Origin of the sequence: Amycolatopsis sp. NPDC052450, assembly GCF_044547565.1 — a bacterium.
Lineage (GTDB): Bacteria > Actinomycetota > Actinomycetes > Mycobacteriales > Pseudonocardiaceae > Amycolatopsis.
Genome location: NZ_JBIUAQ010000033.1, coordinates 1 through 57,671, shown reverse-complemented (window position 1 = coordinate 57,671; position 57,671 = coordinate 1). Strand labels below are relative to the sequence as shown.

General features: G+C 69.6%; 33 protein-coding genes (1 of these 33 running past the window's edge). 20 read left to right on the top strand and 13 right to left on the bottom strand.

Features of this window, described 5'->3' with window-relative positions; all coding sequences use genetic code 11:
- On the bottom strand, positions 1-1,509 hold the 5' portion of the coding sequence (locus ACIHAO_RS35840; RefSeq protein ID WP_396565520.1) for an ATP-binding protein. The gene continues 894 nt to the left of window position 1, outside the view; the window shows 1,509 of its 2,403 coding nt (coding positions 1-1,509); its start codon is at positions 1,507-1,509; its stop codon lies beyond the left edge, outside the window.
- A 72-nt stretch (positions 1,510-1,581) separates the two neighbouring features.
- Entirely contained in the window at positions 1,582-4,878 is a 3,297-nt protein-coding gene (locus ACIHAO_RS35835) for a right-handed parallel beta-helix repeat-containing protein (protein ID WP_396565518.1), read from the bottom strand.
- A gap of 130 nt (positions 4,879-5,008) precedes the next feature.
- Here ACIHAO_RS35835 and ACIHAO_RS35830 point away from each other — a divergent pair, with 130 nt between their 5' ends.
- Positions 5,009-6,133 (top strand): S8 family serine peptidase, encoded by a 1,125-nt coding sequence (locus ACIHAO_RS35830; protein WP_396565516.1) that lies wholly within the window; start codon positions 5,009-5,011, stop codon positions 6,131-6,133.
- Positions 6,134-6,257: 124 nt separating this feature from the next.
- On the opposite strand, the gene eccCa is transcribed toward ACIHAO_RS35830, so the two are convergent.
- Positions 6,258-10,229 carry a type VII secretion protein EccCa gene (eccCa, locus tag ACIHAO_RS35825; RefSeq protein WP_396565514.1) on the bottom strand — a complete coding sequence of 1,324 codons (3,972 nt, stop codon included), beginning with the start codon at positions 10,227-10,229 and terminating at the stop codon, positions 6,258-6,260.
- A 122-nt stretch (positions 10,230-10,351) separates the two neighbouring features.
- On the opposite strand from eccCa, the gene eccD reads away from it, so the two are divergent.
- The 13 genes from eccD (at position 10,352) to ACIHAO_RS35760 (ending at position 39,823) form a co-directional block, all read left to right on the top strand.
- Positions 10,352-11,725, top strand: coding sequence for a type VII secretion integral membrane protein EccD (gene eccD / locus ACIHAO_RS35820; protein ID WP_396565512.1), 1,374 nt, complete (start codon positions 10,352-10,354; stop codon positions 11,723-11,725).
- Positions 11,726-11,727: 2 nt separating this feature from the next.
- Positions 11,728-13,122 (top strand): type VII secretion protein EccB, encoded by a 1,395-nt coding sequence (eccB, locus tag ACIHAO_RS35815; protein ID WP_396565510.1) that lies wholly within the window; start codon positions 11,728-11,730, stop codon positions 13,120-13,122.
- 113 nt (positions 13,123-13,235) lie between these two features.
- The gene (locus ACIHAO_RS35810; RefSeq protein ID WP_396565508.1) at positions 13,236-13,574 is read left to right on the top strand and encodes a WXG100 family type VII secretion target; all 339 of its coding nucleotides are present in this window, start codon (positions 13,236-13,238) and stop codon (positions 13,572-13,574) included.
- 33 nt (positions 13,575-13,607) lie between these two features.
- Complete coding sequence (locus ACIHAO_RS35805) at positions 13,608-13,910, top strand: WXG100 family type VII secretion target (protein ID WP_396565506.1); 303 nt, start codon at positions 13,608-13,610, stop codon at positions 13,908-13,910.
- A 33-nt stretch (positions 13,911-13,943) separates the two neighbouring features.
- Complete coding sequence (locus tag ACIHAO_RS35800; RefSeq protein ID WP_396565504.1) at positions 13,944-14,378, top strand: hypothetical protein; 435 nt, start codon at positions 13,944-13,946, stop codon at positions 14,376-14,378.
- A gap of 3 nt (positions 14,379-14,381) precedes the next feature.
- A complete protein-coding gene (locus ACIHAO_RS35795; protein WP_396565502.1) occupies positions 14,382-16,511 on the top strand; it encodes a hypothetical protein in 2,130 nt (709 codons plus the stop codon).
- Entirely contained in the window at positions 16,450-16,860 is a 411-nt protein-coding gene (locus ACIHAO_RS35790) for a YbaB/EbfC family nucleoid-associated protein (protein WP_396565500.1), read from the top strand. The genes ACIHAO_RS35795 and ACIHAO_RS35790 overlap by 62 nt, the downstream gene beginning before the upstream one ends.
- Before the next feature lie 4 nt (positions 16,861-16,864).
- Positions 16,865-18,817, top strand: coding sequence for a hypothetical protein (locus ACIHAO_RS35785; protein ID WP_396565498.1), 1,953 nt, complete (start codon positions 16,865-16,867; stop codon positions 18,815-18,817).
- A gap of 12 nt (positions 18,818-18,829) precedes the next feature.
- Positions 18,830-19,147 carry a hypothetical protein gene (locus tag ACIHAO_RS35780; RefSeq protein WP_396565496.1) on the top strand — a complete coding sequence of 106 codons (318 nt, stop codon included), beginning with the start codon at positions 18,830-18,832 and terminating at the stop codon, positions 19,145-19,147.
- A gap of 26 nt (positions 19,148-19,173) precedes the next feature.
- The gene (locus tag ACIHAO_RS35775; protein WP_396565494.1) at positions 19,174-20,268 is read left to right on the top strand and encodes a hypothetical protein; all 1,095 of its coding nucleotides are present in this window, start codon (positions 19,174-19,176) and stop codon (positions 20,266-20,268) included.
- A 221-nt stretch (positions 20,269-20,489) separates the two neighbouring features.
- Positions 20,490-38,900, top strand: coding sequence for a hypothetical protein (locus tag ACIHAO_RS35770; RefSeq protein WP_396565492.1), 18,411 nt, complete (start codon positions 20,490-20,492; stop codon positions 38,898-38,900).
- A 137-nt stretch (positions 38,901-39,037) separates the two neighbouring features.
- The gene (locus ACIHAO_RS35765) at positions 39,038-39,463 is read left to right on the top strand and encodes a hypothetical protein (RefSeq protein ID WP_396565490.1); all 426 of its coding nucleotides are present in this window, start codon (positions 39,038-39,040) and stop codon (positions 39,461-39,463) included.
- A 111-nt stretch (positions 39,464-39,574) separates the two neighbouring features.
- A complete protein-coding gene (locus tag ACIHAO_RS35760; RefSeq protein ID WP_396565488.1) occupies positions 39,575-39,823 on the top strand; it encodes a hypothetical protein in 249 nt (82 codons plus the stop codon).
- 4 nt (positions 39,824-39,827) lie between these two features.
- Here ACIHAO_RS35760 and ACIHAO_RS35755 read toward each other — a convergent pair whose 3' ends face one another.
- Together ACIHAO_RS35755 and ACIHAO_RS35750 are read right to left on the bottom strand one after the other, a co-directional pair.
- On the bottom strand, positions 39,828-42,269 hold the full coding sequence (locus ACIHAO_RS35755; RefSeq protein ID WP_396565486.1) for an ATP-binding protein: 2,442 nt from the start codon (positions 42,267-42,269) through the stop codon (positions 39,828-39,830).
- Between the two features lie 227 nt (positions 42,270-42,496).
- Entirely contained in the window at positions 42,497-43,624 is a 1,128-nt protein-coding gene (locus ACIHAO_RS35750; protein ID WP_396565484.1) for a BTAD domain-containing putative transcriptional regulator, read from the bottom strand.
- 59 nt (positions 43,625-43,683) lie between these two features.
- On the opposite strand from ACIHAO_RS35750, the gene ACIHAO_RS35745 reads away from it, so the two are divergent.
- Together ACIHAO_RS35745 and ACIHAO_RS35740 are read left to right on the top strand one after the other, a co-directional pair.
- Positions 43,684-44,706, top strand: coding sequence for a hypothetical protein (locus ACIHAO_RS35745; protein ID WP_396565482.1), 1,023 nt, complete (start codon positions 43,684-43,686; stop codon positions 44,704-44,706).
- Positions 44,706-45,932 carry a hypothetical protein gene (locus ACIHAO_RS35740; protein ID WP_396565480.1) on the top strand — a complete coding sequence of 409 codons (1,227 nt, stop codon included), beginning with the start codon at positions 44,706-44,708 and terminating at the stop codon, positions 45,930-45,932. The genes ACIHAO_RS35745 and ACIHAO_RS35740 overlap by 1 nt, the downstream gene beginning before the upstream one ends.
- A gap of 1 nt (position 45,933) precedes the next feature.
- Here ACIHAO_RS35740 and ACIHAO_RS35735 read toward each other — a convergent pair whose 3' ends face one another.
- From ACIHAO_RS35735 to ACIHAO_RS35720, 4 genes are all read right to left on the bottom strand, one after another.
- Entirely contained in the window at positions 45,934-47,316 is a 1,383-nt protein-coding gene (locus tag ACIHAO_RS35735) for a serine/threonine-protein kinase (RefSeq protein WP_396565478.1), read from the bottom strand.
- Positions 47,317-47,344: 28 nt separating this feature from the next.
- Entirely contained in the window at positions 47,345-47,968 is a 624-nt protein-coding gene (locus ACIHAO_RS35730; protein WP_396565476.1) for a DUF2238 domain-containing protein, read from the bottom strand.
- Between the two features lie 107 nt (positions 47,969-48,075).
- Positions 48,076-48,855 carry an isocitrate lyase/phosphoenolpyruvate mutase family protein gene (locus ACIHAO_RS35725; RefSeq protein WP_396565474.1) on the bottom strand — a complete coding sequence of 260 codons (780 nt, stop codon included), beginning with the start codon at positions 48,853-48,855 and terminating at the stop codon, positions 48,076-48,078.
- A gap of 37 nt (positions 48,856-48,892) precedes the next feature.
- Positions 48,893-49,042: a hypothetical protein gene (locus ACIHAO_RS35720; RefSeq protein ID WP_396565472.1), complete on the bottom strand. Its 150-nt coding sequence runs from the start codon at positions 49,040-49,042 to the stop codon at positions 48,893-48,895.
- 391 nt (positions 49,043-49,433) lie between these two features.
- Here ACIHAO_RS35720 and ACIHAO_RS35715 point away from each other — a divergent pair, with 391 nt between their 5' ends.
- Complete coding sequence (locus ACIHAO_RS35715) at positions 49,434-49,751, top strand: hypothetical protein (RefSeq protein WP_396565470.1); 318 nt, start codon at positions 49,434-49,436, stop codon at positions 49,749-49,751.
- A 542-nt stretch (positions 49,752-50,293) separates the two neighbouring features.
- Here ACIHAO_RS35715 and ACIHAO_RS35710 read toward each other — a convergent pair.
- Both ACIHAO_RS35710 and ACIHAO_RS35705 read right to left on the bottom strand, forming a co-directional pair.
- Positions 50,294-51,226: a hypothetical protein gene (locus ACIHAO_RS35710; protein ID WP_396565468.1), complete on the bottom strand. Its 933-nt coding sequence runs from the start codon at positions 51,224-51,226 to the stop codon at positions 50,294-50,296.
- 477 nt (positions 51,227-51,703) lie between these two features.
- The gene (locus ACIHAO_RS35705) at positions 51,704-52,948 is read right to left on the bottom strand and encodes a PucR family transcriptional regulator (protein WP_396565466.1); all 1,245 of its coding nucleotides are present in this window, start codon (positions 52,946-52,948) and stop codon (positions 51,704-51,706) included.
- 89 nt (positions 52,949-53,037) lie between these two features.
- On the opposite strand from ACIHAO_RS35705, the gene ACIHAO_RS35700 reads away from it, so the two are divergent.
- Genes ACIHAO_RS35700 through ACIHAO_RS35690 form a run of 3 tightly spaced genes read left to right on the top strand, consistent with a single transcriptional unit; the run spans position 53,038 to position 56,272 of the window.
- Positions 53,038-54,531 (top strand): flavin-containing monooxygenase, encoded by a 1,494-nt coding sequence (locus ACIHAO_RS35700; RefSeq protein WP_396565585.1) that lies wholly within the window; start codon positions 53,038-53,040, stop codon positions 54,529-54,531.
- Complete coding sequence (locus ACIHAO_RS35695; protein ID WP_396565464.1) at positions 54,528-55,427, top strand: alpha/beta fold hydrolase; 900 nt, start codon at positions 54,528-54,530, stop codon at positions 55,425-55,427. The genes ACIHAO_RS35700 and ACIHAO_RS35695 overlap by 4 nt, the downstream gene beginning before the upstream one ends.
- Positions 55,424-56,272: an SDR family NAD(P)-dependent oxidoreductase gene (locus ACIHAO_RS35690; RefSeq protein ID WP_396565462.1), complete on the top strand. Its 849-nt coding sequence runs from the start codon at positions 55,424-55,426 to the stop codon at positions 56,270-56,272. The genes ACIHAO_RS35695 and ACIHAO_RS35690 overlap by 4 nt, the downstream gene beginning before the upstream one ends.
- A 44-nt stretch (positions 56,273-56,316) precedes the next feature.
- Here ACIHAO_RS35690 and ACIHAO_RS35685 read toward each other — a convergent pair whose 3' ends face one another.
- Positions 56,317-56,760, bottom strand: coding sequence for a hypothetical protein (locus tag ACIHAO_RS35685; RefSeq protein ID WP_396565460.1), 444 nt, complete (start codon positions 56,758-56,760; stop codon positions 56,317-56,319).
- Between the two features lie 125 nt (positions 56,761-56,885).
- Entirely contained in the window at positions 56,886-57,530 is a 645-nt protein-coding gene (locus tag ACIHAO_RS35680; protein WP_396565458.1) for a TetR/AcrR family transcriptional regulator, read from the bottom strand.
- Positions 57,531-57,671: the final 141 nt, after the last annotated feature.

The following is a 57,671-nucleotide window of genomic DNA, read 5'->3' as shown; positions in this document are numbered from 1 at the left end:
CCGGCGGTGTTCGCCCCGCGCCACGGCCGCGCGCAGCGCGCCGCGCCAGTGGGTCTGCTCCCGCGCCAGCCACCTGGCCGCGGAATCCCGGTCGTGCACGGGATCGGGCCCGTCGACGGCGACCGTCACCTCCGGTCGGTCGTGGTCGAAGAACTGCGCGGCCTTTGTCGCCACCGTCAGCAGCCACTTCCGGACTCGCTCACCGGCGGCGTGCACGTCCTCGGCGCGCTCGGCGGTTTCGAGCCGCTCCATGGCGTAGACGCGCAGCAGGTCATGGCTGGTGTACCGGCCGGATGTGCCGCTGAAGCCCAGAAGGCTGGCGTCGGCCAGCTTCTCCAGCGCTGCTTCGACCTCGTCCGACGGTTGCCCGCAGGCCACCGCGGCGAGTTCGACGGAGGTGTCCGAACCGGGCACCAGCGCCAGCAGCCGGAACACCTTCGCGACGTCGGGAGTCAAGTGGCGGTAGGAAAGTCCGAAGGCGGCACGGACCTGGAGGTCGCCGGCGGTGAGCACGGACAGCCGCCGCCGTTCGTCCTCCAGCTGGTCGGCGAGGTGCGCGATCGTCCATTGAGGACGGCTGGCCAGCCGGTTTCCCGCGATGAGCAACGCGAGTGGCACACCGCCGCAGAGCTTCGCCACCCGCCGCGCCGCCTCCGGTTCGCCGCTCAGCCGTCGCTTCCCGGCGATCACGCCGAGCAGTTCCACCGACTCGTCCCCGGACAGCGAACCGAGGGCGATCCGGTGCCGCGCGTCCAGTCCGGCGAGGGTGTTCCGGCTCGTCACCAGCACCATGGACCCGGGACTGGTGGTCAGCAGCGGCCGTACCTGGGCCTCGTCGGCGGCGTTGTCGAGGATGAGCAGCACTTCGCGGTCGTGCACCAGGGAGCGATAGAGGGCCAGCCGGTCTTCGGGATCGTTGGGGAGCCGGCGTTCGTCCACGCCGAATCCGCGCAGGAGCCGGTGCACGGCGCGCTCCGGGCTGAGCGGCTGGAGGTCCATGCCGCGCAGGTCGAGGAACAGGCAGCCGTCGCCGAAGTGCCGGGAGAGCCGGTGCCCGGCGTCCACGGCGAGCGCGGTCTTGCCCGCGCCCGGCAGACCGTGGATCACCGCGACCTGCAGGCGCGCCGAGGATTCGGCGTCCCGCGCGACGTCGTCGAGGAGCCGCTGTTCGGCTTCCCGTCCGGTCAGTTCGGTGAGGTCGGGCGGGAGGGCGGCGACGAAGGACCTCGGCGTTTCGGGTTCGCTCTCCGGTGCCGGGGTCTCCGACGGCGCGGGCGACCGGCGCCCGGAGCGGGCCAGCTCGCCGAAGTCAGCGGCTTCCTTGCCTGCCAGGCCGAGTCCCGCGACCAGTAGTTCCGCGGTACGCCGCTGGGGGGTGCGGACGCGTCCGCGTTCCATGTCGCTGATGCTGCGCACGCTGATCCCGGTCCGCTCCGCGAACTCTTCCTGGGTCATGGGGATGCGCAGCCGGTAGAAGCGCAGGAAGTCACCGAACGCGGTCGTACCCACGCAGTAGAGCCCCTTTCAGCGACGCCGTGCCGATGGCGGCCATCCTGCCACCGGCACCGCGCCGCTGAAAGGTCAGGGGAGATCGGCGGGGGACAACAGCCGCAGGTCGGCGACGGTGGGGGCGCCCGTGGTGCTGAGCCGCCCGGCCTGCCGGGTCATCATGATCTCCATCACTTGACGGGCGTAGCGCGCGTTGCCGAACGCCGCGCCGCGGTCCACGTCCGCGAAATGCCGCCGCAGCGCGATGACCGTCTCCGGGGCGCACTCGTAGCCGTTCGTCGTCGCCATCCGGTGCACGATGGTCACCAGGTCGTCGGTGCTGTAGTTCTCGAACTCGATGTGCCGCGAGAACCGGGAGGCGAGACCGGTGTTGGAGGCGAGGAACGTCCGCATCTCCGCCGAATAACCGGCGACGATCACCACCGTGTCGTCCCGGTGGTCTTCCATCAGTTTGACCAGGGTGTCCACGGCTTCCTGCCCGAAGTCGCCACCCGTGGCGCCCGCCGGTGTGAGGGCGTACGCCTCGTCGATGAACAGCACGCCACCACGCGCGCTTTCGAACGCCTCCCTGGTCAGGTGCGCGGTGTGCCCGACGTAGCGACCGACGAGGTCGGCACGGGCGACCTCGACCAGATGGCCCTTGCGCAGCACGCCCAGCGCGGCGAGCAGTTCGCCGTAGAGCCTCGCCACGGTGGTCTTGCCGGTACCGGGCGCGCCGGCGAACACCAGGTGATTGCTGATCGCGGGGACCGGCAGACCGGCCTGGCGCCGCTGCCGGGCGGTGGCGATCAGGTTCACCAGGTCGTTGATCGCGTCCTTCACCCCGGTCAGGCCGATCATCGAGTCGAGCCGTGTCCGCAACGCCGTCAGCGCGCCGTCGTCACCGGCCTCCGCGCCGGCCGCCGCGCCACCGGGCACGTCGGCGGGGAGCAGGAGCGAAAGGCTCTGGTCGTCCGCGTCCTCTTCGCTCGCGAGACGGAACGCCTGCCGGTCCACCATCTCCTCGAACACCTTGCGCGCGGCCCGCCCGTTACCGAAGTCCTCACCGCGTTCCAACCGTCCGAAGTAGACGGACAGGGCGTTCCTGGTGTCCTCGGGCACCTGGTACTGGTGAGCGGTGCACATTCGCTCGACGATCGTCACCAGTTCGTCGGTGGCGTAGTTCTCGAACTCGATGGTCCGGGTGAACCGGGACGCGAGCCCGGGGTTGGACTGCAGGAACGCGGTCATCTCCGGCGAGTAGCCCGCGGCGACCACCACGAGGTCGTCGCGGTGGTCCTCCATCAGCTTGACCAGGGTGTCGACGGCTTCCTTGCCGAAGTCCGGCCCGCTGCCCTTGCCCTGCGCCGTCAGGGTGTACGCCTCGTCGATGAACAGCACACCGCCCAGCGCCTTGGTGAAGGTCTCGGTGGTCTTGATCGCCGTCCCGCCGACGATCTGGGCGACCAGATCGGCCCTGGCGACCTCGACCAGGTGGCCTTCGCGCAGCACGCCGAGTTCGGCGAGGATGCTGCCGTAGAGCCGGGCGACGGTCGTCTTTCCGGTACCGGGCGGTCCGGCGAAGATGAGATGCCTGCTGGTCGGCGGCGCGACGAGGCCGGCCTGCTCACGTCGGCGGGCCATCTTGTTGAGGTTCACCAGCGTCTTCACCTGATGTTTGACGCCGGTGAGGCCGACCAGCGCGTCCAGTTTCGCGAGCGGCGCGTCCTCGTCTTCCGCTTGCCGCGGTGCCGCGCCCGTCGCGCCGGTTTCCGCGACCTCAACCGTGCTCGCCGTGCTGCCGTCGGTGTCCGGGCCGCCGTTGCCGTTGCTGGTCAGGTTTTCCACCGACAGCCGGGCGCTGGGCAAGGTGACCCGCAGGCCGCCCCCGGTGTTGTCGGAGGCGGTGCAGTCCACCACGCTCACCGCGTCGGATGACTCGATTCGCACGCCGTCGCGGCGGTTGCCGCTGACGTCGTCGGCCGTCAGCTTCGCCCGCGCGCCTGCCTCCACCCGCACGCCGTGGCCCCGGGAGCGCCGGACCGTGGACCGGGACAGCGTGAGTTCGCCGCCGTCGCTCACCACCACTCCGTCTTCGCCCGCTTCGACGATCTCGCAGTCACGGAGCGAGCCGACGCCGCCCGGTCCGATCAGGACACCGGACTGTCCCGGCTGGAACACCCGGAGCGTGCTGACGTAAGGACTTCCGCCCTCGGAGACACTCAGACCGGCCTTCTTGGCGTCGCGGACCTCGCAGTCCTCCAGTCTGCCGCGGCCGTTCCCGGTGACCTCGATGCCGTTGCCGCGGCAGCCGTTCAGCGTCGCGCGGCGAAGCAGCGGGTTGGCCGCCGCCTCCACCAGCACGCCGTCGCCCGCGACGTCATGGACCTCCACCCGTTCGAACTCGGCCGTCGCGCCGTCGGTGAGCAGCAGGCCCGCCGACGAGCCGCCGCGGACGGCCGTGCGATGGAACGAGGGGCCACTCGCTTCGTCGACGTGGATGCCCGCGCCGGTCGCGTCGGCGACCTCGCAGTCCTCGAAGGTGCCGCGGGACCGGCCGGTGACCCGCACCCCGACACCGCCGGTCTTGGCCGTGCGGCAGCGGCGCAGCAGGGGATCCGCGCCGTCGGCGACGGTGATCCCGTCGCCGGTGGTGTTGGTGACACGGCATTCTTCGAGCACCGGTGAGGAATGGGTGCTGACGAAGACACCGCTCGTGCTGTCCCGGATGGTGGTGTCGAGCACCTTCGTCGCACTGTCCTCTTCGAGGGCGATCCCCGGCCGCTCGGTGGCGGAGATGTCACAGTGCTGGATGGTGCCCTGTGCCTGTCCGTTCGCGCAGACGCCGTTGCCCTTGGCGTGCCTCAGGGTGCAGTCGCGGACCGTCGGGTTGCCGCGTTCGGCGATCACCACGGCGGACGTCTGGACGTGTTCGACGACGCAGTCCTCGATCGTGCTGGGAGCGGGCGAGGTGACGACGATCCCCGCGCCGCCGGGATTGGTCACCCGGCAGCCGCGCATCGCCAGCGAGCCCGAATTGCGGGCCAGCACGGCGGTCCAGGCGGCGCCGATGATCTCGCAGTCCTCTACCGCGGCCTGGCCGCGCGCCACGTCGACCGCGGGCAGTTCCTCGTGCTGACCGCGCAGCACCAGACCGGTGAGCTTCACCGCTTCGGCGGCGAGCTGCAGCACGCTGCCGTTGCGCGCCACGATCTCCACACTGCCGCGCACGTCACTGGCCGCGATGGTGACCACCTTCGTCACCACCAGCGATTCGTCGTAGCGGCCGGGAAGCACGGAGATCACCGTGCCGTTGCGCGCGTCCTGCAGCGCGGCCGAAATGGTGCGATACCCCTGATCGCGGTCCACTGTGAGCACGTGCCGTGACACGAGCGCTCCCCTCGTCGTTCTGCGGGCTCCACCGTGGACAACGCGCTGGAGGTCCGGCACGGTTCACCCGGCGGGAAACTGCCGGTCCTTCTTCGTGTTCGGCCGAGGCCGCGCGTGCTGGACTGGGACGATGAGGCGACAGCTGACCGTGGCGTGCGCGACGCTCGCCCTTCTGGCGAACGGCGGCCCCGCGGCCGCGCAGGACAGGGAACTCCCGCAGATCCCGCAGACGCTGCGGGCCGGGCAGCCGTGCACCGCTTCGTCGGGCAAGAAGATCCCTTCGGCGCCGTGGCAGCTTCCGTACCTCGGCGCCGAACGGCTGTGGTCCCTCTCGACCGGCACGGGTGTGACCGTGGCGGTGGTGGACACCGGTGTCGACACGTCGATACTGCCCGCGGACGCCATCGGTGAGGCCGGTACGGACTGTGTCGGGCACGGCACCGTCGTCGCGAGCCTGATCGCCGCGCCCCCGTCGTCCGGCGCCGGGTTCTCCGGGCTCGCACCCGGCGCGCGGGTGCTCGCGGTGCGGGGTACCGACAAGTTCGGGGCCGCGACCGCGTCGGACATCGCCGGCGCGCTCGACACGGCTGTCGGCGCGGGGGTGCGGATCATCTGCGTCGCGGCGGCCGTCACGGAGGCGGATCCGGTGTTGCGGCAGGCCGTCGACCGGGCGATCGCCGCGGGCGCGCTGATCGTGGCCGCGGCGGGACGGGATCTCACCACGGCACGCGACGTCCCACCCGGCCCGTACTACCCGGCGGCGTTCCCCGGGGTGCTCGCGGTGACCGCCATCGGCCCGGACGGAAAACCGGGCGGGAACACCGCGCCGCCGGAAGGAGCCCTCGCCGCACCGGGAAACCTGGTGGTGGGCAAGGGACCCGGCGGTGGCCAGGTCGTCGGCGCCGGTCCCGCGTTCGCCGCCGCGCACGTGGCCGCCGCCGCGGCGCTGATCCGGTCGTACCGGGGCGAGGTGACGGGTGCCGACCTCGCCCGGCGGCTGCGGGACACCGCCTCGCCGCAGGCCGGTGTCACCGTGCTCGACCCGCTCGCGGCCCTGACCTCGATCGCGACGGCCGACGGCGGCGGGGCGGTGCGCCGGGAGCCGGTGACGCTGGTGCCGCCGCCCGACGTCGCGCCGGTCCGGCAGTCGGCTTTCGCCGTGGTGGCCGGGGTTCTGGTGGCGGTGTGCCTGCTGGGGGCGGCGGCCGTGGTGGTGCCGCGGGGGCGGCGGCGAGGGTGGCGTGCCGGCCGTTAGCGGCGGGCTTTAGTGGCGATTTCGGCTCGCGCCGCGGTCTGATGCCCCCAATGTGGCATTGGGGACGGTCAGCGTCCCCAATGCCACATTGGGGGCATACCCGGGGCTCCGCACCGGCGGCCGGTCATTTCGTGACGAGCTCCGCTTCGTGGGCCGAGAGCGCTGTCTGCACCACGGTCGTCCCGCGCCGCGTGACGTACTGCGCCCGGCCCGGGGTCAGTACGCGCGGCCGGACCTCGCCGAACACCATGCCTTCCGACAGGGGGCAGGACAGCAGCAGCACCGGGGTGTTGACCTCGGTGAGACGCCGCAGCAAGGGATCGTTCGCGCCGCGGCCGATACCGTTGGCGCCACGGGCCACGATCAGGTGCAGACCGAGCGCGTTCCCTTGCGCCAACGGGTCGAACAGTTGCTGGAACAGTGCGTTCGACGACGACGCGACCATGTCGTAGTCGTCGATCACCACGAACACCTGCGGCCCGGTCCACCAGTCACGCAACCGCAGGCGTGCCGGGGTGATGTCCGGCCCGGGGATCCGGGTCCGCACCGCGCGGGCGACACCGTCGATCATGTCCCGCACCGAGTCGCCGGACACCGCGTAGCCCAGCCGGTATTCCTGCGGTACGGCGTCGTACAGGCCGCGGCGGTAGTCCACCGTGATGATCCGGGCCTCCTGCGGGTCGTACCGCCGGGTGATCCCGTCGATCACCAGCCGCAGCAGGTTCGTCTTCCCGGACTCCACGTCCCCGACCACCATCAGGTGCGGGTTGTCCTCGAAGTCGTGCCACAGCGGTTCGAGCCGCTGGTCGTCCAGGCCGAGGGCGAGCCGCACGTCCGCGTCCGGCGCGGGCAGCTCGGCCCGGTCCAGCACCACGGGCAGCATCCGGACCGGGGGAGCGGACGGGCCGGGCCAGGCCGCGGCGATCCGGCTCACCAGGGTCTCGACGTGCTCGGCGACGTCGCCCTCCGCGCCGTCGATCGACGGCAGGGAGGTGAGGAAGTGCAGTTCCTTGTCGGTGAGGCCGCGGCCGGGGATCTTCGGGACGGTCGCCGCGGCTCGCATGTTGATCACCGAGTCGACCGGGTCGCCGAGCCGCAGTTCGAGCTGCGTGCCGACCAGGTCGCGTACGGCGCTGATGATCTCGCTCCACCGGCTCGACGCCAGCATCAGGTGGATGCCGTAGTTGAGACCGCGTGAGGCGAGTTCGACGAACGTCGGGAGCAGGTCCATGAAGTCCTGCCGGATGGTGGACCAGCCGTCCACCACGAGGAACACGTCGCCGTGCCGCTGATCGGCGAACTCGCCGGCCGCCCGTTTGCGCCGGTAGGTGGTCATCGAGTCGATGTCGTGGTCGGTGAAGAACCGTTCCCGGCGCGTCAGCAGCGCGGTGACCTCGCCGATGGTGCGGTGGATGCGCTCGACGTCCAGCCGTCCGGTCACGCCGCCGACATGCGGCAGTTTCCGCAGGCTCGACAGCGTTCCGCCGCCGAAGTCGAGGCAATAGAACTGGACCTCCGCCGGTGTGTGCGTCAGCGCCAGCGAGGTGATCAGGGTCCGCAGGGCCGTGCTCTTGCCGCTCTGCGGCCCGCCGACGATGGCGACGTGCCCGTCGCTGCCCGCCAGATCGACCAGCAGCGGATCCCTTGTCTGCTCGAACGGCCGGTCGACCAGGCCGATCGGCACGGTCAACGCGCCGGCGTCCGGCCAGTCCCGCGCGCTGAGGCCGCGGTCGGCGGTCTCCACGAGCGGCGGCAGCAGTTCGTCCAGTGAGCCGGGCGCGTCCAGCGGCGGCAGCCACACCTGGTGCGCCGGGGGACCGCTGTCCCGGAGCCGGTCGACGGCCAGCTCCAGCAGGCTCGGCACCGCACCCTCCGGCTCGGCTTCGGGCACCGGAACCGGTTCGGGTCCGGGATCGCGGCGGGCGGTGAACTTCGAGGTGAACGGCACGATCTGTTGTGCCACCACGGCTTGTTCGACGTTCCGCCGCACCACCCGGTGCGGCCCGGAGACGTAGGCGGCCTTGAACCGGTCGAGCGCCGCGGTGCCACTCTTGAGGAAGCCGTTGCCCGGATCGGACGGCAGCTGGTACGCGTCCGGCACGCCGAGCACCCCGCGGCTTTCCATCGCGGAGAAGGTGCGCAGGCCGATCCGGTAGGACAGATGCGATTCCAGCTGGTGGATCCGGCTTTCGTCCAGCCGCTGGGAAGCGAGCAGCAGGTGTACCCCGAGCGACCGGCCGAGCCTGCCGATCATGATGAACAGGTCCATGAAGTCCCGGTGCGCCGAGAGCAGCTCGCTGAATTCGTCCACCACCAGGAAAAGCGTGGGCAGGGGAGCCAGCGGTGTCCCGTTCGCCCGCGCCCGTTCGTAGTCCAGCGCGGAGCTGTAGTTGCCCGCCTTGCGCAGAAGTTCCTGGCGGCGCACCAGTTCGCCGTTGAGCGCCTCGCGCATCCTGCCGACCAGCGCGGCCTCGTCGGCGAGGTTGGTGATCACCGCGGAGGTGTGCGGCAGCCCGTCCAGGCCGAGGAAGGTCGCGCCACCCTTGAAGTCCACGAGGACGAAGTTCAGGATCTCCGAGGAATGCGTGAGGGCGAGCGCCAGCACCAGGGTGCGCAGCAGCTCGGACTTCCCGGAGCCGGTCGCGCCGATCAGCATGCCGTGCGGGCCCATGCCCGACTGCGCGGATTCCTTGATGTCGAGGTCGACCGGCGCTCCGGTCGGGCCGACGCCCAGCGGTACCCGGAGCCTGCCGCCCGGCCGTTTCGCCGCCCAGCCCGCCGCGACGTCGTAGGTCTGGATGTCGGTGATGCCCAGCATGGCGGTCAGGTCGAAGTCGGCGTTCATCGGTTCGGCCGACCGCTGCCGCGCGCCGACCCGGTACGGCGCCAGCCGGGTCGCCAGCGCGGTCGCGGTGTGGAGACCGATCCCGTCCGGCCGCCCGAGGTCGCCGGCGACCTCCTTGTTGTGCTGGTCCACCGTGATCAGCTTCAGCATCCCGCCGTCGAGCCGGAGCCGCAGCGTCTGCTGATCGTCCTTTTCGGACAGTGCGGAGGAGAGGTCGACGACCGTCGTGTTGCGGTAGCCGTCGCCTGCCAGCCGGGAGGTGGGCGGCACGGTGGCGCCGTCGACGAACAGCATCACGCACGGTTCGTGGCTGTCCGGCAGCGCGTCGGGGTCGAACCCCGGCCTGATCGCGAACTCGTCACTGAGCGCGTTTTCCAGCTCCGCGGTCGACTCCACCACGAGCCGGGCCTCACCCGCGCCGTCGGTCTCGCTGGGATGCAGGTTGTGCGGCAGCCATTTCACCCATTCCCACGCCGCCCGTCGTTCCGGCGAGGTGAGTACGACGATCCGCAGTTCCGCGGGGGAGTGGAAGACGGCGAGGTGGGCGATCATCGCCCGCGCCAGCGCCCGGACCGGTTCGGTGTCCTCGCCATCGGCGCGGAGGAGGATCCGGGCGAACGACGGCAGGAACACCGCGACCGGCTGGCCGTCCACGGTGCCGTAGGCGTGGATGAACCGGCGCAGCGCGTGCGCGGACAGCGGCTCCAGATCGTCGACGGGTTTGGTGGACAACGGGTTCAGCCGCCAGGCGAGGCGCTGCGGGCCCCTGGCGATCCGGATCTCCCCGAAATCCTCGTCCTGTGCGTCGCGTTCCCACATCCGCGACGTGCCGGGCAGCGACCACAGCGACGTCGGATCGGGGTGCCGCCAGGCGAGGGCCTTCCGCTGACCGGCGACCACTTCGCGGACCTTGCGCCGGGACTGGGCCAGGTAGCGGAGGTAGTCGCGCCGGGCGTCGTTGAGTTTCTGTTTGCGCTCACCCGCGCTGCGGCCGAGTTGCCCGACCAGCATGGCCATCGACGACACCGTCATCAGCCCGGCGGCCAGATAGCTGAACGCGCCGTTCTCGCCCGGCCGGACGAACAGCAGCACGGTCGCCGTCGACGACAGCGCCATCGGCAGGTACATCATGACCGCGCCGGCACTGCGCTGGACTTCGGGCAGCGTCGGCGGTTCCTGGATGCTCAGCTCGCCCTCGGGCATTTCCGGTCCTGGCCGTCGCGGCCCCTTGCGGAATGTGATTACACTCAAGCCCGGATTCCTTCCCTCTAGGACGCGCTGTGGTGGCGGCTCCACAAGAGGTGACGAAATCCGACCACGCGACGGTTCACTCGTGTTGCCGCGCGTCGGTCGCCGAAACGAAGGCGTGTGCCATGGCGACCACTTCAGGACTGTGCAAACTCCGGGTCCGTGCCCCTTCCGCCTGCTTCGAGCTGGCGGTGCCGGTGGACATCCCCCTGATCGACCTGATGCCGACGATCCTCGGTCACGCGGGCCGTGAGCTGGCCGAGGAGGGCGTGGACCACGACGGCTGGACCCTCCAGCGGCTCGGGGATCCACCGCTGGACCAGGAAGCCACCGTCGATTCGCTGAACCTGCGCGACGGCGAGACCGTGCATCTGCGGCCTCGCCGCGAACAGCTCCCGACCGTCCACTTCGACGACATCATCGACGGGCTGTCCACCGAAGCCCGCGACCGTCCGGACTCGTGGAGCCCGCGGGCGACGCGATGGACGATGCTCGGCTGCGTCCTGGCGTTCGTCGCCTTCGCGTTCGGGCTTCTGGTGTCCGCCCCGGCGGCCTGGCCGGCACTGGTCGCGGCCGGTGCCGCAGCGGTCTTCCTGCTGGTCTGCTCGGCCACCGCGGCCCGCGCGCTCGGCGACGCCACCGCGGCACTCGCGCTGGCGCTGGCCGCGGTCCCATTCGTCGGCCTGGCGGTTTCGATCGTCCCCAGTGGACCGGAAGGCCCGGTGCTCACCGGCGCGCGGCTGCTGGCGGCCTGCGTGGGGGGAGCGGGAGCGGCCGCGCTCGGGCTCGCCGCGGTGGCGGGTGCCGCGCCGGTGTTCGTCTCCGTCGCCACCCTCGGCTTGTTGTGCGCCTCCGGTGGCCTGGTGCTGATGCTCGGCGGCGTGAGTGCCGCCGCGTCGGCGACGATCATCGCGGTGCTCGCCGTGCTGCTCGGCGCGTTCGTGCCGCGGATCGCCTTCCGGCTCGCCGGACTACGGCTGCCAGGACTGCCCACCAGCGCCCGTGAACTGCAGGAGGAACTCGAACCGCACGCCGGTGACGAGGTCGTCGGCAAGGGCCGCGTCGCGGACGGCTTCGTGACCGCGCTGTTCACCGCGATCGGTGCCTCCTGCGTCGTCTCGATCGAATTCGTGGTCCGGGACACTTCCTGGCAGGCCACCACGTTCGCCGCCGTGCTCAGCACCTTGCTGCTGGTGCACGGTCGTGCGCTCGGCAGTGTGTGGCAGCGGCTCTCGGTGATCGTGCCGGGGGTCTACGGCGTGCTGCGGCTGCTGCTCGCCACCCAGCAGGGCCCGGCGAGCCCGCTGCCGATGGTGGCGGGTGTGTTCCTGCTCGCCGCCGTGCTGATCGTGGCCAGGTGGACGCTGCCCGGGCGCAGGCTGCTGCCGCAGTGGGGCAGGCTCGCGGATCTCGCGGAAACCCTGACGGCGGTGTCGCTGCTGCCGCTGGCCCTGTGGCTGCTCGGCGTCTTCGCGTTCATGCGCGGTCTCGGGGGCTGATCGTGAACTCGAAGACCGATCAGGTCCAGGCGCACAAGTTCATGCTGGGCAGGCTGTCGTCGGCTTTGCTGCGGGTCGATCCGGACGCGCCGGAAAGCCCGCTCCAGCGGACCTACCGGGGCAGTGTCATCGGTGTGCTGATCGCCGTCCTCGCCTGTCTCGGCATGCTGGTGTTCGGCCTCATCTCACCGGGCGGGAACAAGTCCTGGCGGGTGGAGGGCGCACTCGTCATCGCGGATTCCTCCGGGGCGCGCTTCCTCTACGCGGGCGGCAAGCTGCTGCCGATCCTCAACTACGCCTCGGCCAAACTGGTCGCGGGCAACCAGCTGGTCGTGAAGCACGTCGCCGAGGCGTCGCTGAAGGACGTGCCCCGCGGCGACCCGCTGGGCATCATCGGCGCGCCCGACTCGCTGCCGTCGCTCGCGGCCGACCCGTGGGAGGTGTGCGCGGCGACCGGCCGTGACCGGTCCGGGCCGACCTCCTTGCGGGTGGGCGGGGCCACCGCGAACCCCCTCGGCGACGACGCCGCGGTCGTGGTCGTCGCCCCGGACGAGGCGAACTTCTTGCTGTGGCGAGGCAAACGTCATCGTGTGGCGACCGAGCGGGGCGCACTCGACGCGCTCGACGGCGTTCTGCAGCGGGTGAAGGCGCCGGCCGCGCTGCTCGACGCACTTCCCGCCGGACCGGACTTCGGGCCGCCCGCGATCGACGGGCTCGGTACCGCGGTGCCGGGCCTCGGCGCGGTCGGCAGGCTGTACACGGTGGCGGGCGAGCCGGCACGGCCCTACGTGCTCACGCGGTCGGGGCTCCGGCCGGTCTCGGAGCTCGACGCGCGGCTGCTGACGGTCGATCCGGAGGTCCGCCGCCTCGCCTACGACGGCGGGGAAGTCGCGGTGGCGGCGCTCCCCGGCCGGGTGGTCAGCGAAAACCTGTCCCCGGTCGAGCCGCCGCCGCCCCTGAAACCGCCGAAGGCGACCACCCTCCACAGTGGAGAAGCGCTGTGCGCCCTCGTCACCCCGGACGGCGACACGCCGCGCACGCAGGTCGCGGTCGCCGACCGGCTTTCCGGTGCCGGGCAGCCGCCGTTCGACCAGCCCGGTGTCGCGGCGCCCTGCGCGCGGGTCGACCGGATCGCGGTGCGGCCCGGCTCCGGTGCGCTCGTCAGGGCGACGGCGGCGTCGGGAAGGCCCGGCGACGCGCTCTTCCTCGTGACCGACACCGGCGTGAAGTATCCAGTGCCGCCTGAGGGTGCCAAGGCGCTCTCGCTCGACCCTGCCGGGTCCCGCGGTTTGCCGACGACCTTGCTGAACCTGCTTCCGACCGGGGCCGCGCTGGACCCGTCGGTGCTGCGTGACGGGGGTGCGGTCCTGCCACCGGCCACCGCTTGCGGTTCCTGACCAGAGGAACCGTCGACGGCGACTTCTGCCGGTGGTTCCGCATGGTCTCCCGCGCCCGGGATTGGTGAGCTTGGCACGGAGCGTCAGCGACACCACGGGAAGGACGACGACCGATGAGCATGCCGCAATTCCAAAAGACCGACTCGGGCATGAAGGGTGGCCTCACGGCCATCGAGGAATGCGAAAGCGAGTGCAAGAGGATCCACGGAGGCGTGACGGGTGTCCGGGCCGACTTGAAGAACGACTGGCAGGGCGCGGCTTCCCAGACCTTCCTCACCCAGCTCGAGGCCTGGGAAACGGATTACGTCCAGGTGCTCGCGCTGCTCACGGAGATCAAGGAAATGGTCAACGCGAGCGACCAGCAGATGAACACCGCCGAGGACGAAATCAACATGTACGCGATGGGGTCGTTCGGCGGCGAGAGCGACCGCGTCCTCAAAGAACTGTCCTGACCGGCGTAATCCCCGTACCGAGAGGAAACGATCATGACCACCCCTTACGACGGTTTCGCGGTCAGCGGCAACCTTCCGCACCTTGCCGAGCGGATGGTCGGGCTGAGCAAGGCGATCGACAACGCGCTGCTCGATCTGGAGAAGTCCATCAAGCCGATGACCGACACCTGGCTCGGTCAGGGTGCGACGTCCTACACGGAGCTGCAGCGCAAGTGGCACGCCACGACCAGCGCCATGGAAGGCCGCTTCAAGAAGGGTCACCAGACGTTGTCCCTGTCCTTCGAGAACTACACGCGCACCGACAAGAACATCGGGGCGAAGTTCCAGGGAATCTAGGTCCGGGCCGGTCGAGGGGAGAGGAGAAGCAGCATGGCCGACAGCGGCGACATCAAGATCACCATCACTTTTCTGAAAGATTTCCGGGACCAGGTCCTGGACACGATGGTCAAGGATCTGGTGAACGATCCGAATGTCGCGGAGCTGGCGCAGACCGTGGGCAGTGCCGCCGGGAAACGGCGGCTGCTGGCGGGTTCCGAGTCGTGGGAGCCCGCCAGGCTGCTGATCGAGAAGTACGAAGGCCCCACCGGGACGGCGCCGACGTTGTACAAACAGGTCGACGCGATCCGGCAACAGCTGATCACGTTGCACGAGAACATCTCGTACGTGGTCGACATCGCGGAGAACGGCGAGGACGAGAACCTCAAGCTGTCCACCGAGCTGAACATGAGCCAGCTCGGCGAGATCTTCACGACCACTCCCGCTCCCCCGCCCCCCGGCGGTAACAACGGTGGCACGGGGAGCTGACCCGTGCCGACTTCCGAACTCCCAGGAGGATCGAAGACGCCGTGGGAGGACGTCCTCAACCACTTCACCGGCGCCGGCCCGACGGGTGAGCTCGCGAAGATGCCCCTTCGCGAGACCATCCTGAACGTCCAGTGGCTCAAGTGGGACGTCTGGTCCTCCACCCGGCACTATCACGGCTATGCCCCCAAAGGCTGGGACTTCTACGTCAACGGCTACTCGGCCACGAGAGAGTTCTGGGCGGCGGCCAGCGCGAACTACGAGGCCTTCGGGCCGGTGATGACCGCGTACTACGGCGGACTGAACGACATCCTCGACTCCATGAACGGCTATCACAACACCAACCCGGTGGCGCAGCCGTCGACGTTCACCAAGGCGTTCGACGCGCTGAACGCCACGAAGTCCCTTCTCGGCAAGATGTCCACCGGTCTGGATGGCGAGCGGGACAAGGTCGGGAAGAAGGGCGACGACTTCCAGGGCACCGGCGCCGGAGCGTTCCGGGACGTCCTGGACGGGTTGATCTTCCGGTGCGACAACCTCGTGGATCAGTTGGGAACGCGGCCTGACCAGCTGAAGACGAAAACTCCCGAGGACAAGGTCGATACAAAAGACAAGAACGAAGCCGACGTCGGTCTTCGATGGGCTTTCGACCGGCTCCACCAGGGCTATTCCGAGTGGATGTCGTCGAAGCCTGCCGAATGCAAGACCGCGAAGTTCGGGACCTTCACCGTGCCGGGCAACCAGCTGGCCTGGCCGGGTGGCTGCCTGACCGCGATTTGGAACTGCGCGGAATTCACGGCGGATCTGAAGAGCAACAGGAGCACCGACACCTACTGGGGTTTCGAAGAACGATACCCGAAGAGCACCAAGCTCGGCGCGGACGCCAGGAGCCCCGCTTTCTGGGACGGGATCATGGAGGCGGCGAAAGCTCTCTGGACGGACCACATCGCGCGCACGTTGGACGTCGCCGCCAACGCCGTGCTCAAAGACCTTCCCCCGAACTACGGCGAGTTGGGGCTTCTCCTGCCCCAGATCCGGGAGCCGAGGCGGCTCAACCTCCACAAGCCGCCACCGACCGGGCCGCCGCCTCCGCCTCCTCCGCCGGGGTCGCAGACCCCGCCTCCGCCGCCCGGGTCCAAAGAAGGACCGCCGAAGCCGCCGCCCGGCTCCAAGGAAGGGCCGCCGAAGGTCCCGGATCCCACCAAGGACACCAAGGGCCCCAACGGGCCCAATGGACCGAAGGTGCCGGTTCCGCCGCCGGTCGACAAGAACAACCCCTTGTTCCCGAATCCGAACAACCCGAACAACCCGGACCGGCCGCCGCCCGTCGGCCCGAAGCCGGACGACCGGCTGAAGGCGCCGACGGGCTCGACGATCGGGCCGGGTGGTGTCCTGCTCGGCCCGGACAAGAAGCCGTTGCTCGATCCGTTCGGCAGGCAGATCATCGTGCCGCCGGGTTCCCGGATCGGCCCGGACGGCGACATCCTCGGCCCGAAGGGCGACAAGCTCACCGAGAAGGACCGGCTGGCCCGGCCGGATCCGGTCAAGAAGGACGGCACCGAACAGAACGACCTCGATCGGTACCTGAAGTCCTTGCGCGGCGACAACGCCCCGTCGATGCCGACGTTGCTGGCCGGGACACACTCGCCGGTCTCGCTGTCGTCCGGCGGACCGCTGGGCGTCCACAGTGGATCTTCCGGCTCGGCGCCGCACCTGGGCCCGATCGGCTCGAACGGCGACGGCAAGTCCGCGCCCACCGTGTCGTCGCCCGGGAAACCGGTGACGACCGAGGGCGGTCCGCCGCTGGTCAAGAACCAGCAAGGCGGCGGCGTGCCACAGACCGGGATGGGCGGCGTGCCGTTCTACCCGCCCACCGCGGGCGGGGCGGGAGCAGGAGGGGGCGCGGACCAGAACAAGGGCGAACGCGACCGGACGACGTGGCTCGCCGAAGACGAGGAGACCTGGGGTACCGACCCCAAGCTCCCGCCGTCGGTGCTGGGTGCCCGCAAACGCGGCAGGCGGCTCGCTGGACGGGGTGCCGGTGGCCCGAACAACTACGGACAGGGAGGAAACGATGGCCGACTGGCTGGAGGAGCAACTTCACCAGGCTATGGCCACGCTGAAGGATCAGCGTGACCGGATCGAGTCGGCGAAGGCCGAACTCGCGTCGCGGACGACTTCCGCGACCTCCGCGGATCATCTGGTCACGGTGACCGTGGACGCGCAGAACACCGTGGTGGGCGTGAAGTTCCACACGACGAAGTACCGTTCCATGCCGCCGGAGCAACTGGCGAGGACGCTGCTCGACGTGCTCGGCCGCGCCCGGCGGGAGATGACGGACACGGTGGTCGAGGTCTTCGGCCCGCTCATGGATCAGCGTGACGACCTCCGCGCGGCCATGACCGGCACCACCGAGGTCGACAAGGCGTTCTCGGCGCTGTGGAACCAGGCGCCTTCGGACGTCTTCGGCAGGCGAGGGGATTGATCCGGTGATCCTGGGCGGGCCGGACACGAGAACGTGGGTGTGGGAGCAGGCGCTCAACATCTTCACCGTGGAACCCCACTTCCCCGTGGTTCCTTCGCGCGAAGACATCATCAAGAAGACCTGGCTGAAGTGGGGTACCCACACGCATATCCGCGGACCGAGCAACAAGGTGCCGACGAACCTGATCCACGCCGAAATCATGACGCTGTACACGTCGTACTACGCCACCGCGGACGCGACCCCGGAGCTGACCGGGCTGGTGACGACCTTTTCGGCCAACAGCGACAAGATCGTGGACTCCCTGCGAGACGACTCCAACGACATCGCCAAACGGCTCACGTTCGCGAAGGCGGCGAACACGCTCGGCGGGACGGCGAATCTGTTGTTCGCGCAACTGTCCCCGCTGGAGACCTGGCGGGACAAGACCGGTCGCCGCGGCGACGACTTCCAAGGCGCCGGAGCCGCGGCGTTCCGGACGGTGCTGGACGGTCTCGCCTGCAAATGCCGCGACCTGATCGAACAGATGAGCCGGGAACGCAAGTCGTGGGACGCGCTCCACGAGGCGAAGGATCTGCTGGAGCACGCCGCCAAGCTCCTCTACGACGGGCGTGCGAGGTGGCAGGGAAGTGAGAGCTTCACCTACGACACCGGACTGGGTTTCCCCGTCACCGGGCCGGGAACGGAGCTGTCCACCCCCGCCGGGGTGATACGCGCGATCTGGCAGGCACCCGCGCTGGTCAAGGACATCGGCAGCCACCAGGCCCACAGCTACTTCGCGGACGCGGTGGGGGACAACACCCCGGCGAGCAAGCTCCTCGGCGGCAAGCTGAGTGAGACCGGACCGCGGGAAAAGCTGGAACAGGCGGCGAAGAAGGTCTGGCGAGACCACCTCGTCATGGTGGACAGCCCGGGTGCCAGCGCGGTGGGCTTGCTGTTCGTGACCTTCTCGGTGGCCATGCGGTACCTGCCGGAGATCCGGACACCGGTCCACCTCGACCTCTCCGGCGGTTCCGGTGACGGTGGCACCGGCGACGGCGGCCCGGGGGACGGCGGACCCGGACCCGGCCCCGGTGGAGACGGCCCGGCCAAGGACGACGGGCCGATGATCACCACCAAATCTTCGGCGCCACCGCCACCGCCGCCGTTCATCAGCAAGGGACCCCCGGTTCCCGGCGGGCCGGACCTCCGGATCGGCGGGCCGGGCACGGGTCTGAAGGTGCCCAGCGGTTCGTACGTCGGCAGAGACGGCATCGTCATCGGTCCTGACGGCAAACCCGTGCTGGGACCCGACGGCAGGCCGATCATCGTCCCGCCCGGCTCCCGGGTGAACGGGAACGGCGAGATCATCGGCCCGAGAGGCACCGGGAACCTCGACCAGAAAGACCGGCTGCGCAAGCCTTATCCGGCGCCGGAGGGCGTCCGGATCGGGAGCAACGGGGAGTCGGCGCTGGAGCGGCACCTCAAGTCGCTGCGGCGCACGCCTCCTCCGCAGTCGCCGCCGCCGCGCGCACCGGACTCGCTGCCGATCACGATGTCGAGGTACGACCCGCAGGCGAACTTCCACAGTGGACCGGGCTCGCTCGGCGGTGGCAGGGTCGGTGTGGCGCCGGAAGCGTCTTCGCCGGGCGGGAAGACGGTGACTCCGCCCACCACGGGGCAGGGGCCGCTCGGCGGCCCCAAGGGCACCTCGGGCAACGGCGTGCCGTTCTACCCGCCGACGGCCGGCGGCCCCGGCGGTGCGGGGCAAGGGAAGAGCGAACGCGACCGGACGACGTGGCTTGCCGAGGACGAGGAGACCTGGGGCACCGATCCGACGGTCGCGCCCGCCGTGCTGGGCAGACGCGGTCGCCGGTCGCGCGCGGCCGTCCAGCAGAGCACGAACCCGGAACACGACTACACGTTCGGGTTCGGCCAGAAACCCGCTGCCGGCCACGGTACGGGCACCACCACCGGATGAGGACGGGAGACCATGGCGAACTTCAGCGCGGACCCGAGGGCCATGGAGGTCATTTCCGAGGGATACCGGTCGATCGCGGCGAAGATGTACCGGATCTGCGAACTCGGCCAGGATCGCGTCGATCTGCTGCTCGAAGCCTGCGGCGACGACGAGATGGGTGCGGAGATCAAAGAGAATCTCCATGCCCCGGCGGCGAAGATCGAGGGTGCCTTCACTTCGATCAGCACGGTCGTCGAGAACCAGACCAACGTGACGAAGGGCATGGCGGCGCAACTCGCCGCGGCGGAGAGCGCGAACATCGCGAACGTCCACAAAGGTCTCAAGCGCTAGTCAACGACCAAGGAAGCGGGAACACCATGCCCACGGAGGCAGAGCAGTCCACGGGTGTCGCGGTCGCCGCGGCGGAAGCGGCACCCGCCGTCACGGAAGCGAAGGCGGACACCGGAACCACGTCGTCCGCCACCGGGACCGTCGCCGCGGGCGCGGTTCCCCCGGTCGTGGACGCGAACACCGCGACCGAAGGGTCGGCGCCGGGCCGGATGCCCAAACCGGTGATCGTCGCGGCGGCGGTCGCCGGTGTCGTGCTGGTCGCCCTGCCGATGGCCTTCGGCGGGTTGCTGGGCGACGACAATCCCGGCGACCGAACGAAAGACGCCGGATACGCGCAGGATCTCCCGCCGGGCGGTGGCTTCGTGCCAGGCCTGGCGGCTCCGCCGACGGGTGACTCCGGTGGCCTGCCGGGAAACCAGCCCGGTGCCCAGCCCGGTCAGGCACTCCCGGGTCAGCCGGTCGGCGGTGTCCAGCCCGGACAGGCGGGTGCACCCGCCGAAGCGGGAACACCGGCCGTCCCTGGTGTCCCGGCGGGCGGTGGCGGACCGGGACCGGTGCGACAGCCGCAGAACCAGCCGCAGGGCCCGCCCGCTCCGCCCGCCGCGGCCAAGACGGTGTCCTACGAGGGCACGGCGGGCAGGGGATGCGGTGGTGGCACCGGATTCACCGGCGTCGGTGCCTACAGCGACGGCAAGGCCGGCTGGGTCAACCACGGAAACGGCGGCTGCGGCACGTCGTTCGCGTCCATTCCCATGTCCGGCGACGCGAACAAGGACGACCCGAGCGCGTACGGGCTGTGGACGTTCAACACCGGCCCGGTGACCACCGGAACGTGCGCTGTCACGGTGTTCATCCCGAACGGCGACCTCACCGCCGTCGGCGGCAGCCCGTCGGTCTACCGCGTCTACGACCGGTTCGCGGTGGAGAAGGGCACCCCGGTCGGAACCTTCCAGGTCGACCAGATCGCGAACCGCGGCCGGTGGGTGAGCGTCGGCACGTTCCGGATCAACGGCGCCAAGCTGGCCGTCCAGCTGCTCAACCGGGGCCGGGACTGGTCGGGTTCGAACAAGACCTACGCGCACCACGCGGCGGCGACGGTGAAGGCCAAGTGCCAGGCGTGACTCACCTCTGTCGCGTCACGCCTTGCCGAAGTACATGAAGGCCCCCTTCCTTGCGCTAGACGCAAGGAAGGGGGCCTTCATGTACTTCACGACCAGTCGACGAGATCACGTCCGTCCTACTGTCACCAGGGATCACAGCCGCCGCGATAGGTCACCGAAGTGCGGCTCAGTGAACCGTTCGACCGACGGCGTGCGTTGTCTCCGGTGAAAGGGAGGTAGGCGTGCCCATCAAGGTCGACCGTAGCGACTTCGGCGACGTGCCCGAGTGGGCGCGGACGCTCCTCGAGGTGCTCGGCGTCTCCTGGCCCGCCGCCAACCAGCACAAGTTCCGGCGGGTGGCCCAGGAGTACGACCTGGTGACGGAACAGCTGGCCGGCCTGCCGGACGACATCGCCAGGGTCAAACGCGGGATCGACCAGAAACTGTCGATGCCCCAAGGGGGCGAGGCGTTCGACAAGAGCATGAAGCCGCTCACCGGCGGGACGCCGAATCTGCTGGGTGAACTGGCCGAGGGGACGAAGGGGATCGCCGACGGCTGCCGCAAGGTCGCGTTGGACGTCGAGTACACGAAGTTCTCCGCGATAGGCCAGCTTTTCCTGCTGGCCTATGAGATCGCGATGGAGTACGCCCTCGCGTCCATCACCGCCGGCGCGTCACTCGCGAACCTCACCTGGCATTACGCCCTCACCCGCGGATACCTGCTCGTCCTGTTCAAGATGCTCGTGCGGGCGATCGTGTTCGAGATGTTCATCGGGATCACCGGTGGGCTGATCATCGACGCCGCCGTCCAGCGGCTGCAGCGGGAACGTACCGAATGGGACGACGAAACCACCAAGCAGACGGCGATTTCGGGCGCGATCGGCGGTCTGCTTGGCGGCGCGGTCGGTGAACTCGGGGAGAAGCTGGGCCGCAAGGTCGGCGCCCTGCTCGGCAAGGACTTCGGCAAGATCGCCACTGATGACCTGCTGAAACTGGTCAAGGATCTCAAGCTGCCGGGCGGGGACGAACTCGCCGACAACTGGGTGCGCGACCTCGGCCGCACGCTGACCGATCGGGCGGGTAAACAGCTCACCGATCCGGCGACCGCGTTCACGAAGCGCGCGATCGAGGGCTTCGGCGACGAGGTCGCCGACCGGTTCGGCACCGCGTTCGGCAAGACCCTCGGCGACGACGCTGCCCGGCAACTCGGCAGGGACTACGCGCGCACGTTCGTGGACAACTGGGGCAAGCGCGGCTTGGACGGCACCGGGGCGTTCGGCGACGACCTGCGCCGGGTGCTCGACCCGCACAGCGACAAGATCGGCAAGGACGCCGTCGATCTGCTCGCCGGCCACGTACCGGATGTGCTGTCCCGCAACGTGAATGATCGCCTGGGCGGCAACCTCGCGGCCAGGGCGGCCGAATTCGGCACCACTTTCCTCTTCGAAGGTGTCTCCGGGGTGATGAGCCAGGCGACGATGGCCGCGCTCAACGGCGAGTCCGTGTCGGCGGCGGAGTACGGAATGGGGTTCGTCGGCGGCGTGGTCGGCGGCGCCGTGAGCCACAAACTCGAAGGGATCGGCGAACGAGGACTCGACGCGGCGATCACGTCGATGAAGGAGAAGTTCGGCGGCGTGGGTTCGCTCGGCGACCTCTCGGCGAGCACGACGCCCGACACGAAGAGCGGGACGGATCCGGCCACGGTGACGGCGCCGGCCACCGCGACCAGCGGTCCGAACGCCACGACCACTTCGGACGTCAAGTCCACTTCGGACACACGAGCCACCGCCGAGGCCAAGCCACCCGCGGAGACCAAGTCCACTTCGGACAGCAAGGCCGCCAAGCCGGAGCCGGATGTCAAGCCGGGCAAGACGACCGCGGACGCCAAGCAGCCGGATTCGAAGACCGTGCGCACCACGTCCGACAGCAGGACTCCAGCGGACGAAGAACGTCCGCGCACCCGGCCCTCTCCGCTGCGCACCACGTCCACCGAGGAGCCGCAGGCACCCGGCCAGACCGAGTCGAGTGCGGTCGAAACGGAGACGGCCGAGGCCGTCACCACCGAACAGGTCGCTGAAGCCGAGGTCCCCGAAGTACAAGCGGAAGCCCGCGAAACCGAGCCTGTGCCCGAAGTCGAAGCCGAAGCCGAAGCCGAAGCCGAAGCCGAGCCCGAAGCCGAAGCCGAGACTGAACCCGTCGCGCAGCCGGACGAGGAGGTTCTCGTACTCGCGGACCTGCCGCCGTTCCTCGCCGACGGCCAGGCAGTCGGTTCCGCGCCGGTGCTCGCCGTGGAGGGTGTCGAAGAACTGCGGGACGAACTCGGCAGGCTGCTGCCCGGAGTCGCCCCGGACCGGCTCGACGAGATCGGGAACGCCGTCCGTGACGATTTCGAATCCGTCTTGAGTGGCCTGCACTTCCCGCTCCGTACGGCGGAAGGCTGGCGTGAGGTTACGGTCCGGGCTGTCTTCCGCGGCGACGTGACGAGCGAGCCGAAGGAAAAGACCAAGGCGGACCTCACCGTCCAGTCGGGTGTCACGAACTCGCGGAACATGACCGTTCTCCACGCGGGCGACGTCGGGACGGCCGCCACCGTGCAGGCGCCGGTCGGTCCGTACGGCACCGTGGGCGGCAAGGCGGCGCTGGCGGCGCCGGGCGTGGCACAGACCGTCACCGTGTCCACTTCGGACCAGCGGGCGATCCGCTCCGGTGAGGGTTCCCGCCGCGTGGTCAGGAACGTGGAGTTCACCCTCAGCGTGCATGACGGGGACGGCGCCGAGGCCGGCCGCCCCGTACCGGTTCCGGGCAGCGTCACGCTGCGCCTTCCGGACGACCTGGTGCGGATCGCCCCGCCGTCCGGGGTGACCGCGGCGGACCTGGAGCCCGAGGCCGGTCGCGGACTGGGGAACCCGGTGCCCGAGGCGGTCACCGGCCTCGGCGACGTGTTCACCGGTGCCGCCGGTCTGCTGCACGGTTCCGTGACCGCACTCGGCGCTCCCGGCAGGGACGCGTTGCGCGCGTTCCTCGGCACCGCGAGTGTCAGGGAAAACTTCGGCGCCATGCTGGAAGGCTGGGTGACTTCACCCGCGCTGCTCAGCTCGGACGGCGGCAGGGTGGCCGCGGTCCGGATGAAGGCCGTCCTGACCAGGGCCGAACTCGTCGGCCCGACGACCGGGACCCAGTTGCGGCTGCACGAATCGGCGACCACCGGGTCGGCCGTTTCGGCCTCGACCAAGCGCGGGTTCGACGCTTCGGCCGCGATCGGTGGCGGAGGCACCGTAGGCGGGGTACGGGTCGCGGCCGGGATCGGCGGCGGCTTCTCCTCGCGGACCGGGGACACCACCACGTCCGGCCGTTCGTCGACCACGAAGGCGGGTATCCAGCTCAAGGACGACATCGGTCTCTACCGGTTCGACGCCACGATCGTCGTGCAGGCCTTGGACGGCGCGGAAACGCCGCCCAGGACGGCGACGGTCTACGCCAGGGTGGGGATGGCGGAAGCCGCCGAGCAGGGCTTGCCGGTGCCGGCGGGCACCGGAAGCGGCCTCACGCCACCGGACAAGACGAAGTTCCAGCCCGCGCATCTCGCCGCGGGGCTCGCGGCGGGCAACGTGCGGGTGGGCCGGTTCGAGGGCGCCGACGGCGTGCTGGCCGAGATTCGCACCAGGCTCGCGGCGGTCGCCCGGTACGCGGATCTCCTGCCGGGCTGGGCCGGGCGGGAGCCGAACGCGGCACGGACGCTGGAGGCGCTGGCCAACGAGCACCGGTTGCAGGCGGCGCTGTCACCGTTGGCGTTGCGCAACCGCATGGACGCGCTGCTGGGGGCGGGGGTGTCGGTGACCCTCGACCGCCGGGGCGACTTCCGGCAGGACCATGTCACCATCACCGTCCGGCTGGAACAGAAGTCGGCCGAACACCGCGGACAGGTCAAGAACCGCGTCGTCCGCAACGCCACGACGACCAGTCCGGCGCTCGGCGCCTCGTCCGCGTCCACCAAGGGCTGGTCGGTCGGCCCGGAGGCCAAGGTGACCGTCGGAGCCGGGACCGTGGCGGCCACGCTGGGCATCGTGCCGACGTTCGCCGCGAAGTACGGCCGCGCCACCACCACCCGGTCCGGAGGGGGGCCGACGGTCGATTCGACCTACCTGAACATCGGCAGCCCCGACTCACAGGTCTTCGAGCACAAAGGCCGCTTCGTCGTTTCCATCACCGCGTATTCCCGTGACCACGCGGTGGTCCGGCACACACTGCCAGGGCTACCCGGGACTCAGGTCCCGCGGGTTCGTACTCTTTGGACGACGCCCGACGAAGAGCAAGGCCCGTACCGGCTTCCGGCGACCTACACGTTGTTGACGGCGGACAGCGTGACGCTGACCGCCGACCCCGGGAAGTTCGCGCCCGGCGCGCCGCGGGTGCGCACACTCGCCCCGCCGCGGTCGATCATCGGGCACTTCCAGGCCCTCGCGCCGCCGGACGTCGGCGAGTGGGTCGGTGTCGAGGCCATCGCGCACACCGGCCACGTCAGCGAAGCGGCCATGGCCGCGCTGGTGGAGGCGTCGGACGGCGACCGCGCGCTCACCCTGCCCGGCAGCGACGCGTGGGCGAGCGTCCAGTCGATGCTGAGCAGCGAGAACATCAAAGCGGCCCTAAGTTCGTTCACCCGTGGGGCGCTGAGCACCGAACTCGTCTATCCCCGGCGGGTGGCCGACAGGGTGGGCAGGATCGGCGTCGTCGCCCGGTTGAGCAACCCCGTCTTCGTCCGCGTCGCCGACGACGCCGGCGCGGAACGCTCCACCGCGGGCGGTTACCGGTTCGAGAGCGGCAAGAGCAAGAGCAGCGGGCCGGCGGTCACCGCCGGGGTCGCGGTCACCGGCGCGGCGACCGGCGACCCCGCGAGTTCCGGTACCGGTGCGGTGACCGGGAAACCGTGGGCGAAGACGACCACCAAGGGCGAGGGTCTCGACATTTCCGCGAGTGTCGACCGCAACGTCACCACGGCTGCCGGTACGCCGAGGGTGCTGGCACGATTCGACATCGCCTTCACCGTGCTCGCCGAGGCGCGGCAGCAGACCGTCGTGGTGCGTCCCGAAGCCCGCGGCGCGGCGCGTTTCGTCGACCTTCCCGGCGCCGCTTTCGTCTGGCTCACCGAGGAACAAGCCCGCCGCTACGGCCTGTTGCCCGCCGAACCGAGAGAGACCGGGAAGCGGACCGAGCGGCTTCCCTCGCCCACGACGCTGCCGGCGTTCCGACCGGGTGCGCTGGGGCTGGGCGCGATCGAGCGGTTGCCGGACCTGTCCGATCTGGTGCCGGCGTTGACCGCGCGGTTGTCCCGTCTCGACGTGCCGTTGCTGCCCGGCAGGTTCCTGGACGACGCGATGAACAACTGGGCTCGGTTGACCGACCTCGTCTCGCCGGACGGCGTGCGGGCACTGGTGGACAGCGCCCTCGACGGAGGCATCCCCCTCCAGGCGCATTTGCCGAAACTGTTCACCGACCGCGGTTTCCAGGTACTGCTGACCGCGCGCGTCGTCGGCGAACCGGCCTTCCGCGAGGTCGTCAACGACGGCCGGACCATCGAGCACAGCACCGCACGCGCGATCCGGACCACCCGGACGGACGGCACGGCCAAGTCGTGGTCGGCTGCGCTGCGGATCGGCGGGCAGGAGAAGTTCTCGGGCGGCGCGACGTCGACCTCGGTCGGCGGGGCGATCACCGACGGTGTCGGAGTCACCAAGACGACCAGCGTCAACGAGGTCACCAGCAGGCAGGACACGCGGCTGAGGACCGGCACCGGACCCGCCGCGCTGTTCGACGTCCCGGTCCAGTTCACCCTCGAGGTGCGCCGCGACGGCACTTTCGTCGCCTCCGGGAGTACCGGCACGAAGAACCTGGGCATCCGGCTGCTGGCCGACAACCTGACACCGGGCTCGGACACCGTCGAGAAATCCGGTCCGGCCAGGTTGTCGCGGCGGGAAGCCCGCCCCGGCGAGCTGCGGACCTGGCGCCGGGGCGGGGTGGCGAAGCTGCCGGAAACGGCGTCGGTGGAGTCCGTGCGCGCCGCCGCGCGGCTGCGCGAGGTCGTGCGGGACACGCTCACCCTCGCCGGGGCGAACAGCGGTATCACCGGCTACGGCACCGGCACGATCAACGCACTGTGGTCCACCCTGAGTCCTCAAGTGCTGCAGGCTTTCCTGCCGTCGATGACGAGCGAAAGCCTTCCCGTGCCCGCCCTCCGTGAGGCGGCCGTGCTGCGGGGGGAACGGGCTGACGTCGAGGTGCACGCCCGCCTCACGACCCCTCGCCTGATCGCGTTGAGCGACGGCGTCAACCTGGAAAGCCCGGCGAACGCGACGGCGGCGCGCTCGGCGGAACGCAAGACGGCCGAGGTCGGCGAGGTGACCGTCGGCGGGCCGTCGGTCGCGCCCGTCAAGGAGCCGGCCGGCGTCGGCGGCCTGTTCAGCGGCGCCGAGACACGCTGGGCCGACGAGCCTGCCGCCGCGACGACCGACGGCACGACCGTGTCCGCCGTCGCGAACCTGAAACCGGCGGGACGCACCGCGCTGGTCCGGTTCGACGTGGACTACCGGATCGTGGTCAAGGTCGGCGGCCGCACCGAGGTGGTCGACCTCGCGCTGCCCGCCTCGGCGGACGTGCGGATGCCGGTCGGCGATCTGACGGACGTCACCGGCCAGAAGGTTTCGCGCCTGCTGAAGGCACGACAGGGACGGGTCGCCCGGACGGCGAAGTCGTGGCGCGAGGCCGAGACCGGTGCCCAGCGGCACCGCCTCCAGGCCCAGGCGCTGATCCGGGAACTGGGGGTCGGCATCGACTGGCCCGCCACGGTCACCGCGGCACGGGCGGAGCGTCCCGGCAGGATCGAAGAGCGGCACCACAAGTACTCGCGCCGAACCGAACAAGCCTTGCGGGAGGCCGAAAACCTCGCCGACGCCGCGCGGGCGCGGCTCGAACTCGTGCGCTCCGCCACCGACGCGCTGCAAGCCGATCTGGAGGCCACGGCGGACGATGCCGGCGACCTCGCCCGTGAGACCGTCGAGGAGGCCGAGGTCCAGCGCGCCGCCGCGACCGACGAGGTGGCCAGGACCCAAGCGGTACTGCAGGCCGCGTGGCTGGACCTCGTCGAGTCCAAACAGGACGCGTGGTGGCTGGCGAAAGACGCGCTGGACGCCGAATTCGCGCGGCTGGCGGCACAGCCGGCGTCGCCGGAAGACGAGGCGTGGCGCCACAGCCGGGCCACCGGCGCGCCGTGGTTCACCGTGGCGGAGCCGCTCGGGCCGGAGCAGTGGGAGCCGCTGCGGGCGAAGACGCCGAGGCGGGCGGTGGCCACCGAGACCGCCGACGTGCTCACCACGCTGCGCACCGGGCCGGACAAGCGCTACGACGGCGTGATCCGGTACGGCGTCAGCAGATTCAAGGTCGGCGAGCGCCACGTCACCGAATTCACCGTGCCGATCAACCTCGTGCCGGGGCCGGGTGTCACCGGCGATCAGCTCACCGCCTTGCGCGAACGGGCACGGACAGGGATCGAAACCCTGATCAACGAACGTCACGGCTTGCCGAACGGCGACCAGCTGCACGTCCGCGTCGAATTCACCGACGACAGGCTGCCCAGTGCGAACGGCGAACCGAGGTACCGCGCGTACGACGTGGTCGCGCGCGCCGACGAGCGCACCACCCAGACCACCTGGCGGCCGGACGCCACACCGGAAGAGCTGGCCCACGAACTGCTCCACTACCTCGGCGTGCCCGACGAGGAGCACGACCCGGACCGGGTGTTCCTGAGCAAGGAAGACGACGGCACGTCGGGTGTCGTCACCGGCGACGGCGGCATCATGGGGGCCGGCGTGGTCGAACCGGGGCAGGTACCGAAGCTGCTGCCGCGACACGCCTGGCAGATCCAGCACGTCCTGGAAAGCCAGCTCGGGGTGGAAAGCCGGCTCGGAGACCCCGGCAGGGACGACCTTCCGGGAGCGCCGCCGTCCGTGCTCACCGACCTCCAGCGGGCGATCCTGACCCGGGATCGGCGCGAAGTCTTCACGGTCGGCGGCGACACGGTGCAGTCGAACCTGATCGAGGCGATCGCCAGGACCTTGGCGCCCGATTCGCCTTCGCGTCAGGCGGAACTGCGGGAACTGGGCGCCTCGCTGCGGGACGCGACCCCGAAGGAGGTCGCGCGGGCGCTGAACGTCCGGTTGCGGCTGATGACCGAGCGCGGGACGATCGTCTTCCTCGGCCCCGCACACGGCGAGCCGGTGCGCGTGGTCCTCTCGCCCTCGGCCGGCTTCCTGGCCACCCGCCTCGTCCCGGGGGAGGCGGAGACGAGGCCGCCGGCGAGGCGGGCCCCGGTCAACCACACGCTCGGCGAGCCGGACGGTGGCGGCCAGGCCGAGATCGCCGATCTCGGTGACGAGGACGCCGAGCCCGCGTTGCCCGGCACCGACGAGTACGCGGCCCGCTACGAGGCCGTCTTCGCCGGATTGCCGAACCTGGTGACCGCCGGCGCCGGGCTTGGCGGGCTGTCGCGGATCGCCGAGGGCGGACGGCTCGAGAACCACATCGAGGCCGTCCTCGGCTCGGACGAGATTTCCGCCCTGCTGGGCCGGATCGACGCGGGGCTGACCGATCCGGACGTCCGCGCGAAGGTGCGGTCGCTGGTCAACGACGCCGTGCTGGTGACGTCGCTGATGCCGGCGCGGGAGCGGGACGTCCGGGACAATTCCCGGCTCGGCCTGGGGACCGTGCGCGATCGCCGGGTCGTGCAGCCGCTGTCGATCGACAGGCTGCGGCAGGTGCTCGGCGACCTGGCGGTGAACCTGGAAGCGGGCAGGGATCCGTTCACCTTCCCCGGATCGACGGTGCGGGGGATCGAGTACCGGCCGGAAGAGGAGCTGCCGTCCCGTCTCGCCAGGCTGGGACTCACCAACGTCGGCCCGGAGGCACGGGTCACCCTGCGGAACAGCCCGCTCTTCGAAGCGCTGCTGGCGAATCCCGCCGCGATGACCGAGGCGCTGTTCGCCACCACCGGCCACGACGAGCAGCACTTCATGAACACCTGCGAAGCGGCGGCCACGAACACCGACATCCGGAGCGTGGTCCCGACCATCGCGGGTCTGCTGATGGTGGGCCGCGGCGTCGCCGACGAAGTCCGGGAGCAGCTGCGCACGGTACCGAAGGACCAGCTGGACAAGAAGGACCGGCCCTTCGGCCGGACCATCGGCGATCTGGCGGCAAAACGCATAGCTGACGCCGAAAACCGGTTCGACGCCCTCGAGAGGCGAGCGCTCCGGCTCGCGACGGCGGACGCCGCCGATCCCGCCGTCCGCGAGGAATGGGCCCGGCTCACCACCCAGTGGGGCCGCACCCTGCAGAAGCTCGCCGGGGTGGTCCGGCTCGACCGGCGCGACGGTTCTTCGGTACCCATCCTGACGAAGAAGATCATTCCCGGGGCTTGGGCGCTGAGTGCTCCGCTTCTGCTGCCGCTCGCCGTGGACCAGCCGATGAGGCGTGCGACCGGACTCGACGACAGTCCTTTTCGTGCCGCCGTCTCCCGGCATCTCGCGCTCGCTCCTCGCGAGCGTTACGAAGGTCAGCTGCGAAACGAGCCGGAGGTGCCGCTTTCGTCTCGGCTCGAGGACCCCGGTTCGTTCTGGCAGTGGCTCCGGTCCGGCACCGGCGTCCGGGTCGGCACGGAGTCCCACCAGATGTTCCTCAAGGCGGCGGAGGTCGGCGGCGAGCGGATGTTCGTCCTCGGTGATCCGAAGAAGTCCCAGTACGACTACCTTTCGGTCGACGGTTTCGTCCGCTGGGCCGGGCGCAACGACCTCGTGGCCGGCCGCGACGTGCTGGCGGACCGCGCCATCGTGGTGCCTTCACGGCCGGATTCGGCGCCGGAACCGGCCGAGGTGCCCGCCGCCGAGACCGTTGAGCCCGAACCACCCGGCGGACTCGCCGTCGAGGTGCTGGCCGAGGCGGAATCGCGCGACTCCGGGATCTGGCTCGCCGACCCCTCGGCCGGCCCGGCCGCGAGGGAAGCACAGCGGAACGCGGTTCTCGCACTCCGCGCGGACCCCCGGTTCTTCACCCTGGTCGCGCACGTCGGCCCCGGTGGCGTCCCCGAGTTCCGCGGACGGCCGATCACCCCCGAGGTGATGGTCGAGATTCTGGCCCGGCTCGCCGAGGACGGTGTCTGGACCGACGGCAAGACCCTGCGGTTCGTCGCCTGTGGACTCGGTTCGCCGGACATCCAGGGCTACGTGTCCACCGTGCTGCACGGACTCGCCGACGAGGGCATCGAGACCGACGCCTACGCGGGCGACACCGCGGTCTGGTCCACGCCCGGCGGGGAAGACGAGCCGGGCGAACTGGTGGTGGCGAGCCGAATCGGCTTCCACCCCGACGGCCGTCCGGTGGTCACCGGCGACGGCCAGTGGCTGCACTTCCGGTTCTCGGGGCACGCCGAGATCGAGGTGACGGAGTACGGCGCGTACCTGGTCGCCGGGGACGAAGACCCGCCGCTCTTCCGGAAGGCGCCGGGCGGATTCGACGTCGTGCCCACCGCCGACGGTGACCTGATCGAGAAGACCATCCCGGGCTCCCTGCCGTTCGGGACCGAGACGGCGGACGGCGGTGGCGTCGGGACCGGGGACACCGTGCGGGCGAACCTGACCGAGTTCGCCGAGGTGGTCGCCGGTCAGCCGGTTCCGCCGCCGGTGGAGGTGCGCGGGCGGGCGGACGATTCGCGGTTCTCCGCGATCGCCAGGACGTTGCGGTCCACTCTGACCCGCGGCGTCCGGCTGTCCGTGATCGCTTCCGCCGAGGAGCGTGACGTCGTCGTTTCCACGATCGTCCCGCACGAGGACACCGGAGAGGTTCCCCGAGAGTTCGAGATCTATTTCGAACAGGGGAACAAGGACTTCCCCTCGGCCGGACGGTCCACTTTGGACGAGGCGGCGACGCTGGTGGCGTCGGAGGCCCGTGAAGGCAATCCCACGGTGAGTGTCGTCGGGTACGGCAACGGGAGTTTCGCGGACAAGGACCAGGCGCGGAGGACGGGGCAGGCACGCGCCGACACCGTCGCGAAGGAGCTGCGTACCGCGATCAGCGGCAAGCTGCCGGGCGATGGCTCGGCGATTCCCCCCATCGTCTCGAGGTCCGGGGGAAGTGACCTCGGTGGCGAGCCGCCGCTGGACGCCGCCGCCGCCCGGCGAGCCCGCCGTCGCGCGGTGATCTCCGTCGAGCTCAACCGGGATCGACCGTTGTCCACTGTGGACGAATTGCCCGTCGTCAGACCCTCCCTCCGGAGCCGGAACCTGTCCGGAACGTCGACGAGGTCGACGGGCACCATCAACTCCGTCGTGGTCGACGACCTCTATCCGGGCAGGATATTGCCCAGGGACATCGCCTCCATCGGGCAACGGGAGGTGCTTCGCATCCACGGTGCGGAACCGGTCTTCATCGGAGACGAGGCCCCGCACATCACCTTTCGCAAGGCCGTCGCGGCCGGACTGTCGGACCGGGCGCCACTCGAATACAAGCGCATCACCGGCGAAATCGCGAAGTTCGCGGAGAGCAACCCTGCCGACACCGACCTCGAGAGGTTCGCGGAGGCCGCCGGGGTTCGCGTCCACGTTCTCGGTTCCGACGGGGCCTGGCGGGAGAGCATCGGCCCGGAGACCGGGCGTCCCGTGCACCTCTTGCTCGCGGAGCTCGACGGCCGGGACAACTACCTCGGCATGAAAGAGAACGTCCACATAGGACGGCCCTTCGTGAGTTACCCCGGTTCCTCGGTGCTCGTGGCCAAGGACGAGGGCAAGGTCGTGCACAAGGTCGTGCACCGCGGTGAATTCGAGATCGAGACCGTCAAGGGCGAGCACTACGTCCGCCTCTACACCGCGGTGCTGGCCCCCGTCAAGCGGGATTCGGAGCACAAGGACGTGCACCAGGAGCCGGGCGGCAAGGTCGAGCCGTTCAGCGGTCAGGGCGGCGGAGGCCAGAAGACGACCTTCTGGGTCGGCGGCGGCCGCCCGCTGCGGGCGGTGCAATGGATCTCCAAGTACGAGACCGACGTCAACCGGGTGGCCGACAAGCCTTCCGCCCTGCGTTCGTTCCTGGCGCCGCTCGACCTGTTCCTGGAAGCCAGCCGCCAGGCCACCATCGAGTCCGAGTCCTCGTCCAACACTCTTTCGATGAACGTCGACCAGAACGGCGACACCAACCAGTTCGGGCTGCGCGGTGAGGACTTCGCTCGCTTGCAGAAGCAAGCCCTCTCAGGCTCGCTCGTCACCTATACCCATGGCGCCGACGAGCACACGATGCCGGAAGTCGCCGGCCGTCAGGAAGACATCTCCGATCTCTACGCCCGGCTGGGTCTTCGCCCGGATTTCAAGTCCGATGAGCTGGGTCAGGAAAACGACCCGTGGTTCACCTGGAAGTCGGGTCGCAAGTACTTCCGCAACGATCCGGTCGCCTTGCGGAGCCTGGCGAGGACGCTCAGCAATCATTACCACACCTGGAAGAAGTCACCCGAAGCCTTCTTCAGCCCAGCCACCGACGTCATTCCCGAGCCCAAGAGCAAGAAACCGGCGAAGAAACCGGCGGAGAAACCGAAAGACCGCGTTCCGGAGATGCACACCTTCCTCAACACCCACGGTCCTGGAAAGGAGGCCATCAACCAGCTCAAAACGCGAATCGACACGGCGATCGACGCGGCCGTCCATGGCAACGCCCCGCAGGGGGTGCTGGTGAACCTCGTCGAGCTCAAGAAGACCGTCCTCAAGGAGATCGAGGAGACCCTCAAGCCGCCGCAGCCGGTCCTGACCGCGGTGATCAAGGCCGCCGTTCCGGAGAACACCCCGCATTACGACAACCTCGACAACCTCCGGTCGGCCCTCGCCGCTCATCCGCGCATCGTGACCGATATGGCGACTGTCGTCACCGAGGCCGTGCGAGCCTGTCTCGTGACACAGCTCGGCCCGGGAGCGTCAGAATCCCCCTACGTCAAGAAAGTGCTTGAGAGCGTCGAAGGCGCGGTAGCAGGCCGGTTCGCGGACTTGGCGGGTGTGTGGGGCAAGGAGACCCTGGACAAGAAGGAAAAGGGGACTCGCGGCTATCTCAGCGGCAAGCGCGGTGACCTGTTCACCGCTGAGATCAGGAATGACTTCGAGAAGAGACTCAAAGGCGACGACTTCGCTGGTTTGACCGCGAGGATCGAGCCCGCCGCTTTCGCCGCTTCACTCATGGAACAAGCCGTGCCCAAGGCCATGCGCCCCGTGGCCTCGGCCGAGCTGATCGGCTTGACGGACGGAGAACTCGGACAGTTCTTCAAGGGCAAACAGGGTGAAGTCGCCAAAGCACTGGTGACGGAACTGCGGGGCAAGAAGGCCGCGGGCAAGCTCGTCGATCCCGCCTTCTGGGATACCTTTGTGGACTCGGTCGGCAACGCCGTACAGGCGGAGACGCTGCTGACCGGCTTCACGTTCACCGGGGTCAGCCGCGACAAAGCCGACGAGTTCATGGACAAGGTGCCCGAATTCGCCACCCAGGCCGAGATCGGCTCCCTCATCGCCACCGACGAACGCCGGATCAAGGAGGACTTCAACACCCGCCAGTTCCAGCTCGCCGCGGGCCGTGTCGAAGGCGTGGGACACCGCGAACGCGTGCCGTATGCGAACGACTACGGCCGTTGGCTCAAAGAACACGTCCTCGGCTACACCCGCAAACACGATCCCGAGGTGTTCGCGGGGCAACAAGCCATCGGTCTCGCGTTGGCCGAGACGATCAGCGCCCAGCTGAGGGAGCCGCGCGACCGGTCCGGAAAGGAGATCGTCGACCAACTCGTCACGAAGCTGGACGAGGGAATCGCCGATCCGCACGACCGGCTGGCGCGCAAGTTCGCCGAGACGACCAAAAAGAACGTCACTCCCGGTCGCACCGGTCAGGAGAAGCTGAACACCTTCGGCGAGCACGCCCAGATGGTGATCAACCAGTACCTCAAGATCACCCGGGATCACGAGGACGGCGCCCGGTTCGTGTCGCGTGAAGCGATCGTCAAGGCGATCCTGTTCCACGACATGGAGAAGGTGAACTCCAAAAACCAGTACGGCGAGGAGCAGACCCAGCACGACAAGGAGCCCGAGCACCGCGGCGCCATCGAGCAGATGTGGCGCTACGAGGGGCTCTGGGCGAACCGTCGCGATTTCGAGATCGCCTGCAGGTTCGTCGACTCCGACCCGTTCGGCTACTACTTCCGTGGCCTCAACGGTATGACCAAGGAGGGTGTGTACGACTTCGTGCGCGATGTCGCCTACTGGGCGAAGCGTCCCGATGGGACCGCGCCCGGTGCCGCCGACATACGGAACCTCTTCCGTGAATTCCACCAGTACTACCAGGCCGATTTCTCGTCCTACAGCGAGCAGGCGAAGTTCGTCCACGATGACGAGCAGGACGTGCGGAGTGGTTACGACAAGCTGACAGGCATGGCCGTCGAGGACGGCGAACACGTGCCGGTGGGCGGTGAGCACCGGCTCGCCTATTCCCCCGAGAGTACTGGCAAGAAGCTCTCGTTCGAGGCGAGGTACCGGGAACTCGCGGCTGTGTTCGACGCCGCTGTCGAAGCGGAGCGAAAGGCGCTTTCCGCCGCCGAGCCGGTTCCGCCGCCGGTGCCTCAACCGTCTACAGTGGACATTCCCGGATCCGACGCCGTGTTCGCCGCGCTGGTGCCCTCGCCAGGGATCGCCACCGTTCCGCTCGAAGGGAATCGCGGGATCCGGCTGGACGATCCGACTCTGGCCGGGGTGGTCGGCCGATTCCCCGCGGACGAGCGGTTCTTCACCTTCCTCGCGCACGGGGACGCCGACGGGTTCCCGGTCCGCGGTGGCTTCGGATCCGGGAGCGTACGCCTCAGCCCGTCCGAGGTGGCGGCGATGCTGGTGCGTGCCAGGGACGAAGGCCGGTGGGACGGCGTGAAGCCGTTGCTGTTCGCGTCGTGCGGAGCCGGGGGTGGCCACGGGGAGTCTTTCGCGGCGCGGGTGCTGAAGGAGTTGAAGGCCTCGGGGATCGACGCCGAGGCGATCGCTCCGGATGGTCCGGTGTACTTCGTGCCCGGCCTGGCGACGACCGAGGGAGCGGGGCAGCTGGTCGTGGCGGGCGGGGTCGGCGTGGACGCGACGGGCCATCCGGTGGTGGAACCGGGCGGGAACTGGATGCGCTTCACCGATGCTACCGAAACGGCGCTGCCGATCGGCGCGCACATCGTGCCGGGGGAGGGTCCGGAGTGGCACGTCAAGGAGCGGCCCGACGGCTATGAAGCCGGGGTCCCCGTGAAGCCGCTGGACGGGGCGCTGAAACTCCTCGACACCGACACGTATGAGGTCTACTTCGACGAGCGGGCCACGGAAGTTCCGGAAGCCGCACGGTCCACTTTGGACGAAATCGCTCGCTCGGTGGCGGCAGGTCTCCGAGAGACCGGCACGCCGCCGTCGGTCCTCGTCGCCGGATACGGGAACGGCGGTGCGGTGGGCGGCGGTCAAGCGGTGCGGACCGGGCAGGCCCGTGCCGACGCGGTCGAGAGGGCGCTGCGCGAAGCCGTCGACCGTGTGCTTGAAGCCGATCCGGCCCTTGCCGCCGATATCGAGATCACCGTCGTCTCGCACGGGCGGAAACTCGGCGACGGCCCGCTTCCGCGAGGAAAGACTGCGCAACAGGCCCGCCGTCGCGTGGTGATCACCGTCGACCTCGCGCCGGCGCGGCGGTCCCCGGAACCACCGGCACTCGCGCCGCTGGGCGAGCGGCTGCCGGGCCTCGGAGCCGAACTCGCGTCGGAGCGTCCTGATCTGTTCGAGCCCGCGCCGGAACCGACAGCCTCATCGGCGATGTCCGCGCCACAGCGGGCCGCCGTCGCGGCGTTGCCCGGCGGCCTGCGGGTCGTGGACACCGCACACGACGGGGACTGCTTCTACAACGCGCTGATCATCACCGTGGGCGAGGCTCGGCTGACCGGCGCGATGGTGGAAGCCGGTGTGGTGCCGGAAGGAACGGCTGCCACCCCCGCGGCGCTGCGGGTGGTCGCGGCAGGCTTCGTCCGGGACCACGCGCAGGAGAACCCCGGACTGTACGAAGCCCTCGGCTACGGCGGCCCCGGTGGTCTCGACCGGATCCGCGAGGACCTCCGGGACGGACACTGGAACAACGATCTCGGTGACCTCGTACCGCAACTCCTGGCGACGCGGCTGAACCTGCGGCTCGCCGTCGTCCAGCCGCCGGGAAACGTTCTGTACCTTCGATCCGGGCAAAGCGAACCGGATCCGGCCGGCTACGGCTTCATCGTGCGGGTACAGGACCCGATCGCGCACTATCTGGCCACGACCAGCGAATCCGGTGAGCGTCCGCCTTCGGTGGCCCCTGAGCCGAGGGCCACCGCGTACCAGGACGCCTTCGTGCCGATCACGGTCGAGTTCGAGGCGGATTCGGCCGAACTGACCGACGGGCAACTGGAAGAACTGCGCCGGTTCGCTTGGCAGGCGGTCGACGTCGTCCACTTCCATCGGCTGCAGCCGTACCTGCTCGCGCCTTCGCCCACCATCGAAATGTCCGGTGCGCCGACCTCCGACGGGAACCTCGACGAGGCCCGGTACGGAGTACTGGAGGATGCGCTGCAAGAGATGATCGGCGAAGCGGTGGCCGCCATACCGGACCTGACCGAAGGCGAGAAGGAGAAACTCGCCGGGGAAATCGAGCTCTCCACCACGACAGGGTCGTCGAGCGAGCCGGGGCGGTACCAGGTTCGGATCGAGGGCGACGACCTGTCCCTCGCCTACCTTCGAGCGCCTTTGCCGGACCCGCTGGTGACCGATTCGTTCCGGGTCGAAAACCCGGCGGGCGAGCCGGTCTTCACGCACCCGTCCGGGTACGCGGTGGAGGTGACGCCGAAATCGGCGCCCTTCCCCGCCCCCGTCCAGGAACTCGTGACCGCCGATCACCTGCCGTTGACGATCGCCGCGGACGTTTCGATCGCGGCGAGCTCCACGAGTCCCAAGGAGTTCTTCGCCGTTCCACAGGTGATCGAGAACGCCCGGCTGGCACTTCTCAAGGCCAACAGCAACATCAAGCTCGTCGAGCACGACGTCGAACTGGTCATCGAGCGTGACGGGGCAGAGCACCGGCTGAACCGGGTGAGCGTCGAGTTCTGGGACAAGCCGTCCGAAATCTGCCGTGACATGGCACAGGAGATCCTGGGCGGTCTTCCGGACATGGTGGTCTTCAGGGACGCGCGGGGACAGGCCGCGGCCGGGAACCTCAGCTCCACCGACGGTATCGAGGTGACGGGTACCCGAGTGCTCGCCGAAGCGCTGGCCGCGGCGGCCGGTGATCCGGACGCGGTCGACGCGGTCGACGTGCGGTGGGCCACGGAGCAGACGGCCAAGGACACCAGGCCCACCGGAGGTACGGAGGGGGCGTTGCTGCCGGGCCGCGAATACGGCGGCGCGATGAGCTATCGGATGTCGAACGCGGCGCGGCGGGCACGGATGGACCAGCTCGCCAGGAAAATCGGTGTCAACGAGCACGCCTGGCCTTCGGTGGGGGAGGCCTATTGCGCCAACTCGATGCCGTACGAAGGCGAAGACGGATCCGCTTGGATGAACCGCGACTTCGCCAAGGGGATCGAGATGGGCGGGACGCCGTGGGGATACCACTTCTCCGCGGTCGTCGCGACGAGCCTGGACGGTGAATCCAACATAACGCTGGAGAATTCGCCCCACACCAAGGTCAGGACCGCGGCCGTCGACGAGGCGATCGACAAGCTCCTGCACGATCACCGGGGCTCGTTCGACACGATCGAAGCGGATCTGGACGCCGCGCTCCAACAGGCGAAGGCGAGCCAAGACCCCGGCACCCCGAGAGCGGAGATGCGGCTTTACGCGGCCAAGAAGTTCAAGGTACTGGCCGAAACGCCGCTCGACGATCCCGGCCACGCGGCCGCGATGGACGAGGCCCGCGGTGCCATGTACAACCTCGCGACCTGGCCGAAGGAACGGGACAACTGGCACTTTCACCTGTTCGGCAGGAAGGCGGGGAACACGTTCCACGAGCAACTCTCGTCGTACCACGACCCGAACGTCCTCTCCATGCCGAACATGCTGAGCGTCGTCGTCTCGGCGGGCCAGGGCAGGGCCACCGACTGGTCGGAGATCGTCTCGTTCGACCCGAGATCGGCGACGCCGCGTGGTGCCGACGCCCAGACCTTCGCCTCCGTCGCGACTCGCCTGGCGAGGTCGGCGATCTGGCGGAGCGACAACGGGTTGCCGATGCCGGTGGTGGACGTCACCGGCTACGGCAACGGCACCGCGGGCGTCCCCGGCCGAGCGATCCGGCGGGGCGAAAGCCGGGCGGCCGCCGTCCGGGACCTCCTGGTGCGGGAGATCGGTGAAGAGCTGGCACGACTCCAGGGTGCCGACCAGGTCGTGCGGGTCGTGTCCGATACCGGACCGGAGCCCGAAGGCGGGCCGACGGTCCTCGTCACAGCACGCTCGAGTGGGCGTGACCTCACCGACGCACCGGAGGATCCGCGAGCGGCACCGGAAGAACGTCGTCGCCGGGCGGTCATCACGGTGCGGCCGGACGGGCCGGCCAGGAGGTCCTGACCGGCGGTTTCGCGTGTTGTCCGCCGATCACGACCCGTGAACTGCCGGGCGGTTCTGCCGCCCTTCCTGCCTGGTGCCCGGCGTCCCGGGCCGGTGTCCTGATGAGGTCGCGTTCGCGCCCAAGGCAGGAGGAGCCGGTGACCACTACGGAGGAGTTCACCCTGGCGAGGGTGTTCGACCTCGTCGATCCCGTGACCGGCCCGGGTTTCGCGCCCGGCCACCCGCGTGTCGACGACGAAGAGGAACGCCGGGCGCTGGTCGCGTATCTGTCGGGCGGCACTCCGGTCCTGGTCACGCCGGCGCTGATGGACGACGTCGTCGACCCGGCCCGGAAGGCGGTCGTGCCGTCGAACTTCCTGACCGATGGCGAGTGGATCTGGACCGACACCGTGGCCTACTACCTGGAGCACCACGGCCTGGCCCCGGAACCGGGGTTGCTGAGCCGGATCCGGGCGTGCGGGGGAGTGGTGAACCCGGTGACGCCGGAAACCGTCCGTCGCGCGGCCGGTTTCGTGCTCGAGCCGCCGGGTCCCGAGCGTCGTCCGGTGTGGAGTCAGGGCTGACGGCCCGGAACACCTTCCGGTCCTTCTGCCGGTGGTTACGCATGGTGGTGGAAGACCTGATCACGTGTACTGGAACAAGAGTCGCAGAACCGCTCAACCCAAGGAGTTGACGTGTCGCTACGAATCCAAGGCCTCACCGGTCGTCCCGCCAGCACGGCCGAGGACATGGTGGCCGTCTATGTGTCCCGCGAAGAGATCCGCGGGATGGACGCGAGTGAACTCGGCGTCCGGATCGCCGCCGCCGCGGGCAGGCCGGAGCGGACCACCATCGCCGAATTCGAGCCCGCGCCCCGCTACACGATCCAGGACGTCCTGCTCGGGAACATCACCTGGGAGGAACTGACCCGTTCGTCGGCCTGACCGGTCACGACGCGTTGGGATGCCCGGCGAGCCGCACGCGCAGTCTGGCGGCTTCGGCACGATCCAATCTGTCGCAGAGGGACAGTGCGCGTTCCCGCGTGTCGCGTGCGGCCGCCGGATCACCCAGTTCCCCGGCAAGGGCCGTCAGATCGCAGAGAGTGTCCACTTGGGACTGTGGCTGGCCGAAGCGCTCGAACAGCACCAGTGCCTCGGTCAGCCTGTCGTGGGCGGCCGCGAGCTCTCCCTGCCGGTGCAACAGCCTGCCGCCGGCCTGGAGCGCGCGGGCCTGGCCCATGAGCGCGCCGTGGCGCCGGAAAAGCTCGAGCGCTTCTTCGCATTGGCCGAGCGCGGTGCCGAAAGCGTTGAGCGCGGCCAAATTCTTCGCCGAGCGCAACAACAGATACGAATAGTTGGTGTCGTCGACAGGCGTGTGCGGGCCCATCTGAATCTGCCTGAAGTAGCGGACACAGAGGTCGAACTCCGTGGCGGCCTCGTCGAAGTCCCCGTTCGTGTGCCGGTAGGTGGCCCGCATCGCCCGCGCCACGTGGAGGCCGAGTGGATAGTCGGCCTCGGCGAACAACGTCACCGCTTCGTCGAACGGCCCCCGGGTGGCAGGCGTGCTGCCGCCATGGAGTTGCGCGCTGGCCAGATAGATCCGCGCCCAGCCCTGTTCCCGCAGATCGCCCGCGTCCACCGCGGCTTCCCACGCCTGCCGGGCCATCCGGACGGCGTCGTCGGAGTGACCCATGAGAGTGGACAGCACCCAGGCCAGAAAGTTGCGCTGCACCGCTTCGTCGCGTTTGCTGCCGATCGCGAGGGCCGACTCGAGAGCGAGCTCGAACACCTCTCGCCAGGTGCTCGCGGTGCCACCGATCTCCGAGTACCAGTGCATGGACTCGGCCAGTTCGAGGACCTGCCGGTGTTCGCCGTGTGCGGCGGCACTTCTCAAGGCGGCGGACCAGTTCTTCGTCTCCACCTCGAGCCAGCGGCCCGCGCCGGCGTGGTCATCGAACGACGAGGTCGTCACCGCGGGCGTGGCCACCTGGTCGGACGGCTGGAAATACCGGCCCGCGGCCGTCGCCGTCCGCACCAGCCAGCGGTTGAGCCGGTTCTCGGCCTCCTGCACGGCTTCGGCGGGCTCCTCCCGGGTGAGCCGTTCCGTCGCGAACACCCTGAGGAGGTCGTGGAACTGGTACCGGCCGTCGTGGAACGACGTCTGCAGCAGACTGGCGTCGGCCAGCTCCTCCAGGAAGATCGCCGCCTCGTCCTCGTCCGGCGAGTCGACGAGTTCCTTCGCCGCCCCCACCGAGAAGTCGGCGGCAGGGACGAGCGACACCCGGCGGAAGACCTTGGCCGCGGTCGGGGTGAGCTGGCGGTAGGACAGTTCGAACACGCTTCGGACGTCGAGATCGCCCGCGGTGAGCGTCGTCAGTCGCCTGCCCTCGTCCCTGAGCTGGTCGACGAGCCGCGAAAGCGGCCACACCGGACGGCTCGCCAGCCGGTTGCCCGCGATGCGGAGCGCGAGCGGCAGGCGTCCGCACAGCTCGACCAGTTCGATCGCCGCCGCGCTCTCGCGCGTCACCCTCGCCTGCCCGACGATGCTGGTCAGGAGTGCGACGGCGTCGGACTGCCCCAGCACGGAGAGCGGGAACCTGCTGGTCCCTTCGAGGCCGACCAGCATCTGACGGCTGGTGATCAGCGTCAGGCAACGCCGCCCGCCGACCAGCAGCGGACGGACCTGCGCCTCGTCGGCGGCGTCGTCGAGGACGATCAGGGTGGCACGGTCCTTCAGCAACGCCCGGCACAAGCTCATCCGGTGGTCGAGTTCGGCCGGGATCCGGACCGCGTCGACACCCAGCGACCGCAGCGCGAGGTGCAGCACGTCCGCCGGTTCGCTCGGCTCGGACGACATCCCGCGCAGCTTCAGGAAGAGCTGGCCGTCGGGGAAATGCCCGGCGAGCTCGTTGGCCGTTCTCACCGCGAGGCTCGTCTTGCCGGTGCCGGGCGGCCCGCTCAGCACCGCCACGTGCCCGGAGCGCCGGCGGTCGCCGTCCAGTTCGACGGCGAGAGCGCGCAGCGCGCCGAGATCGGGTTCGCGCCCGGTCAGGTCGTCGAGGTCGGGCGGCAGCACACCGACCGAAGGGGGACCGTAGAGCTGAGCAGGTGCGGCGGCGGGAGTCGTCACCGCCGCGCGGGACCGGCCCCGTTTCGCGACCTTCTGCAGCTGCGTCAGCTCGTCGTCGGTCAGGGCCAACGGTGCGGCAAGTGCCTCTATCGTGCGACGTTGGGGGCTTTTGGCGACGCCGCGCTCCATGTCGCTGATCGCACGGACGCTGACGCCCGAGCCTTCCGCGAGTTCTTCCTGGGTGAGGCCGGCGCGAACGCGGTAGTGGTGCAGAAGTGCCTTGAAGGTGGTTGAACCGTCGCTCAAGGCCGCGTTCGTCATGCCGGAATTATCCACGCGGACGCGGCCCGTCCAAGGATGGCCCGGCGTGATCCAGAACGCCCGAACCGGTGCGTTAACCCGTCTGGACGATCAAGTTTCGGCGAAGTGAAGAGCGGCTGGACGTCGGGGCTGAAAGGGACTTTCCCCGCGTCTCATGCGATGAAGGGCGCTTTCCCCGCATGGTGTGAGGGGAAAGTCTCCTTCGGCCCCCGACGGCCGGGGACCTGCTAGCGGGTGGTCCCGTCCACCGGGCTGACCGCCGCGCCGCCACTCGTCACCGCCAGTACCGTGTCGCCGCAGCGCACGACGTCGCCGGGAGCGAGCGGGACCGGCCCCGCGACACGCTCGCCGTTGTGGAACGTCCCGTTGCGCGAACCGAGATCCACCAGGACGGCGCCACTCTCGCCGACGGTGATTTCGGCGTGGTCGCGGGAAACGGCGCCGTCATGGCGGAGGGCGACGTCGGCACTCGCGTCCCGGCCGATGGCCAGCCGCCCCAGCACGGGCAGTTCCCGCAGACGGGCCCGGCCCGAACCGTCGACCCAGGTCAGCGCCGGTCGCCCGGCCCCGGCCGGACCCGGGGCGGCCACCCGCAGCAGGGTCGCCGTCCCGGCGTGGGCGAGCACCGCGCGTTCCAGTTCCCGCAACGCCGGCCCCGGATCGACGCCCGCCTCCTCGGCCAGGATCCGCCGCGCCTGCCGGAACCGGTCCAGGGCCTCGGCCTGACGTCCCTCCTGGTAGAGCGCGACCATCAGCTGACCCCAGAACCGCTCCCGCAGCGGATGTTCGGAGACCAGGTCCTCGAGTTCGCGTACCAGACCGGCGACGTCACCCGCGCGCAGATCCGCGGCGATCCGCGCCTCCAACGCCTCCCAGCGCATCTCCGCGTAGAGGGCGCGGGCGGGGTCGAAGGCGGTGTGATCCGGCAGGTCGGCGCAGAACGGGCCCCGCCACACTTCGAGTGCCCGCCGGTATCCCGCCGCGGCGCCGCCGGTGTCGCGTGCCCGTTCGGCGGCCCTCGCCCGGCCGATCGCGTCCTCCGCCTCACGGATGTCGGCGCGGACGCCGAGAAGCCGGTAACCCGCCGGCCCGTGGAGCAGGGATCCCCCGTGCGCCCCCAGGTTCTGCCGCAGATTGTGCACGTGGACCTGTACGGTGGCGCGGGACGCGGGCTTGCCGGTGTCGGAGTAGATCGCCTCCGCCAGCCTGGCCGCGTTCACCGGCGCCTCTCCGGAAGCGGCAAGCACGGCGAGCACCGCCCGCGGCCGCGGACCACCAGGTGTGGCGGGTACGCCGTCGACCACCAGCTCCACCGGCCCCAGCAACCGCACCTCCACCGTCACGGGGCCGATCATCTCAGGTTCCTCCGGCAGCTTGAAGCGACCTTGAAGCGAGATGGGCTTAAGTGACCGCCATGACCACATTGACCGCACTCGAAGACGTGGTGGACCGGCACGGACGCGATGCGCTGTCCGACCCGATCGTCCTCACCGGCGCGCTGCGCAGCCTTCCCGACCCGCCTCCCGAAGCCGAGATCAACGCGCTCGCCGCGGCGGCGGGGGCGGGGGCGGCCCAGCGGATGCGCGCCGTACTCGAAGACGGGGGCACGCCCGCCGAAGCCCATCGGTCGGCGACAGAAGCTTGCGGTGGTGACGCGGGTGCGGAATGGGCGTGCGGGCACCTCGGCGCGGCACTCGGCTTTCTCCCGAGGGACACCGCGGCGGACGAACCGACCACCGCGTTGACCACGGTGCTGACCGGCGAAGAGCCGAAGCGCGGTAACCGGATCGCCGTGATCGCCGGGGCGGTGGTCCTGGTGGCGGCCGTCGCCGCGACCGGCGTGGTTCTCGCCCTAGGCCGCGACGACGAGCCGGAGGCCGCGCCGCCGGTCGCCCCGTCGTCCTCCGTGCCCACTTCGGCGCCGTTGGGTTCGGCGCCCCAGGGCGGATCCTCCCCGGCGCCGGTCCCCGAGGAAGCGGCCGCGGTCTTCAAGGATCCGGATCTGCTCGCCGCGGCGAAGCCGTACCTCGATCACCCCGACGTCCGCTGCGAGGCGGCGAAATCCATCGTGAGCGTGCGGGAAACCGTCAACTGCGAGCTGGGTTCCGGCATCATCGCCAGCTTCCGCGTGCTGTTCTTCCCCAAGCAGCTCACCGCGTTGCGCACGGTGCTGCAGACCGACAACGACGGCGCGCGGCCGGGGTCGATCCGGACGCTGCGCTGGGAGCACGTACCGGGACGGCCGGGTATCCGCGCGGGCATCCCGGTGGGCACGCCGCGTACCGGCGACGGCACCCGGATCCGTTTCCTGGAGCCGGAAAACGGCTACGCCCGGCTCTACTTCGACGAGGACTCCACCGGCGTCGCCGTGTACATGCAGGCGAGCACCGACGATCAGCAGGTGCTCCGCAAGTTCTGGGCGGATCCGGACGCGTGATGGACGACCAGGATCCCCGGCTCGCCGAAGTCGTCCGCCGCTTCGGCCGCCACGCGCTGACCGATCCGGTGGCGCTCCGGTCCGCGCTGGAGCAGTCCGGAAACGCGTTCAGCGCGGCCGAAATCGACTCGCTCGTGGCCGCGCTGCGCGATGCGGGAACGCTGGAAGCGGCCCAGCCGCGCGATCCCGAACCGACCGGGCCCCCGCTGAACCCCACTCGCGCCGAGAACCGGCTCAGCTGGGACGGCCGTCCGGGCCGCACGACACGGCTGCTTCCTTCCCGCGCACGCAAGAGGTGGCTACTCGGCGGGGCGGTGCTGCTGGTGGCCGCGATCGCGACCGGCGTGGTGGTCTTCGTGCAGGGCAAGGAAAAACCCGCCGCGCCACCACCGGACCGCTACGCGCTCGACCAGGTCGCAGGCCGCTACCGGGCACTCGGCGCCCGTTTGCTCGACGGCGCGGTCCGCTGCGCTCAGCAGCCCGCGAAACCCGGCGAGACGGAACGGGTCGGCTGCGACGCCGGGCTGTACGCCCTCACCCTGGTCACCTACGACGTGCCGGGCAGGCTCACCGAGTCCAGGGCGCTCGCGAGCGCCGCCGGAGCGGTGCGTTCGGCGGGCAACCTCGGTGAGGGCGCGGCGTTCGCGATGCGAGAACTCCCGTCCGGGGAATCGACGGTCTACTGGGACGTCGACAGTCCCCGTCCGGTCAGCGCGACGCTGACGGCACAGAAGACCGGGCTCCCCGCACTGGTGGAGTTCTACGACGCGCGTCAATTCGGGGTGCTCAAACGCCCCGCGGTGCCGGGGGCCGCGTTCTCTTCCGGCGCGCTGTGGGATTTCGCGCAGGCACACGTGCTCAACGAGCAGTCCGCGAAGTGCCAAGCGGTCCCCGCCACGACCGGCACGGCCGAGACGGTCAAATGCCCGCTGGCCGACGGGGCGATGCTGGTGTTCAGTTCGGCGTCCGACCACGACGCGCTGATCAAGCTGCGCACGGAGAACTCGGCGAACGGCGGTGTGGTGCCGGGAAGTGTCGAGGTGCGAACCTGGAACCGCCTCGGCGGCCCGGTCGTCGGCCAGTTCATCCGGTTCGTCACGGCGGACGACCGCAGCCCGGCCATCTACTTCGACGACGACGCGAAACTGATCTACGGCTGGTTCTTCGGCGCACCGGGTTCGTCGCCGGAGGCGCTGATGGAACGCTGGCAGCGCGGCTCGCGGTGATTCAGCCGAACCGGATCGCCGCGAAGAAGTCCTCGACGGCGCGCAGGTCGGCGGGATAAGGCGTGCCGACCCGGCCGTCGAGCACCGACACGGTCGCGTGCTCGTCGTCGGTCCAGGCGTAGCGCGTGGTCGTGCCGAGCACCGTGCACACCAGCGTCCCCTTGTGCCCGTCGCGCGACCAGGACTGCTTGGCGGGCAGGTCACCGGGGCATTTGCCGGCGGTGAGGCCGGCGGGGTCCGTTCCGGCGCCGGTGCGCAGGTAGGCGGTGGCCGCGCCGGCGTCGTCGAGGGCGGCGATCCGGAGCTCGCCGGTCTCGCCGCCGGTCTGGCAGACGACCTGCGCGCGGACGCCCTCGTCGGCCGCCGTCACCGGCGAGCAGGTGAGCCCGGCCGGCGTGCTGCGGCCGATCCGGTCGGCGGCGGGCACCCCCGGCGGCATCAGGAAGACCACCGCGAGCACGATCGCGATCACCAGTGCGGCACCGCCCACCAGGCCCGCCACCAAACCGGTCCGGCGGCGGCGAGGCCGCTCGACGACGACACCGGCGGGCGGGGCGTCGGCGCGGATGGCACGGATGCGGTCACGTACTTCACGCACCGTCGGACGGTCACGGGAATCCTTGGCCAGCAACGACTTCAGCAGACCGTTGACCGCCGAGGTGCGCGGGTCGCCGACCACGAGCTGGGGGATCGGTGCCCTGTCGTGCGCCACGATCACCTCGGGCTGGCTGCCGTTGTAAGGCAGCTCACCGGTCAGGGTCACCCACAGCAGACAGCCCACCGCGTAGACGTCCGAAGCGGCGGTGGCGGGTTCGCCGCGAAGACGTTCGGGCGCCATGTAGCCGACGGTGCCGATCACGCCGCTGGTCTCCGCGCCGCGGTCGATCTCCGCCGACCGCGCGATGCCGAAGTCGCACAGGTAGGCGAAATCCTCGTCGTGGTGCGCGGCACGGGGCCGCAGCAGGACGTTGGCGGCCTTGACGTCCCGGTGCACGACGCCGATGGCGTGCGCGTCGCCGAGCGCGGAGACCACCTGGTCCACCACCGCCAGCGCCCGGTCCGGGTCCATCGGCCCGGCTTCGAGGACCTTGGCCAGATCGGGCCCGTCGACCAGCTGCATCGCCAGGTACAGGCAGCCGTCCACTTCGCCGTGGTCGTACACCGCGACGACATGCGGCGAATCGAGCCTGGCCAGCGCCGCCGCCTCGCGGCCGAAACGCTCGCGGTACACCGGGTCTTCGGCGTAGTGGGGCGGCAGGACCTTCAGCGCCACCGGCCGCCGCATACGGTGCTGCCACGCGCGATAGACCACGCCCATCCCGCCGCGGCCGAGGACCCCGTCGATCCGGAAACCCCCGAAGTCTTCACCGACGCGCGGTGTCATGCGTTTCCCCCTCCTCACGCGAGTCACTCTAACCCGCGCGATCACCCGCGAGTTGCCGATCGTGCAGCCTGCGCCAGATCAGCAGGGAGAGCACCGCGCCGCACAAGCAGAGGAACATGTCCCACTGCGTGTCCCAGACGTCTCCCTGGGTGCCGAGGAAATCGTCCGCGCCGGACCCGGCGACGAGCGCGCTGAACCACTCCACGAACTCGAAACCGGCGGCGATCGTCACGCAGACGCAGACGGTCAGGAACGCGACCCAGGCACCGGGCCGCAGCGGGGTCCGGCGCAGCAGCACTTCGCGTACGGCGATCGCCGGGACGAAACCCTGGACGACGTGGGCGAACCGGTCGTAGTTGTTCCGCTGGGTGCCCATCAGCCCCTGCACCCATTCCCCGGCGGGGGTTTCCGCGTAGGTGTACTGGCCGCCGTAACACAGCACGATCGCGTGCAGCACCAGCAGCCAGCACAGCAAGCGGGTCAAGGGAAAGCGTTTGCGCAGCGCCACCACCAGCGGCAGCCCGATCAGCACCCAGACGACTTCCAGCAGCCAGGTGCCGGGGGACCTGGCCTGGATCCCGGTCACCACGAGCACCGCGAGCACCACGCCGGCCAGCAGGAATTCTTCGGTCCGGCCGACTCCGCGCACCATGCGAAAACCCTACAGCGGCGTGCGGACGTCCGCCCGATCACGCGTGTTCGCCGCCCGATCACGCGTGTCGTCCATCCAGACACGCGTGACCGCCACTCGGCAGGGACTCAGTTCAGCTTGCGCATGTCGGCGGGCAGGCCGCCGCCGGCGTAGACGTCCTCGGTGAGCTTCGCCAGCGCGGTGAGCGCGACGTTCTGGGCGAACGGCCCGTAGGACACCCGGGAGACGCCGAGTTTCTGCGCGGTGGCCAGCGGGATCGAGCCCGGGACGCCGATCAGGTTCACCTTGCGCTCGCCCAGCGCCTCGACCAGCTTGGCGACCTGGGCCTCGTCGAGTTTGCCGGGCACGAAGACGTTCGACGCGCCGGCGTCCAGGTACGCGCGGCCCCGGGTGATCGCCTCGGCCAGCACCTCTTCGGGGTCACGGTCGCCCGCCCGGAGGAAGGCGTCGGTGCGGGCGTTGAGCACGAAGTCGATACCGGCGGACTGGGCGGCGGCGACCGCGGCCTCGACGGCCTTGACGGACTCGTCCAGCGGTTTCATCTGGTCTTCGAGGTTGCAGCCGACGGCGCCGACCTCGATCGCGCGGGCGACCGTGCCGCCCGGATCGCCGTAACCCGCTTCCAGGTCGGCGGTGACCGGCAGATCGCCCGCCGAGCGGACGATCAGGGCGACCTCGGCGATCATCTCGTCGCGGGGGATCACCTCGCCGTCGGGGTAGCCGCGGGCGGCGGCGATGCCGTGGCTGGGGGTGGCGAGCGCCTGCGTGCCGGGTGTTCCGGCGACGACCTTCGCGGTGATCGCGTCCCAGACGTTGACGACGAGCAGCAGTTCGGGGGCGGCGTGCAAGTCCTGCAGCCGGGTGGCCTTCTCGGCGGGGGAAACCATGCGTTCAATCTAGAGGCCGACGCAAGGAGGGAGACACTCACGCCAGCGCGCCGAGACCGCTCGCCTGGGTCCGCCAGTCGGTCTGGTCCGGTGTCCCGCCGGCCCAGCGAGTCGGCCTGCCGCTGAGTGCGGCCAGGCTGGCGAGGAACCGCGTGAAGCTGTCCATGACCTGGTTGGTTACCGTCACCGGAATTCTGGCCGACGTCGCAGGATTCGGTGAGAACACCGTTCCTGGCCAGCACAGGGCCATATCGTCCGCATCGGACACGTGCAGCCGGTCGGGAACCGGGTGCCGCGCCTGTCAAAGGTCCACTGTGTCGTACGGCAGTACACAGACCACCGGCGCGGCGGTCACCGGTTTTCCCGCCGGTACGGGAATCGCCGTCAGAATCAGGCAAAGGACGAAAGGGAACAGCGATGGCATCGTTGTCCGCCCTCGGGATCGGCCGTGCACCGGATCCGGGCTTCGTCACCGGCCGGTCAACGGGAACCACCGGTCAGATCTCAGGACAGGATTCCTGTTACGCCCCGGGCCAAAGCCGCGACTGGTAGGGATATCGCGTTTCGAGGGAGGTCCCGTGGAGCTGACGATCAACGCCGCCGGCGACGAACAAGCGCTAAAAGAGTTCTACAACTGGCTCCGTGACGATGCCGACGTCGCGCGATCCGCGACGATCAGCACCGCGGTGGCCGGCGACGCGGGTGCTTTCGAGGTCATCCGCGTGTCGACCGGCTCCCTGACCGGGCTGGCGAACCTGGGGATCGCTTGGGGTAACTTCCTGCGCTGCCGCAGAGAAATTCCCCCGTTCACCATCACGGTCGACGGCGAGCCGACCGCCGAACAGCGTGCCATGCTCCGTAACCTGGACCTTCCGTTCAAACCCGGCTTCCCCTGACGAGGTGCTCGGCGGTGTTCATCAGGCCGCGTCGGAAGCCGCGGACGCGTTGCTGTTCTACGACGCGGCCCGCGGCTTGCTCGACAACCGGTTCGAGTTGTACCTGGCGTTGCCAGGAGTCGACGATGACTGGCTTTATCATGCGGCCCGTCAAACGTGTCGTGTCTCAGGCGAGACGGCTGGCTGGGTGACGCGACACCGCACTCGCGTGCTCAGAGACGGAACTCGCGTGCTTGGGGGCGGAACTCTCGTGTTCAGACTCCGCACACGCCCGAGTGCGGCATCCAGGCACTTGAGTCACGTCCCCAAGCACGCGAGTCACGCCTTCACGACCGGCCGCGGAAGTCACAGCCGCCCCACCGTCACCAGGATCACATCTGACCGTAGCGAAAGTCTCCTTCTCTACCGTCAGAGTAGGCAAGGAGGCCCTCACTACCAGGAGGACGCGGACGCAGAAGCAACACGGGCCCCACGCCACGCCACCTTTGCCTTGCCTCTCAGTAGGTTGTTCCGAGGTGAGGAGTTCTTGCACCCCGTCGTTGTCAGGTGCCGCCGGACGACGCGGTTGGATCGATTCGTACGGTGTCATCGTTCTTCACGATGAACACCCTTGACTTCCCGCGTTCCCATTGTTTGGAAACGAGAAACAGGTGGTTGTTGCTGTGGACGAGAAGACGCAGCCCATCGTAACGATAGTGGAATTTTTGTTCTGGTGCAGGATTATGGCTGAGGCTTACGCCCGTGCCAACGATGTCGATATCAGTTTTGCTATGCAATCGGATTTCCGGTCGACTCAACAGGTCCTGCGCATCGTAGATGGCGACATTTCGTCCGACATTTTCCGCATATTTCTCCACGGTGAGCATGAGGCCGAGGCCGCAGAGAGCGATCAATGCGAGTGTGCGAACGTGTTGTATGGACTTCTGGTGGATCGAAGTTCGAGCCAGGTGTGTGGTGTATCCCAAGATGGCCGCACCGAAGAAAAGTGACAGCGGTGGCAGTGTGGCTGTCGGCCAGTGGGGAGCGCTGTTTGTCAGTATCCCGGCGACGCCGATGAGGAGTAGGGTGCCGCCAACTGGTCGAGCAGTCCGGAGTATGCGCTTGGTCAGCCGCTGGCGTTGATCGTGCGAAACGCTGCTCAGGGCACGGGCGAGGCGGTCGATGAGTGCGAAAAAAGCCACTGTGCAGAGGGATAGAACCAGCAAAGGGTGAATAATCGAGTTCAGGCTTCGTAGTAGATAGTCACTGGGGGTAAATCCCGCCAGTGTTATATCGATGCCGAAATATTCTGCTGTCGCGTTGGCGCGAATCCATCCGATCCGGTAGAGGAGTGCGACCAGGATCGTCGTCTGGGAGACGATGGCCGCGACGATTATCCATGCTCTACTGGTGGGTGCGTGATGATTCTCATGTGGTTCCGGTTTCGGTGAACCATTGTCCAGGTTGCCGGGGGCGGGGGAGTGCGTCGTTGTCATTAGGCGCACCACCAGCTCTCTTTGATGGAGTATCCGCATCCCCTGCCATTCGGTGTGCCCGTGCGACTTGATGTGGGCGGGGGAGAGGTCGTCGGCACTGGCTCGTCACTCTCGACCGGGACAGGAACGAACCGATCCCTCCTGGCCGGCGTGCCGGGGGGCTTACTGCTGGGAAATGCGTGTGATTCACCTTGTCGTTCAACGGGATCAGGAGCCGCAGGGGCTGCCGGTGTCCCAGTTGGAGCTTGGGACGGCGCAGGCGGGTTTTCCTGCGTGTTGGGGAGCTTCGATGGACGCGGTTGTGTCTCTGACCGTGGTGGGTCCTGGGCTTGGCCAGGACTTGCACAGGCGGAGAGAAATGCGAACGCGGCGAAGGCGAGAGTTACGAGTAGTCGGTTAACCACGCACTTGAGGTCGTGGTTGGTTGACGTGTGGATACAAAGATCGATCACGTTCACCGGAAAGTATGAACTTGGCTCAAGTGCCGCTTCCCAGCCATCGCAACGTTTCCAGCGCCACCGCCACGTTCACCGCGTTCTCCGCCAACGGACGGGGGAGCAGTTCGTCGGCCCGCGCCAGTCGTCGGACGACGGTGTTGCGATGGGTGTAGAGCCGTTCCGCGGTCCGGGTCGTGTTGCCCAGTTCGTGCACGTAGGTCCGGACGGTTTCCCGGGTTTCGGCGTCGGCGTGCCGGAGTTCGCCGAGGGTGTCGGCGATGAATTCGCTTGCCTGCGCCGGGTCGCCGGTGAGCAGGGCGAGCAGCTGGATGTCCTGGTACCGCGCGATCTGCTGCGGTGAGGTGAGCCTGGCGAGCATCCGCTGGGTGGCGGCGGCGTCCAGATGGCTGCGGCGGAAGCCGTCGATCCCGCTGCCGGGCCGCCCCAGCGCCACCCGGACGTCGGGATGCGGCGCGAGGTCTTCGGCGAGCCGGTCTGCGCGCGGCGGGGTCCGGCCGGGCAGCCATACCCACAGGGCGGCGGCGCTGGCGACGACGGTCAGCCGGTGTGAAGCGCCGCTGGCCCGCATGAGCGTTTCCGCGGCGCTTTCGAGCTGCTGGGACGACGGCGTTGCCGAGCCGTTCCAGACGATCGCGGCCGTATGCGGGCCGGCGAGCGGATAACCGAGCTGGGCTTCGGCCCGCGAGCGGCTGATGGGCGCGCCTTCCAGCAGCAGGGTGACCGTGGCCCGCCGTTCGGCGTGGGCGCCGCGGGTCAGTTCCGAGCGTTCGGCGGCCATCCGGTCGGACACCGCGGCGACGGTGTCCTCGATGAACGTGGTGATCGACAGCGAAGAGACGTCCAGCAGTTCGCGGAGCAGCACCGGGTCGGATGTGAGGTCGAAGCAGATCTCGATCCACCGGCGCCAGGCCACCCCCTGCGCGCGCCGGTAGGCGTCGAGGCCGCCGGAGTCGAAGCCGCGGCGCACCATGTCGCGGGCGCCGTCGAGCACTTCCTGGTTGAGGTTGGCGGACACCCGCATCCCGGGGCGCTGCACGTTCGCGGCCGCCCAGTGCAGCAGATTCGCCAGATTCGCGCGTTTGGTGCCCTCGGTGAGGACGGGGTCCTCGGCGACCGCGCGCATACTGCTCCCGCCGAGCGATGCCTCGTGCAGTTCCTCGATCCACTCGGCGCGCGGATGCAGCACGATCTCCGCGCCACGCCGGAAGAGATCGCGTGCCTCGGGGGACAGGGTCGGCCACGGCGATGCGGCACTTTGCACCATCCATACATCATGCTGGTGCAGATAGTGCTAGCGCAATTCCACGGTGGACCCGCATCGTGGAGACAACCGAGACGAGGCTGGAGTACCGCATGACGACGAGCACACCCGTCGAGCACCTCGACGTGGTCATCATCGGTGCCGGGATTTCCGGGATCGGGGCCGCGCGCTACCTGAAGACCGAGAACCCGGGCAAGACGTTCGCCATCCTGGAGGCCCGCGGCACGTCCGGCGGCACCTGGGACCTGTTCCGCTACCCCGGCATCCGGTCGGACTCCGACCTGCACACCTTCGGCTACGAGTTCAAGCCGTGGCGGGACAAGCAGTCCATCGCCGACGCGCCCCGGATCCTGTCGTACCTGCGTGAGACGGTCTCCGAGAACGGCCTCGAACCCAGCATCCGCTACCACCACAAGCTGCTCTCGGCGGCCTGGTCGAGCGACGAGGCCCGCTGGCTGCTCGAGATCGAGCGCACCGACACCGGCGAGCGCACCCGGCTCAGCGCGGGCTGGATGTTCAACGCGGGCGGCTACTACCGCTACGACGAGGGCTTCACCCCTCGTTTCGAAGGCCGGGACCGGTTCGCCGGCACGATCGTGCACCCCCAGCACTGGCCGGAGGACCTCGACTACGCGGGCAAACGCGTCGTCGTGATCGGCAGCGGCGCCACCGCGGTCACCCTGATCCCGGCGATGGCGGGGACCGCGGCGCACGTGACGATGCTGCAGCGCACCCCGACCTACGTCATGCCGGTGCCGCGCGAGGACAAGATCGCCAACGGCCTGCGCAAGATCCTCGGCGACGAGCGGGCGTACGCGCTCACCCGCCGCAAGAACATCCGCAAGGGACTCGCGGTCTGGCAGTTCTGCCAGAAGTTCCCGAAGACCGCCCGCGGGCTCATCCGGTACGTCAACAAGAAGCAGCTTCCCAAGGACTATCCGGTCGACGAGCACTTCAACCCGCCGTACGACCCGTGGGACCAGCGGCTGTGCGCCGTCCCCGGCGGCGACCTGTTCGCCGCCATCCGCAAGGGGCAGGCCGACGTCGTCACCGACAAGATCGCGACCTTCACCGAAAAGGGGATCCTGCTCGAATCCGGGCGTGAGCTGGAAGCGGACATCATCGTCACCGCCACCGGCCTGAACCTCCAGGTGTTCGGCGGGGCGAAGCTCAGCGTCGACGGCGAACCGGTGATCCTGCCGGAAACCGTCGCGTACAAGGGAATGATGCTTTCGGACGTGCCGAACGCCGCGTTCGCGATCGGCTACACGAACTCGTCGTGGACGCTCAAGATCGGCCTGTTGTGCGAGCACTTCTGCCGTCTGCTGGCGCATATGGACGCCCACGGCTATGACGTCTGCCGTCCTGTCGTCGCCGACCCGGACATGCCGAAGAAGCCTTTCCTGGACTTCGCCGCCGGATACGTCCAGCGTGCGCTCGACCAGCTCCCGCGCCAAGGCGACCGCATGCCGTGGCTGACCTCGATGAGCTACCACTCGGACATCAAGCTGCTGCGCGCGGACGACATCACCGATCCCGAGCTGCACTTCTCCCACGCCCATGTCCGGGAAGCGGTGAGCTCGTGACCGACAGCTTCGCCGACCTGCCGGGTGGCCCGAAGATCTGTTACCGCGAAGACGGCCCAGCCGACGGTGTGCCGCTGGTGCTGATCGCCGGTCTCGGTCTCGATCTCACGTCGTGGCCGCGGGAAATGATCGATGGTTTCACTCGCCGCGGGTTCCGCGTCATCCGGTTCGACAACCGCGACGCGGGCTGCTCGGATCGCATCAAGGCGCCGAATCCCGGCAAGCTCCGGCAACTGCTGGCCCGGCCGTTGCCCGGCGCGTACGACCTGGGGGACATGGCGGCGGACACCGTCGGCCTGCTGGACCACCTTGGCGTCGAGCAGGCGCATCTGGCCGGCATGTCGATGGGCGGCATGATCGCCCAGACCGTCGCCGCCCGGAATCCCGGCCGGGTCCGGTCGCTGACGTCGATCTTCTCCACCACCGGGCACCGCCGCGTCGGGCAGCCGGCGCGGTCGACGTTGCTGCGGATGGCGAGGCGGCCCGCGCGGACGGTCGAGGAGTCGGTGACCGGGCATCTGGCGATGATGGGCCATCTCGGTTCGGCGGCGTTCCCGCTGGACAAGGACGTCGAAACGGCTTGGGCCGAGGGCTTGTGGGAACGGGCCGGGGGACGGCGCGCCCGCAGCGGCATCGCCCGCCAGATCGGCGCGATCCAGGCCAGTGGCGACCGCACCGCCGAACTCGCCCGCATCACCTGCCCGACGGTCGTGGTCCACGGGGACACCGACCGCATGGTCCACCACAGCGGCGGACGGGCGACGGCCAAGGCCATCGACGGTGCCCGCTACGTCGAAATCCCCCGAATGGGCCACCACATCGCCCCGGACCTCGTCGAGCGGCTCGTCGAGCTCACCGCCGAACTGGCCCTCGACCCGGCAGGAGAAACCCGATGAGCAGCGTTCGCGGCAAGGTCGCCGTCGTCACCGGTGCCGGTTCCGGCATCGGCCGCCAGCTGGCCCTCGAACTCGCGCGGCGCGGTGCCAGGCTCGCACTGTCCGATGTGGACGAGACCGGGCTGGCCGAGACCGTCGCCGAGGTCAAGGCCCTTGGCACGGAGGTGCAGGGCGCCGCGCTGGACGTCAGTGACCGGGCGGCCGTCCAGGAGTACGCGGCCACCGTCGCCGGGCAGTTCGGTGTGGTGCACCAGATCTACAACAACGCGGGGATCGCCGGCGGCGGGCAGACCGTTCTCGACGCCGAGTGGGAGCTGTACGACCGCACGCTCGCGGTCAACCTCTTCGGCGTCATCAACGGCACCAAGGCATTCCTGCCGCATCTGATCGACTCCGGTGACGGCCAGGTCGTCAACGTCTCCAGCCTCAACGGTTTCATGGCCCAGCCGACGCTGAGTGCCTACTGCGCCAGCAAGTTCGGCGTCCGCGGTTTCACCGAGGCACTGCGCACCGAGATGATCGCGGGCAGGCATCCGGTGCGGGTGACCGTCGTCCACCCGGGCGGGGTCAAGACCGGCATCGCCTCGGCGGCGTTGAAGGAAGCGCAGGCCCGCGGCATCGAACCCACCGCCGAACAGCGCGAACGCGTCCGTCTGTACAACGAAAAGCTGCTGAAGATGCCGGCCGACCAGGCCGCCCGCATCATCGTCGACGGGGTCGAGGCCGGGAAACCACGCGTACTCGTCGGAAACGACGCGAAACTGGTCGACCGGCTCGTCCGGCTGCTCCCGCGCCGGTACCCGAAGCTGATCGTCGAGTTCGAACGGCGGCGCCTCGCCCGCTAAGCCGTGGCCGGACACGACCCGGGGATCCGGCCACGGGCTTCGGGTCAGGTCCGCTTGCGGCTCGCGATCTCCTCGGAGAGCCGCCGCACGTGGGCGGGGTCCGCGTCCCTGGCAAGGGCGACGTAGTGGTCCATGACGGCCGGCCGGAAGCGCACGGGCAACGTCTGTCCCGGGGCGAGCCGGGTGAGTTCGGTGATCGTGAGGTCTTCGTCCGCGATACCGCGGAACGAGATGCCGCCGGCGGTCTCCACGTCGAGCATCAGGACCACGCGTGGACTGCCGTCGCCGCTGACCTCCCGCCAGTCGACGAGAACGCCGAGCGCGAGCGCCCCCGTCCGCAGTTCCGCATTGCGCTTCCACGCGTCACGGCTCAGGAGCGGGTTCGGGGCGACGCCAGGAAAGGCGGGCCCGACGCCGAGCGATTCCCGGCTCAGGTCGGGCCTGAGCTGCGCCATCAGATCGTCGATCTTCTTCTTCGAACCGAACATCGTGGCCCCTCCCTCACGCCGATGCCGGGATCTCGGCCTGGCGCTTCGCCTTCATCGCGATCGTACGTGACGGCCGTTCCCGGCCACCGTCGCTTCGCCCGTCCCGATGGGTCGCCGGACACGCCCTAGGCGTCGACGCTCCGGTGCCCGAACAGCCCGAGCAGCCAGGTGTAACGGACGGCTTCGCGTGCCTGGCCGTAAGCCTCTTCGGTGCCGATCCAGATGGCCTGCGTGATCAGTTCGATGGTGGCGGCGACCACCGTCCGCGCGGTGAACGGCGGCGGCGCCGGCAGCGTGGGATCGGTGGCGCGCAGCCATTTCGCCGTCCGGTCGAAGACGGCTTCCCCGGCGCGCAAGGTGTTCTCCCGTACTTCGAGTCCCGCGTCGCCGAGCGCGTAGATCTCCAGCAGGACGGCGCGGACGGCGGTGGGCCGCCGGTGCACGTAGTCGACGAGGAAGTCGCAGCAGGCGGTGACGGCTTCCAGCGGAGTCGCGGCCTGTGCGCCCGCGGCGACACCTTGGGTGATGAACTCGCCGGTGAGCTCGCGATAGGCGGCGAGGAACGCGTCCTGCTTGCCGGCGAACTGTTCGTAGAACGAGGTCCGTGACACGCGCGCGGTGGCGGTGATGTGGCCGACGGTCGTGGCGACGTAGCCGCGTTCACCGGTGTTCTCGAGCACCGCGTCGATCAGCCGCGCCCGCTGGGTTCCGGCGACCTCGTCACGGCTGAGATTGTGCGGCCCCTTCGGCAGCTTGCGGTGCTCGGTCACGTGCCGCACGGTACCGGTCCCGGTGGTGTGGACCAGTGGTGCGGGGAGGGCGCCGTGTGGGGCCCCCACGGCCCCACAGGGGCGCTGACCGGCAAGCCCCGGGGGGCCCCCCCCCCCCCCCGGGCGGGGGGGGTGGCGGGG

Excerpts from the sequence above, each read along its gene's own strand:
- ACIHAO_RS35780 (WP_396565496.1), top strand. The coding sequence starts at position 18,830 with ATGGCGAACTTCAGCGCGGACCCGAGGGCCATGGAGGTCATTTCCGAG.
- ACIHAO_RS35775 (WP_396565494.1), top strand. The coding sequence starts at position 19,174 with ATGCCCACGGAGGCAGAGCAGTCCACGGGTGTCGCGGTCGCCGCGGCG.
- ACIHAO_RS35830 (WP_396565516.1), top strand. The coding sequence starts at position 5,009 with ATGAGGCGACAGCTGACCGTGGCGTGCGCGACGCTCGCCCTTCTGGCG.
- ACIHAO_RS35725 (WP_396565474.1), bottom strand. The coding sequence starts at position 48,855 with ATGGTTTCCCCCGCCGAGAAGGCCACCCGGCTGCAGGACTTGCACGCC.
- ACIHAO_RS35685 (WP_396565460.1), bottom strand. The coding sequence starts at position 56,760 with ATGTTCGGTTCGAAGAAGAAGATCGACGATCTGATGGCGCAGCTCAGG.
- ACIHAO_RS35755 (WP_396565486.1), bottom strand. The coding sequence starts at position 42,269 with ATGACGAACGCGGCCTTGAGCGACGGTTCAACCACCTTCAAGGCACTT.
- ACIHAO_RS35790 (WP_396565500.1), top strand. The coding sequence starts at position 16,450 with ATGGCCGACTGGCTGGAGGAGCAACTTCACCAGGCTATGGCCACGCTG.
- ACIHAO_RS35750 (WP_396565484.1), bottom strand. The coding sequence starts at position 43,624 with ATGATCGGCCCCGTGACGGTGGAGGTGCGGTTGCTGGGGCCGGTGGAG.
- ACIHAO_RS35800 (WP_396565504.1), top strand. The coding sequence starts at position 13,944 with ATGGCCGACAGCGGCGACATCAAGATCACCATCACTTTTCTGAAAGAT.
- ACIHAO_RS35690 (WP_396565462.1), top strand. The coding sequence starts at position 55,424 with ATGAGCAGCGTTCGCGGCAAGGTCGCCGTCGTCACCGGTGCCGGTTCC.
- eccD (WP_396565512.1), top strand. The coding sequence starts at position 10,352 with ATGGCGACCACTTCAGGACTGTGCAAACTCCGGGTCCGTGCCCCTTCC.
- ACIHAO_RS35735 (WP_396565478.1), bottom strand. The coding sequence starts at position 47,316 with ATGACACCGCGCGTCGGTGAAGACTTCGGGGGTTTCCGGATCGACGGG.
- ACIHAO_RS35810 (WP_396565508.1), top strand. The coding sequence starts at position 13,236 with ATGAGCATGCCGCAATTCCAAAAGACCGACTCGGGCATGAAGGGTGGC.
- ACIHAO_RS35745 (WP_396565482.1), top strand. The coding sequence starts at position 43,684 with ATGACCACATTGACCGCACTCGAAGACGTGGTGGACCGGCACGGACGC.
- ACIHAO_RS35740 (WP_396565480.1), top strand. The coding sequence starts at position 44,706 with ATGGACGACCAGGATCCCCGGCTCGCCGAAGTCGTCCGCCGCTTCGGC.
- ACIHAO_RS35730 (WP_396565476.1), bottom strand. The coding sequence starts at position 47,968 with ATGGTGCGCGGAGTCGGCCGGACCGAAGAATTCCTGCTGGCCGGCGTG.
- ACIHAO_RS35700 (WP_396565585.1), top strand. The coding sequence starts at position 53,038 with ATGACGACGAGCACACCCGTCGAGCACCTCGACGTGGTCATCATCGGT.
- ACIHAO_RS35805 (WP_396565506.1), top strand. The coding sequence starts at position 13,608 with ATGACCACCCCTTACGACGGTTTCGCGGTCAGCGGCAACCTTCCGCAC.
- ACIHAO_RS35710 (WP_396565468.1), bottom strand. The coding sequence starts at position 51,226 with ATGACAACGACGCACTCCCCCGCCCCCGGCAACCTGGACAATGGTTCA.
- ACIHAO_RS35705 (WP_396565466.1), bottom strand. The coding sequence starts at position 52,948 with ATGGTGCAAAGTGCCGCATCGCCGTGGCCGACCCTGTCCCCCGAGGCA.